The sequence below is a fragment of the Vibrio coralliilyticus ATCC BAA-450 genome, assembly GCF_000176135.1.
In the GTDB taxonomy this organism is placed as follows: Bacteria; Pseudomonadota; Gammaproteobacteria; order Enterobacterales; family Vibrionaceae; genus Vibrio; species Vibrio coralliilyticus.
In genome coordinates this window covers 1-57356 of record NZ_ACZN01000008.1, presented here as the reverse complement: position 1 = coordinate 57356, position 57356 = coordinate 1, and the positions used below count along the sequence as shown (strand labels likewise).

55 protein-coding genes, 1 rRNA gene, 1 pseudogene and 1 riboswitch (1 of these 58 running past the window's edge) are annotated in these 57356 nt (G+C 44.4%); of the genes and pseudogenes, 39 read left to right on the top strand and 18 right to left on the bottom strand.

Going from position 1 to position 57356, the window contains the following annotated elements; all coding sequences use genetic code 11:
• On the top strand, positions 1-325 hold the 3' portion of the coding sequence (locus VIC_RS01195; RefSeq protein WP_039951119.1) for an amidohydrolase family protein. It extends 653 nt beyond the left edge of the window; only the last 325 of its 978 coding nucleotides appear in the window; the start codon falls outside the window, past its left edge; the stop codon is at positions 323-325.
• 1 nt (position 326) lies between these two features.
• Here VIC_RS01195 and VIC_RS01190 read toward each other — a convergent pair whose 3' ends face one another.
• Positions 327-656, bottom strand: coding sequence for a DUF2500 domain-containing protein (locus tag VIC_RS01190; RefSeq protein ID WP_006957313.1), 330 nt, complete (start codon positions 654-656; stop codon positions 327-329).
• Between the two features lie 308 nt (positions 657-964).
• On the opposite strand from VIC_RS01190, the gene VIC_RS01185 reads away from it, so the two are divergent.
• The 4 genes from VIC_RS01185 to VIC_RS01170 all read left to right on the top strand — a co-directional run bounded on the left by VIC_RS01185 (position 965) and on the right by VIC_RS01170 (position 3881).
• Positions 965-1330 (top strand): hypothetical protein, encoded by a 366-nt coding sequence (locus tag VIC_RS01185; protein WP_006957312.1) that lies wholly within the window; start codon positions 965-967, stop codon positions 1328-1330.
• 941 nt (positions 1331-2271) lie between these two features.
• Positions 2272-2895: a lysoplasmalogenase gene (locus tag VIC_RS01180; protein ID WP_006957311.1), complete on the top strand. Its 624-nt coding sequence runs from the start codon at positions 2272-2274 to the stop codon at positions 2893-2895.
• A gap of 64 nt (positions 2896-2959) precedes the next feature.
• Entirely contained in the window at positions 2960-3196 is a 237-nt protein-coding gene (locus VIC_RS01175) for a YecH family metal-binding protein (protein WP_039951115.1), read from the top strand.
• Between the two features lie 100 nt (positions 3197-3296).
• Positions 3297-3881, top strand: coding sequence for a YhgN family NAAT transporter (locus VIC_RS01170; RefSeq protein ID WP_006957309.1), 585 nt, complete (start codon positions 3297-3299; stop codon positions 3879-3881).
• A 56-nt stretch (positions 3882-3937) separates the two neighbouring features.
• On the opposite strand, the gene VIC_RS01165 is transcribed toward VIC_RS01170, so the two are convergent.
• On the bottom strand, positions 3938-4204 hold the full coding sequence (locus VIC_RS01165) for a DUF1145 domain-containing protein (RefSeq protein WP_006957308.1): 267 nt from the start codon (positions 4202-4204) through the stop codon (positions 3938-3940).
• Between the two features lie 12 nt (positions 4205-4216).
• Positions 4217-4816, bottom strand: coding sequence for a 16S rRNA (guanine(966)-N(2))-methyltransferase RsmD (rsmD, locus tag VIC_RS01160; RefSeq protein WP_006957307.1), 600 nt, complete (start codon positions 4814-4816; stop codon positions 4217-4219).
• 209 nt (positions 4817-5025) lie between these two features.
• On the opposite strand from rsmD, the gene ftsY reads away from it, so the two are divergent.
• From ftsY to glpG, 6 genes and pseudogenes are all read left to right on the top strand, one after another.
• Positions 5026-6261, top strand: a complete 1236-nt coding sequence (gene ftsY, locus VIC_RS01155) for a signal recognition particle-docking protein FtsY (protein WP_006957306.1) — start codon at positions 5026-5028, stop codon at positions 6259-6261.
• A 27-nt stretch (positions 6262-6288) separates the two neighbouring features.
• Positions 6289-6963: a cell division ATP-binding protein FtsE gene (gene ftsE / locus VIC_RS01150; protein ID WP_006957305.1), complete on the top strand. Its 675-nt coding sequence runs from the start codon at positions 6289-6291 to the stop codon at positions 6961-6963.
• Positions 6953-7920 (top strand): annotated as a pseudogene (ftsX, locus tag VIC_RS01145) (permease-like cell division protein FtsX). The gene ftsE and the pseudogene ftsX overlap by 11 nt, the downstream one beginning before the upstream one ends.
• A 170-nt stretch (positions 7921-8090) precedes the next feature.
• Positions 8091-8948, top strand: a complete 858-nt coding sequence (gene rpoH / locus VIC_RS01140; protein ID WP_006957304.1) for an RNA polymerase sigma factor RpoH — start codon at positions 8091-8093, stop codon at positions 8946-8948.
• Between the two features lie 415 nt (positions 8949-9363).
• Positions 9364-9690, top strand: coding sequence for a thiosulfate sulfurtransferase GlpE (gene glpE, locus VIC_RS01135; protein ID WP_006957303.1), 327 nt, complete (start codon positions 9364-9366; stop codon positions 9688-9690).
• Positions 9691-9698: 8 nt separating this feature from the next.
• On the top strand, positions 9699-10529 hold the full coding sequence (glpG, locus tag VIC_RS01130; RefSeq protein WP_006957302.1) for a rhomboid family intramembrane serine protease GlpG: 831 nt from the start codon (positions 9699-9701) through the stop codon (positions 10527-10529).
• Between the two features lie 36 nt (positions 10530-10565).
• On the opposite strand, the gene VIC_RS01125 is transcribed toward glpG, so the two are convergent.
• A complete protein-coding gene (locus tag VIC_RS01125; RefSeq protein ID WP_006957301.1) occupies positions 10566-10973 on the bottom strand; it encodes a flagellar basal body-associated protein FliL in 408 nt (135 codons plus the stop codon).
• A gap of 165 nt (positions 10974-11138) precedes the next feature.
• Here VIC_RS01125 and VIC_RS01120 point away from each other — a divergent pair, with 165 nt between their 5' ends.
• Together VIC_RS01120 and ubiA are read left to right on the top strand one after the other, a co-directional pair.
• On the top strand, positions 11139-11678 hold the full coding sequence (locus VIC_RS01120) for a chorismate lyase (protein ID WP_006957300.1): 540 nt from the start codon (positions 11139-11141) through the stop codon (positions 11676-11678).
• Complete coding sequence (ubiA, locus tag VIC_RS01115; RefSeq protein ID WP_006957299.1) at positions 11679-12533, top strand: 4-hydroxybenzoate octaprenyltransferase; 855 nt, start codon at positions 11679-11681, stop codon at positions 12531-12533.
• A 60-nt stretch (positions 12534-12593) separates the two neighbouring features.
• Here the strand turns inward: ubiA and plsB are convergent, their stop codons facing one another.
• Positions 12594-15026: a glycerol-3-phosphate 1-O-acyltransferase PlsB gene (gene plsB / locus VIC_RS01110; RefSeq protein ID WP_029235941.1), complete on the bottom strand. Its 2433-nt coding sequence runs from the start codon at positions 15024-15026 to the stop codon at positions 12594-12596.
• Between the two features lie 203 nt (positions 15027-15229).
• Here plsB and VIC_RS01105 point away from each other — a divergent pair, with 203 nt between their 5' ends.
• The 4 genes from VIC_RS01105 to dinF all read left to right on the top strand — a co-directional run bounded on the left by VIC_RS01105 (position 15230) and on the right by dinF (position 18698).
• Entirely contained in the window at positions 15230-15592 is a 363-nt protein-coding gene (locus VIC_RS01105; protein ID WP_006957297.1) for a diacylglycerol kinase, read from the top strand.
• A gap of 98 nt (positions 15593-15690) precedes the next feature.
• Positions 15691-16308, top strand: a complete 618-nt coding sequence (gene lexA, locus VIC_RS01100; RefSeq protein ID WP_006957296.1) for a transcriptional repressor LexA — start codon at positions 15691-15693, stop codon at positions 16306-16308.
• A gap of 194 nt (positions 16309-16502) precedes the next feature.
• On the top strand, positions 16503-17315 hold the full coding sequence (locus tag VIC_RS01095) for a class I SAM-dependent methyltransferase (RefSeq protein WP_006957295.1): 813 nt from the start codon (positions 16503-16505) through the stop codon (positions 17313-17315).
• Between the two features lie 27 nt (positions 17316-17342).
• Positions 17343-18698 carry an MATE family efflux transporter DinF gene (gene dinF, locus VIC_RS01090; protein WP_080555895.1) on the top strand — a complete coding sequence of 452 codons (1356 nt, stop codon included), beginning with the start codon at positions 17343-17345 and terminating at the stop codon, positions 18696-18698.
• A 42-nt stretch (positions 18699-18740) separates the two neighbouring features.
• Here dinF and sthA read toward each other — a convergent pair whose 3' ends face one another.
• Positions 18741-20171, bottom strand: a complete 1431-nt coding sequence (sthA, locus tag VIC_RS01085) for a Si-specific NAD(P)(+) transhydrogenase (protein WP_080555894.1) — start codon at positions 20169-20171, stop codon at positions 18741-18743.
• 253 nt (positions 20172-20424) lie between these two features.
• On the opposite strand from sthA, the gene fabR reads away from it, so the two are divergent.
• The 5 genes from fabR to VIC_RS01060 all read left to right on the top strand — a co-directional run bounded on the left by fabR (position 20425) and on the right by VIC_RS01060 (position 24994).
• A complete protein-coding gene (fabR, locus tag VIC_RS01080) occupies positions 20425-21072 on the top strand; it encodes an HTH-type transcriptional repressor FabR (RefSeq protein ID WP_006957289.1) in 648 nt (215 codons plus the stop codon).
• Positions 21072-21452 carry a YijD family membrane protein gene (locus tag VIC_RS01075; protein WP_006957287.1) on the top strand — a complete coding sequence of 127 codons (381 nt, stop codon included), beginning with the start codon at positions 21072-21074 and terminating at the stop codon, positions 21450-21452. Before fabR ends, VIC_RS01075 begins: the two co-directional genes overlap by 1 nt.
• A gap of 289 nt (positions 21453-21741) precedes the next feature.
• Complete coding sequence (locus VIC_RS01070; RefSeq protein ID WP_006957286.1) at positions 21742-23001, top strand: tyrosine-type recombinase/integrase; 1260 nt, start codon at positions 21742-21744, stop codon at positions 22999-23001.
• Between the two features lie 1052 nt (positions 23002-24053).
• Positions 24054-24296, top strand: coding sequence for a hypothetical protein (locus tag VIC_RS01065; protein WP_006957284.1), 243 nt, complete (start codon positions 24054-24056; stop codon positions 24294-24296).
• Between the two features lie 11 nt (positions 24297-24307).
• The gene (locus VIC_RS01060; RefSeq protein WP_006957282.1) at positions 24308-24994 is read left to right on the top strand and encodes a toll/interleukin-1 receptor domain-containing protein; all 687 of its coding nucleotides are present in this window, start codon (positions 24308-24310) and stop codon (positions 24992-24994) included.
• A gap of 427 nt (positions 24995-25421) precedes the next feature.
• Here VIC_RS01060 and VIC_RS01055 read toward each other — a convergent pair whose 3' ends face one another.
• A complete protein-coding gene (locus tag VIC_RS01055; protein ID WP_006957280.1) occupies positions 25422-25709 on the bottom strand; it encodes a hypothetical protein in 288 nt (95 codons plus the stop codon).
• A 253-nt stretch (positions 25710-25962) separates the two neighbouring features.
• Positions 25963-26841 carry a hypothetical protein gene (locus tag VIC_RS01050; protein ID WP_006957279.1) on the bottom strand — a complete coding sequence of 293 codons (879 nt, stop codon included), beginning with the start codon at positions 26839-26841 and terminating at the stop codon, positions 25963-25965.
• 374 nt (positions 26842-27215) lie between these two features.
• Here VIC_RS01050 and VIC_RS01045 point away from each other — a divergent pair, with 374 nt between their 5' ends.
• The 6 genes from VIC_RS01045 to VIC_RS01020 all read left to right on the top strand — a co-directional run bounded on the left by VIC_RS01045 (position 27216) and on the right by VIC_RS01020 (position 31264).
• Positions 27216-27860 carry an inovirus Gp2 family protein gene (locus tag VIC_RS01045; RefSeq protein ID WP_006957277.1) on the top strand — a complete coding sequence of 215 codons (645 nt, stop codon included), beginning with the start codon at positions 27216-27218 and terminating at the stop codon, positions 27858-27860.
• Positions 27861-27919: 59 nt separating this feature from the next.
• A complete protein-coding gene (locus VIC_RS01040; RefSeq protein ID WP_006957275.1) occupies positions 27920-28603 on the top strand; it encodes a YagK/YfjJ domain-containing protein in 684 nt (227 codons plus the stop codon).
• A 53-nt stretch (positions 28604-28656) separates the two neighbouring features.
• Entirely contained in the window at positions 28657-29256 is a 600-nt protein-coding gene (locus tag VIC_RS01035) for an inovirus Gp2 family protein (RefSeq protein ID WP_006957273.1), read from the top strand.
• A 73-nt stretch (positions 29257-29329) separates the two neighbouring features.
• Positions 29330-29530 (top strand): AlpA family transcriptional regulator, encoded by a 201-nt coding sequence (locus VIC_RS01030; protein ID WP_039951113.1) that lies wholly within the window; start codon positions 29330-29332, stop codon positions 29528-29530.
• A 70-nt stretch (positions 29531-29600) separates the two neighbouring features.
• Positions 29601-30038: a ribonuclease HI gene (locus VIC_RS01025; RefSeq protein ID WP_006957269.1), complete on the top strand. Its 438-nt coding sequence runs from the start codon at positions 29601-29603 to the stop codon at positions 30036-30038.
• Positions 30039-30163: 125 nt separating this feature from the next.
• Positions 30164-31264 (top strand): hypothetical protein, encoded by a 1101-nt coding sequence (locus VIC_RS01020; protein ID WP_006957266.1) that lies wholly within the window; start codon positions 30164-30166, stop codon positions 31262-31264.
• Positions 31265-31512: 248 nt separating this feature from the next.
• Here VIC_RS01020 and VIC_RS01015 read toward each other — a convergent pair whose 3' ends face one another.
• Positions 31513-32292: an NYN domain-containing protein gene (locus tag VIC_RS01015; protein ID WP_006957264.1), complete on the bottom strand. Its 780-nt coding sequence runs from the start codon at positions 32290-32292 to the stop codon at positions 31513-31515.
• A 281-nt stretch (positions 32293-32573) separates the two neighbouring features.
• On the opposite strand from VIC_RS01015, the gene VIC_RS01010 reads away from it, so the two are divergent.
• Positions 32574-34895 carry an S-type pyocin domain-containing protein gene (locus VIC_RS01010; RefSeq protein ID WP_039951132.1) on the top strand — a complete coding sequence of 774 codons (2322 nt, stop codon included), beginning with the start codon at positions 32574-32576 and terminating at the stop codon, positions 34893-34895.
• Positions 34896-35315 carry a hypothetical protein gene (locus VIC_RS01005; RefSeq protein ID WP_236612147.1) on the top strand — a complete coding sequence of 140 codons (420 nt, stop codon included), beginning with the start codon at positions 34896-34898 and terminating at the stop codon, positions 35313-35315. It abuts the gene before it with no gap.
• 231 nt (positions 35316-35546) lie between these two features.
• Here VIC_RS01005 and VIC_RS01000 read toward each other — a convergent pair whose 3' ends face one another.
• The 7 genes from VIC_RS01000 to radC all read right to left on the bottom strand — a co-directional run bounded on the left by VIC_RS01000 (position 35547) and on the right by radC (position 38667).
• Entirely contained in the window at positions 35547-35783 is a 237-nt protein-coding gene (locus tag VIC_RS01000) for a hypothetical protein (protein ID WP_006957261.1), read from the bottom strand.
• A gap of 38 nt (positions 35784-35821) precedes the next feature.
• Positions 35822-36181, bottom strand: a complete 360-nt coding sequence (locus VIC_RS00995; RefSeq protein ID WP_006957259.1) for a hypothetical protein — start codon at positions 36179-36181, stop codon at positions 35822-35824.
• Positions 36182-36204: 23 nt separating this feature from the next.
• Entirely contained in the window at positions 36205-36945 is a 741-nt protein-coding gene (locus tag VIC_RS00990; protein WP_006957257.1) for a WYL domain-containing protein, read from the bottom strand.
• A gap of 139 nt (positions 36946-37084) precedes the next feature.
• On the bottom strand, positions 37085-37261 hold the full coding sequence (locus VIC_RS26825; protein ID WP_006957254.1) for a hypothetical protein: 177 nt from the start codon (positions 37259-37261) through the stop codon (positions 37085-37087).
• Positions 37262-37264: 3 nt separating this feature from the next.
• Positions 37265-37708, bottom strand: coding sequence for a DUF2787 domain-containing protein (locus VIC_RS00980; RefSeq protein ID WP_006957252.1), 444 nt, complete (start codon positions 37706-37708; stop codon positions 37265-37267).
• 51 nt (positions 37709-37759) lie between these two features.
• Positions 37760-38197, bottom strand: coding sequence for a DUF2787 domain-containing protein (locus VIC_RS00975; protein ID WP_006957250.1), 438 nt, complete (start codon positions 38195-38197; stop codon positions 37760-37762).
• Positions 38194-38667, bottom strand: a complete 474-nt coding sequence (radC, locus tag VIC_RS00970; RefSeq protein ID WP_006957248.1) for a RadC family protein — start codon at positions 38665-38667, stop codon at positions 38194-38196. Before radC ends, VIC_RS00975 begins: the two co-directional genes overlap by 4 nt.
• Before the next feature lie 252 nt (positions 38668-38919).
• On the opposite strand from radC, the gene VIC_RS00965 reads away from it, so the two are divergent.
• From VIC_RS00965 to VIC_RS00945, 5 genes are all read left to right on the top strand, one after another.
• Positions 38920-39840, top strand: coding sequence for a WYL domain-containing protein (locus VIC_RS00965; RefSeq protein WP_006957247.1), 921 nt, complete (start codon positions 38920-38922; stop codon positions 39838-39840).
• 103 nt (positions 39841-39943) lie between these two features.
• Positions 39944-41722 (top strand): site-specific DNA-methyltransferase, encoded by a 1779-nt coding sequence (locus tag VIC_RS00960; protein ID WP_006957245.1) that lies wholly within the window; start codon positions 39944-39946, stop codon positions 41720-41722.
• Positions 41713-44367 (top strand): DEAD/DEAH box helicase, encoded by a 2655-nt coding sequence (locus VIC_RS00955; RefSeq protein ID WP_006957244.1) that lies wholly within the window; start codon positions 41713-41715, stop codon positions 44365-44367. The genes VIC_RS00960 and VIC_RS00955 overlap by 10 nt, the downstream gene beginning before the upstream one ends.
• A 218-nt stretch (positions 44368-44585) precedes the next feature.
• On the top strand, positions 44586-48467 hold the full coding sequence (locus VIC_RS00950) for a hypothetical protein (protein WP_006957243.1): 3882 nt from the start codon (positions 44586-44588) through the stop codon (positions 48465-48467).
• Entirely contained in the window at positions 48467-50887 is a 2421-nt protein-coding gene (locus tag VIC_RS00945) for a hypothetical protein (RefSeq protein ID WP_006957242.1), read from the top strand. The genes VIC_RS00950 and VIC_RS00945 overlap by 1 nt, the downstream gene beginning before the upstream one ends.
• A gap of 193 nt (positions 50888-51080) precedes the next feature.
• Here VIC_RS00945 and trmA read toward each other — a convergent pair whose 3' ends face one another.
• Complete coding sequence (gene trmA / locus VIC_RS00940) at positions 51081-52190, bottom strand: tRNA (uridine(54)-C5)-methyltransferase TrmA (protein ID WP_006957241.1); 1110 nt, start codon at positions 52188-52190, stop codon at positions 51081-51083.
• 189 nt (positions 52191-52379) lie between these two features.
• A riboswitch (cobalamin riboswitch) is annotated at positions 52380-52583 on the top strand.
• A gap of 53 nt (positions 52584-52636) precedes the next feature.
• Between trmA and VIC_RS00935 the strand changes: the two genes are divergently transcribed.
• Genes VIC_RS00935 through murI form a run of 3 tightly spaced genes read left to right on the top strand, consistent with a single transcriptional unit; the run spans position 52637 to position 56015 of the window.
• Positions 52637-54457: a TonB-dependent receptor domain-containing protein gene (locus VIC_RS00935; RefSeq protein WP_006957240.1), complete on the top strand. Its 1821-nt coding sequence runs from the start codon at positions 52637-52639 to the stop codon at positions 54455-54457.
• 49 nt (positions 54458-54506) lie between these two features.
• Positions 54507-55178: a Dph6-related ATP pyrophosphatase gene (locus VIC_RS00930; protein WP_006957239.1), complete on the top strand. Its 672-nt coding sequence runs from the start codon at positions 54507-54509 to the stop codon at positions 55176-55178.
• 45 nt (positions 55179-55223) lie between these two features.
• On the top strand, positions 55224-56015 hold the full coding sequence (gene murI / locus VIC_RS00925; protein WP_006957238.1) for a glutamate racemase: 792 nt from the start codon (positions 55224-55226) through the stop codon (positions 56013-56015).
• Here murI and VIC_RS00920 read toward each other — a convergent pair.
• The gene (locus VIC_RS00920; RefSeq protein WP_029235943.1) at positions 55981-56421 is read right to left on the bottom strand and encodes an RNA recognition motif domain-containing protein; all 441 of its coding nucleotides are present in this window, start codon (positions 56419-56421) and stop codon (positions 55981-55983) included. The two genes, murI and VIC_RS00920, sit on opposite strands and share 35 nt — an antisense overlap.
• Before the next feature lie 556 nt (positions 56422-56977).
• On the opposite strand from VIC_RS00920, the gene VIC_RS00915 reads away from it, so the two are divergent.
• Positions 56978-57356, top strand: a 16S ribosomal RNA gene (locus VIC_RS00915); the annotation flags it as partial.

The following is a 57356-nucleotide window of genomic DNA, read 5'->3' as shown; positions in this document are numbered from 1 at the left end:
GACGAGTTCGACACTGCTACGACGTCAGAATCTGTCGTTTCTCATCGATGAAGTCAGCGAGCTACTGGATGATTACGATAATCTCTATATTTTGGCATCTTGGAGCTTGCGCGATGTGATACTGGCGAGCCCTGAATCAAAGAAAGAGTGGGTGGCGTTGATCAAAGAGTATCCCGATCGTTTCATGATTGGCTCTGATGTTGTAGGTCGCTTTAAAATTACGGGTGAAGTGTTATCTCGTTGGGATGAAGTCTTGGATGCTCTGCCGGATGACGAGGCCGAAAACATGGCGAAAAACAATATGCTCAAGATGGTGAAGCGCTAGATTAGCGCTTCATCGCGAAGTGAAGAAACTTATCACCTTGATAAGTCAGCATGCCTTTGTCTCCAGGATTTAAGGCATGGAAATAATGCACTCCAACCTGAAACTCTCGCTTAGGGCCTAGACGACCTTTCTGCACGTAAATCCAGTATTCCTGCTCATCTTGTCCTGGTTGGGCGTCATGAACATCAATGGCCTGTTTATCAAGAACAGTGACGTCCGCTGTTTGTTCAGGCGCATTTTCTCCCTGAATGTGTCTGCGATAAAGTCGGCTAAATACCCAGCCACTGGCGAGTACAAACACAATAATGACGATGAATAACGTTAATGGCATTGTTGCTCTCCCCAAAAAGCCGATGGGTTATTTTAGTGCTAATTTGGACTCAGGTTGGGGCTTTGAACACAACTGTGAGCCTCTGTTGTTGTCCTTTGTATCATTCTTCGAGACATATCACACGTTAGTGGTGATTTTGTCAGTATGCTGATAAAGCTAGTCATTGATTCCTTTACATTAATTTACTTGCAAAGGACCGTAAAAATGGGGCTAGATAGTAGATAATAAGACGGAATATTATTTACTTATAGTGCTGGCTGGAAGAGGTCAGTCTCTGCCCCTAAACTTACTAGCGATGGAGGGAAGCCATGTCTGATATCGAAAAAGTAGTGACACGGACACGAACAATTGAAAAGCTGCTTCGCACGCAATATCACGCTGAAGGTAAGGGATTACATCAGTTGATCACCAGCTGCGAGGAGCGACTACCGCATGATGTGATTGGTAAGCTGCGCTATATCGCGACCATTCGCAATAAGATAGTTCATGAAGAAGATTACAAGCTGGAAAGTCGTAGTGACTTTCTTTCTGTGTGTGATGAATGTGAAAAAGAGCTCACGCCACGTAGTAGCCGCTTTATCTGGCGAGCGGCGATTACTTTGATGACGCTGATTACATTAGCGGCATTGCTTTTCTATTATGCCCATTGGGATGTTTTGTCTAAGCATTTGTAATAAAAGGCCTAAAACAGACTGTTTTTAAAAAATAGTCAAACTTAGAAATCCGTTGGATTTGTAGACGGGTTTTGTGTGAAAAATCTGCGACATAACAAAAAGGGACGCGAATGCGTCCCTTTTTGCTTTTGTAACTATGGCTTAGTACATCATCGGCAGTGTCATTAGGCCAACAACAACTGCGATCATTACAAGTCCTTGTTTTTGTGAAGAAGTAATCATAACCCTGCTCCTATTCAGTGATGCTTAACTCTATGTAATTTAGAATAGCAGTGTTTTTGTGCTTTGATCAAGTTTTTATTTTCCTAAGCTTTAAAAGTAACGCTGTGTAAGTGCGAAAATGCAGTGTTTAGGATGGTTTTTTGATTGTCTTTCTATGATTTTTGAGTTGATTGGAAACTGTTCTTTTTGTTTGATTTGGTGCTTAACTTATTGTTTTTTAGTGCTTTTAATGGTGTTTGATTGTTGTTAAATTATAGAGATTGTCATTTTGTTTGATTGATTGCTCTCTTGGTGTCAGTGTTGGGCTAAATTGATGGTTATTGGGTTTTGTTTTGGTTTGTTTTACCTAGTTTTTGATTAAAATGGCTGCCGGCTTACCTGACTAAGATTGCATTCTATTGGTTTTGGGAGCTAATGATGAGCTTGACTCGGATTTAACTTGTTGATTTTAATGGTTTTGATGTGACTGTGTGTTCTTGTTTTTATGCTTTTTTGGATCTTGGTTAGCTGGGTCTGGTGAATTTGGATAAAGTCGGCGTTTACGCCAAATTTAGTTGGTGTAAAAGCCTGTGATGAAAGAGAAGGTGCTTTAGCTAGCGCTTTACCGACGCCTTTGTGACTCTGTCAGAAGCCAATCAAGATCCAAGTTTTGCTTTCCATTTCTGGACATCTTTAGCGTCCTGCCTACACTGGCGACTCAGTTTAAAAGAGGTGGACCCATGTGGAGCTGGCTTTCAGTCGCGCTGTCAGGATTTATTAGTATTTCTGCTAACGAAAGCAACCAGAACAAACAAGCGGTCGTGTTTAAAACATTGTCGTTAGGCATGCTTGTCGTCATGCTGTGGAGCCAGAATGGTCTGGTTGGCCTATCGGCCTGGTGGGTCACATTGGGTTTATCGATCTCCATGCTGGCAGACGGTCTTTATATCTATAAACGACAACAAAAGTTGTGCTTTGCCGCATTTGTCGGAGCCCAACTTTGTTACAGCACCTCCTTTTGGCTTCAGCTTTCGGGTGAGATTGTCTGGTGGCTACCTGCAATGCTGTTGGCGATTGGCGTTGTGGTGTTCTTCCTAATGCTGCCCAAAATTGATCGTCTTATCTTCCCAGTGGTGATAATGGGCATGATGTTACTGCAGCTGAACTGGGCGGCGGGTGAAGTGTGGCTTTTGACCGGGACAGTGGAAAGTGTGCTGGGCTTTTTAGGAACGCTGACTCTGACTTTATCGGCAGGCTTGCTTGCGGTGCATGACTACAAACACCCTATTAGCTATGGCCGTTATCTAATTTCTGGCAGTTACCTGCTGGCGCATTCCTTGATTACTGCCTCTTTGATTATCTGAAATCAAAATCTATTCAATAACATCAGGCTATTCTCTCTTCACTGAATTATTCGTGGAGGAAATCATGTCTAACGAAATACACGCACATAACGTTATAAACTTATTGCATGATCGACCAATGACAATGCAGGAGCTGCGAGAGGTTGCCTGCGCTGAGTTTGGCGATGATGCTAAGTTCCATACCTGTAAACTGGATGGGCTGGATTTGGATGCCTTGATGGCGTTTTTTATTGAACGAGAAAAGATCGTTGATGTGAAAGGAAAATGGGCGCTGAACTTAGAACGCGTCTGTAGCCATTAAAAACTCTGCTTTTTGCCTCCAAATTGTCAAACGGTGTTGATATACTTCGCCGACTTTTCGCTCTGTTCATTGAGAACTTTTTGGCTTTGGAGGCTCATTCATGGAAATTCTTTCTGCCGCAACCATGTTGTTTCTTATCATGGATCCGCTTGGCAATCTTCCAATCGTCCTATCGATTCTCAAGCACCTTGACCCGAAACGCAGACGCAAAGTTCTGGTGCGCGAGTTGTGCTTCGCACTGATTATCCTGATGCTGTTCCTGTTTGCAGGTCAGGCGATTCTGAGTTTCCTCCATGTTGAACCTGAAACGTTAAGTATTTCTGGCGGTATTATTCTATTTATTATCGCAATCAAGATGATTTTCCCAAGCGCAGGCAGCATTACTGGACTGGCTGCCGGTGAAGAGCCGTTTATTGTGCCTATGGCCATTCCTATGATTGCCGGACCATCGGTGATTGCGGCTCTATTGCTACTGTCTACACAGCACCCTGATAAGTTACTGGAATTGTCCGGCGCAGTGCTCTTGGCGTGGGGGGCGACCTTCTTTATCCTGATGTTCTATAACTTCTTCCACCGCATCTTAGGTGAACGAGGCTTAAAAGCCATTGAGCGCCTGATGGGGCTGCTGCTAGTGATGATTTCGACTCAGATGTTCCTCAACGGAGTGAAGAGTTATCTAAGCTAAGAAGCAAAAAAACGCCGCTCAAGATGAGCGGCGTTTTACATTGGATAGTGTGGGTTTTACATCATGTACTTGCGACGAATATCGAGCAGGGCGAAGATGCCGAAAATCAGAATCGACCATTTTTCCCAACTGGTCATCTTAATCTTGTCACCAAACGCGCCGATAAAGATGGCTGATTGCAGGCCATGCATGATGAACAGGAAGGCCGTCATGATGTAAAGCGCAATCGCCGCTTTGCCCGGAAAGGGCATAAAGAAGTTCAGGATCAGGATGAACCACACAAAGCCAATCGCGGCTTTGGCAAGAAAAAGTAGAGCTTTCATGAGACTTCCTTTTTAGTCTTGTTGTCTTTCAAATAATCGGTAACTGACTTGGCCTGCCGTTTTTTCTCGGTGTAGGTGCCAGTTGGTTGGAATGCCTTCCAACGCAAGTTCTTTCTCTGTTTCAATGTAAATCATGGCATCTTTGGCCAACCAGCCATTACTTTCCAGCAAAGTGACGGTTTGTTCCAGCAAGCCTTTGCGAAATGGTGGATCGATAAATACCACATGATGCGGTGTTCCTGCCTGTTGAAGAAAGCTCAACGCATCGCTGTTAATCGCGGTAAGGTTATCCGAATTAAGAGCCGCAATGTTTTTTTCTAACTGATTGAATGCATTCGGGTTGAGCTCAATCATGGTGACATTATCAGCCTGACGCGAAGCCGCTTCAAAGCCCAATCCGCCAGAACCGGCAAACAAGTCGAGGCATTTTGCCTGAGGCACATCCTGAGCCAGCCAGTTGAAAAGGGTTTCTTTGACGCGATCCGTTGTCGGGCGTAGCCCTTCTGCATCATGAACAGGCAGTTTTCTTCCTCTCCATAAGCCGCTAATAATTCGAACAAAGCCCGTTGAAGGCTTTTTTTGTGATGTGTTTTGCTGGCGACGCCGTACCATAGATTTTTTGACCGCTAATAAAGTGATACTATACCCAGTCCCTCAGTGAGTTCGTCCTGAGTACAGCCCAAATTTTGTTGATGACAAAGTGTATACCATCGTTATTACGCTGGAAACTTTTCACTCTGTTGTCATTTTTCTTTTCTTTACCGGGACAATGCCCGGCGAAAAGTGTCAGAGTAAATTAAGACAATCTAGGATATCCCCAGATGACGGAAAAAAAGAAGCGCGGATTACTTTCTTGGCTTGGCTTCGGTGATGAGGAGCAACAAGCCAAGCAAGCTGCTGAAGAAACCCAATCGGAAATAGTTGAAGAAGTTGCAGAACAAGCGCAAACCGTTGACGACGTTCAGCCAGAGTCTCAGGCTGACTTAGCAGAAGCAGAAGCAGAAGCAGAAGCAGAAGCAGAAGCAGAAGCAGAAGCAGAAGCAGAAGCAGAAGCAGAAGCAGAAGCAGAAGCAGAAGCAGAAGCAGAAGCAGAACAGCCACAAGAACCTCGTGTGATTGAGCAAGAGAAGCCAACTGAAAGCTTTTTTGCCCGCTTAAAGCATAGCTTAGCGCGTACCAAAGCAAACATAGGCGCTGGCTTCTTTGGCTTGTTTAAAGACAAACAAATTGATGATGAGCTGTTTGAAGAGCTGGAAGAGCAGCTACTGATCGCTGATGTTGGTATGGATACCACGGTGAAAATCATCGACAACCTGACAGAAAAAGCTTCACGTCAGGAATTGAAAGATGGCGAAGCACTGTATGGTCTGTTGAAAGAAGAGATGGCAGGCATTCTCTCGACCGTTGAAAAGCCGCTTGAAATTGATACCAATAAAACCCCTTACGTTATCCTGATGGTTGGCGTGAATGGTGTCGGTAAAACGACAACAATCGGTAAGCTGGCTAAGCAATTCCAATCTCAGGGTAAAAAAGTCATGCTGGCTGCAGGCGATACCTTCCGCGCTGCGGCTGTTGAGCAACTTCAAGTATGGGGTGAGCGCAACCAGGTACCTGTAGTGGCTCAGCATACTGGCGCAGACAGTGCATCGGTTATTTATGACGCCATTGAGTCTGCAAAAGCCAAAGGTGTTGATGTGGTGATTGCCGATACTGCGGGTCGTCTACAAAATAAAGCCAATCTGATGGAAGAGCTACGTAAGATCGTCCGAGTGATGAAGAAGGTCGATGACTCTGCACCGCATGAAATCATGCTGACATTGGACGCGGGTACGGGCCAGAATGCTATTAGTCAGGCAAAGCTGTTCAGTGATGTTGCACCGCTAACCGGCATTACCCTCACTAAATTAGATGGTACCGCGAAAGGTGGGGTTATCTTTGCGTTGGCCGATCAGTTCCAGATTCCTATCCGCTATATTGGTGTGGGTGAAGGCATTGATGATCTACGCCCATTTGAAACTCAGGAATTTATTGACGCATTATTCAGCCGCGAAGACTAATCAGTAGCTCAGTAAGAGGAACGACGAGTGATAAAGTTTCAGCAAGTAAGTAAAGCGTATCGCGGAGGCAGACAAGCGCTGCAAAAGGTGGATTTCCACCTACGCCGCGGAGAAATGGCTTTTCTCGGTGGCCACTCCGGCGCTGGAAAAAGCACTTTGCTCAAGTTGATTTGTGCCATTGAGCGCCCAACGGACGGAAAAATCAGCTTTAATGATCACGATATCACTCGTATTCCCAATAAAGACATCCCGTTCTTGCGTCGAAACATCGGCATTGTCTTTCAGGACCACCGCTTACTGATGGATCGCTCGGTGTTTGATAACGTCGCATTGCCGATGCGTATCGAATCTATCTCTGAGAGTGAGATTAAACGTCGTGTGTCCGCAGCACTGGATAAAACGGATTTACTGGATAAGGCCAAATGCTTACCCAGTCAGCTGTCTGGCGGTGAACAGCAGCGCGTCGGTATTGCTCGTGCAGTGGTTAATCGCCCAACCTTGCTGTTGGCGGACGAACCGACGGGCAACTTAGATCCCGAACTATCCAACCGAGTCGTTAAGCTTTTTGAAGAGTTTAACCGCGCTGGAGTGACCATTCTGCTGGCGACGCACGATATTGGTCTGGTCAACACACGACCACAATATCGCCATCTTGAACTGAACCAAGGTTTCCTGAGTGAGGTAGAAGATTATGGCTGCTAATGTGCGCAACAAAAAATCGGCTAAAGGACGCCCGAAAAACCGTGTAAAGCGTGACAGCTTCTTTACCGTTCATTTCAAGCAGGCCAGAGCGTCTTTTGCTGTGATGTGGTCTCGACCTCTGGGTAACATTCTTACGTTGGCGGTGATTTCGATGGCATTAGCCATGCCCGCGGCGTTGTACCTTTTGGGTAAAAATCTTGCAGCGGCTTCAAGCGATGTAACCAGTCCATCGAAAGTGAGTGGCTACATACAAGAACAAACGCCAGAAGCTCGCATTATGGTGTTGAAAGACCAACTGGAAAGTATGGAAGAAGTGGCCAAGGTTGAGTATATCTCGCCACAACAAGGTCTTGATGATCTGAGCCAGTACTCTGGATTTGACCATGCGATTTCTTTGCTGGATGACTACGCGCTACCCGGTGTGCTTATCGTCACGCCAAGCGTTGAAGATAAAACAAAGATCAAACAGTTGGCGGCAACATTAGCGGCTGAAGAAGAAGTGACGGATGTTCGCCTTGACGAAGATTGGCTGACGCGTCTTGATGCGATCAAGAATCTGGTCGGGGGCATAGTGATCACCTTGTCTGTTTTGATGCTAGGTTCGGTATTTTTGATTGTCGGTAATACCCTGCGTTTCAATGTCCTTGCCAATAAAGAAGAAATTCAGACTATGAAGCTGATAGGGGCAACCAACAGCTTTATTCTCCGACCGTACTTGTACTCAGGGATGTGGTTTGGTCTGTTGGGAGCACTTACTGCCTGGATCATGACGGCGATTATCACTGTGGTACTGAACAGCAGCGTAGAGCAGTGGCTCTGCTGTACGATAGTCGTTTCCGCCTGATTGGACTAAGCTGGGATGAAAGCTTGTTATTATTGATGCTTGGCACCTTCTTAGGATGCTTGGCAGCGAAAGTTTCAGCACAGCGTCATTTGAAAGAAATTGAACCTGTATAAATAGTTGTTGTCCTAATTATTTGAAAAAGTACACGCTACCGTGTACTTTTTTACTTGTATAGACGAAAGGTTTATGCATAATAACTTTCCCCCGCTTGAATCTTGTTCATTTTAGGTTCAAGATTGATGGGCTAAAACCTACTCCAGATCAGAAATTGATGAGGAATTGAATGACTAACCAAGCGTATCCAATGGCTGTAGTTACACAAGATAGCTTAGATAGCTATATCCGCACAGTGAACGGCTATCCAATGCTGACCGCTGAAGAGGAGCGTGGACTGGCTGAGCGACTACACTACAACGGCGAAATTGAAGCGGCAAAAGGCCTGATTCTTTCGCACCTGCGTTTTGTGGTGCACGTAGCTCGTGGTTACTCTGGCTATGGCTTGCCAATGGCAGACTTAGTACAGGAAGGCAACATCGGCCTGATGAAAGCAGTAAAACGCTTTAATCCGGAAGTCGGTGTGCGTTTGGTGTCGTTTGCTGTGCACTGGATTAAGGCTGAAATTCACGAATACGTATTACGCAACTGGCGTATTGTGAAAATTGCGACCACTAAGGCTCAGCGCAAATTGTTCTTCAATCTGCGTAAATCGAAGAAGCGCCTTGGCTGGTTTAACAACGGTGAAGTTGAAACTGTTGCGAGAGAGTTGGGTGTTGAGCCATCTGAAGTGCGTGAGATGGAATCTCGTCTTGCAGCTCAGGATGCGGCATTTGAAATGCAGAACGATGATGACGATTCAGGTGTTTCTTACACAGCGCCAATGCTGTACTTAGAAGATAAAGCCTCGGATGTTGCCGACAATGTCGAAGCGGCCAACTGGGAAGCGCACACGAACAACCGCTTAAGCTTAGCCTTGTCGAGTCTAGATGAGCGTAGTCAGCATATTGTCCGTTCACGATGGCTTGAAGACAATAAGTCGACGTTACAGGAATTGGCGGAAACCTACAGTGTGTCTGCTGAACGTATTCGTCAGCTTGAAAAAAATGCCATGAAGAAGTTAAAGGCTGCCGTCGGCGACTTCTAATTCTCATCGCGATCGAATTTAAAAACCGAGATCATTTGATCTCGGTTTTTTCGTTTTATCGATCCAATAATACCTTGAGGCCTAGACTTTTGTGGATCGAATTTTGCCAAGCAGCCTGTGGGTAACTCTGTGGTAAATTTCTTCGCTATATGTCAGAAAGGCGGGTGAATAAAGGTATCAGAGGCATTTTTCTCATGGGGATACTTTTACTCTTACACACAAAAAAATAAGAATCATCACTACATATTGTGGATCCAACTTCCTTTGGATACTTTATCAACGTAATCCACAAATTTATCCACAGATGGTGAAGAATTGATCGCAAGTGGATAACCTTACTGCGCAGGTGTACTTGTTGACCACTGGATAGGTTACAATGACGCCCAACTCCCTATTCCTATTTAAGAGACAGTAAATGGACCAGTTTCAACACATTGATGTAGCAGGTGCACAGGCCTTACTTGAACAAGGTGACGCTCGTTTAGTCGACATTCGTGATCCACAATCTTTCGCCGTTGCTCATCCAGAAGCCGCCTTTCATCTGACGAACGACACTATTACTAAGTTTATGGATGAGGTGGAATTTGAACAGCCGGTACTGGTGATGTGTTACCACGGTATTAGTAGCCAAGGGGCGGCACAATATTTGGTTAACCAAGGCTTTGAGCAGGTGTATAGTGTTGATGGGGGCTTTGAAGCCTGGCAACGTGCTCAGTTGCCTGTTGAATCCAACCTGCCATAGGAACCGCTATGATAAGACTGATCTCGATTTCCAATCCGCGCATGGCGCAAGCGTTTATCGACTATATGGCATCACGTCGTATTGATATAAAGATGATGCCGGAAGGAAGTGGTCAGTTTGCATTGTGGCTTGCCGATTCTCAGCATCAGATTGAAGCAGAAGCAGAGCTGCAACATTTTCTCGACAATCCCAGCGACGCTAAATACCAAGCTGCGTCATGGGACATGGCTGAAAGTCGAACCAGCCAGTTTAGTTATCAGTCTCCCAGTATGTTAGCAATGGTGAAGGCCAAAGCTGGTCCTGTGACGTTAGCTGTGATGTTGGTGTGCATCGTCATCTTTGCCTTGCAGCAGTTTGGTGCAGGCCAGGCGGTTTTCTCAGCCTTGCACTTTCCCGCGCTCGCCGGACAAGAGTGGCAGTTGTGGCGCTGGGTCAGTCATGCGGTTCTGCACTTCTCGGTCGTGCACATTGCGTTTAACTTGTTGTGGTGGTGGCAACTAGGGGGAGACATTGAGCAGCGATTGGGTGCGAAAAAACTCCTTCAGTTGTTTGTTGTGTCAGCGGCATTGTCAGGTGCAGGCCAATACTGGGTAGAAGGGGCCAACTTCGGTGGCTTATCTGGTGTGGTGTATGCGTTGGTCGGCTACTTATGGATGCTGGGATACAAAGCACCACAGCTCGGGCTCAATATGCCAAAGCCTATCATAGGTTTTATGTTGGTCTGGCTGGTATTAGGATTTGTCCAACCCTTTATGGCGATCGCCAACACGGCCCATCTGGTTGGTTTGATTTCCGGTGTCGTATTTGGCTTAGTGGATGCCAGCCGGGCAAAGAAATAAAAAAAGCGGCTGAAGCCGCTTTTTTGCAAAATGTGGTTACTGGTAGAGGTATTTGGTAAACAGCAAATCGGCAATGATCGTTCGGCCTGTTTCTGGCAGCAAAATCGAGTTCAATTGCTCAACGAGGTTTTTGCGCAAATCTTCGCGGCCTGCTAAGGACGTGATCGTATCCGAGGATTGTTTACCCAGCAGCTCAATCACTGCATCGCGGATGAGTGGTTGATGCAACTCGATGATCGCCAGATCAGTCTCATTCGCCACCATAATATCAATACGTACCTGAATGTAACCGAGCTGTTTGCCTTTGGTATAAAAATTTGTTGTCAGATCCGGCTCTAGGGTAAAGTAGGCCAACTTAGGCTCGCCGCCTTCTTCGGCGATAGATGAGAGACTAACCAAGACGCTCAAAGCGACAAATATTTGGACTAAGTAACGTTTAATCATATTTCTGTCTTTTCTTTCTTCTAATCACGATACTCGAATCGTCTGAGTCTTGTTACAATAGAGCATCTATTTGTAATAATTATGCGTTAAGCACTCGATGGGGTGGTTAACAACTAAGATCGAAGCTTTATTGTACGACGATAAAGCTACTTATTGAATACTAGTATGAATCAATTTACTTCGCTTTATTTATCTGCTCTTCGCCAAGTCGAATGGCAAGATCCTGATAAGTTTAGCTTTCCTACACAAAATGCGAAAAATTGGTTGTTGGAACAGGGCTCATTGTCACGTTTATTAGAAGCCTACTGCCAGACATTAAGTGTAGATTTGTTGCATAACAAAGTAGTTAAAGCAGAGAAGCTCAATCCGCAGGAAATTGAGCTTCTTGCACAAGAAGAATGCTTGCTGCGCAAAGTCGTCTTGAAAGGGGATGGTAATGCTTGGGTTCTGGGCAGAACCTTAATCCCGCAATCCTCTATGGATGGTCAGCAATTCGATTTGACGCGCCAAGGCGAAATTCCGCTTGGTTTGACGGTGTTTAATGCTGAGAACGTTAAACGCGATGCGCTGCAAGTGGGTTGGGCTGAAACGCCAGACGGTCAGTTCCTTGCTCGCCGTTCTCGTTTATGGATGAATCACAAACCTATGCTGGTGGCAGAGCTGTTTTTGCCAACCGCACCGATGTACTCGAAGGAGAGCGTTTAGATGACTGCGGCAAAAGCTCAGGCTTATTGGCAATTAATGCGCATGGATAAGCCGATTGGTACCTTGCTTTTGTTATGGCCGACTCTGTGGGCTCTGATTATTGCAGCGCAAGGCGTGCCTGATCTGACGGTTTTAGTAGTGTTTATTCTAGGTGTGGTGTTTATGCGCTCTGCGGGTTGCGTGATCAATGATTTCGCAGACCGCAAAGTCGATGGTCATGTCAAGCGCACCAGTCAGCGTCCTTTGCCTTCAGGAAGAGCGACGCCAAAAGAAGCGATTGGGCTTTTTATTGTCTTATCTGTCGCGTCTTTCCTGCTGGTACTGACCATGAACCCACTGACCATCAAACTCTCTTTTGCCGGCCTGTTTCTCGCTTTTATCTACCCATTCATGAAGCGCTACACCCATTTACCGCAACTATTCCTTGGGTTAGCGTTCAGTTGGTCGATTCCAATGGCTTGGGCCGCTCAGGCTAATGAGTTGCCTGCGATGGTGTGGTTTATCTTTGCCATCAACGCACTTTGGACGATTGCTTACGATACTCAGTATGCCATGGTGGATCGCGATGACGACCTCAAAATTGGCATCAAGTCGACAGCCATTCTGTTTGGCCGCTTTGACAAGATGATTATTGGGGCGTTGCAGTTAGTGACGATGGCGATGCTTATTGCTGTTGGGAATTGGTATGAGTTAGGCGCCAGCTATTATTGGAGCCTGCTAATCGCGGGTGCGCTGTTTGTTTTTCAGCATCACCTGATTCGTCATCGAGAACGAGATTTGTGTTTCCGCGCTTTTCTGAATAACAACTATGTCGGGATGGTGATCGCCGCTGGATTGTTGATTGCGTTCTGGTAAGAATTTGAAAAAATAAAAAGGGCATCCAATCGGATGCCCTTTTTGTATCTTGGCTGTCGATTACGCTTCGCCGACCTGACAGATACTTTCTTTAATCGTTAGGCGAACTTCTGGGTAAAGCATAGAGTAAAGCAGCTCGGCCAGAATCTGACTTTTCTCTTTATCGCAGTTACCGTCTTTGTCCAGATACGCTTGTTGCTGCAGCGTGGTAAACATAGCGGAGAAAACCCCTTTGTCGAAGAACTCAGGCGCATTAATGCCGTGCAGTCGACCCAAACGCTGAGCGATGTCTTGGCTCTTTTGCTCAAGATCGGCTTTGCCCAATTCTGGGTTGGCAGTTAGCAGGTTAAGTGCAATCGAGTAACGTTGCAGGGTTTCCGTAATGGTGCGACCAAGCAGCATCAAGACCTGGGTGTTAGCCTGCTTGAGTGCCACATTCTGCTCTGTGTCGATAGCAACCAGACCAAGACGAGCGATCTCCTCGATGTAGGCTTCCGTGACATCACCGAGCTGTTCTTCTTCAATGCTCAGGAACAATTCCTGTTTCAGGAATGGATACACCAAAGCCACATTGGCTTTGATTTGCTCCAGGCTAAGCTGCTGATGACGGATCAGCATCTGAGCTATCAAAGATGGAATCGCGAACAGGTGAATAATGTTATTGCGGTAGTAGGTCATTAGGATCGACTGATTGCGATCCAGTGACACGATCTCGCCCATGGTGTCAGACTCGATGACAAACTTATCCAGCGACTCTGCGTGTTTGACTAAGGCTTCCGCATCTTCATCCGGAACCGTGAAAGTAGACGAATAAGGTACGTTCTTAAGTAGAGACAGATAACATTCGATTTGTTTGACTAGGCTGTCACGAGACAGTGCACGTTGACGTGAAGCGAGCAGCGCAGTAGCACACAATGTCAGTGCGTTGGTCGCAGCCGCATCGTTTATGTGCGTCATCATTTTAGTCGCCAAGTCGTTAACCACTGGGTTGAGCCACTGCGGTTTGGTGCTTCCCATAGGGTCAATATCTTGTGTCCACTCTGGCGCATTCTCATTCAGGTATTGGTTGAGTGGAATCGGTTCGCCAAAGTTCACGTAGCCTTGACCAAAATTGCGCAGTTTGCGAATCGTACGCAGCACTAGGCCAGCGTTTTCTTTCTCTTTACGTTTGCCGCGAAGCTCTTTGGCATACGTGCTGACTTCCATGACGTGTTCATAGCCAATGTAGACAGGCACAAGAGTGACTGGTCGGTTGAGGCCGCGCAGCATCGCTTGAATAGTCATCGCCAACATACCAGTTTTAGCCTGAAGCAGTCGGCCCGTGCGCGAACGTCCACCTTCACTGAAGTATTCAACTGAATAGCCTTTGGTGAACAGTTCTGCCAGATATTCGCGGAAAATAGTGGAATAAAGTTTATTCCCCTTAAAGCTACGACGAATAAAGAACGCGCCTCCGCGACGGAATAGAGGCCCCGCCGGGAAAAAGTTGAGGTTAATACCCGCAGCGATATGTGGCGGTACCATGCCTTCGTGGAACAATACATAAGACAGAAGTAGGTAGTCCATGTGGCTACGGTGACAAGGCACATAGACGATTTCATGACCATCTTGCGCCAATTTACGTACCGTGGATGCATTGTTGATATTCAGGCCCTGATAAATGCGGTTCCACAGCCAGCTCAGCAGTCGGTCGCCGTTTTTCACCAAGGAGTATGAAAAGTCGGCCGCAATCTCATCCATGATATCTTGCGCTTCTTTACGCGCTTTCTCGAGTGAGATATTTTTGGCTTTTGCTTCGTCTGCAATCGCTTTTTCAATCGCTTTGGACTTCATCAAGCGATTAAACAGCGCCTGACGGTTAGGCAAGTTTGGTCCAGATGCCGCCAGTTTCTGACGAGAGAAATGGATTCGAGCAACCCGAGCCAGCTTGTGGGCGATAGAAGCATCGGTGCCGTGTGAATCGGCCATGTAACGCAGAGATACGACTGGGCTGATCCGCACCAGACAATCACGGCCCGATTTAAGTACCGCCATCGCTTTTTCAGGGCCATTGAGCGCTTGAAGATAAGGCGTTTGCTGGGATTCTTTACCCGGTTTACGGCCCCAAAGGACCGTAGCTGGAATCACTTGGACATCCAGTTCGCTGTCAAATTTATGCAGTTCAAGCAGCTCAGAAAATAGAGCGACGGACTCGCTTGGGACATCCTGATCATTGCTCATCACGGTTTGACGTGAAGAGATAAAGACATAGCGTTTGAATGACTTGCCGTTGATCTCGACTGGTTCAAACGGATCAGGCAAACCAAGGCGCACGACCTGTGTTTGTAGTGTGACTAAATCAACACTCGAACGATAAGGCAGGGCATAAATGATGGGTTTGGCTGCATCAATGTTATGATCTTCAATAGGATTTGAAGGAATCGCGGTTCCTTTTACCATCACTGACAAGGGCAGTTTTAGTAATGAACTCGATAATGATTGTCCGGAAGACATAAGGTTCTTGGCCTCAAAAAACAGATAAATCGCATAAGCATTTTCCATTTCCTTTATTGTAGGAATGGAAAAGCGCTCAAGCTGATATTTTTAAGGCTGCAAGGATATCAGAAACTGGTCGAACCTTTTACTGGTAATTGGGCGTAAAAGCATCAATTTAGCCAAAATCAAATCATCTATTTAATTATTCAAGAGAAAAGTCTGTGCCGCAAAAATCACTTCATGGATTCAAACGTATAAGAAATGCAACCCGTTACTCATGCCAAGGCCTCAAAGCTGCGTTTAAAAATGAACCTGCATTCAGAGAAGAAATTTTTCTTGCAGCGATCATGATTCCAACCGCACTATTGCTTGATGTTAGCCAGCTAGAACGCATCTTGCTGATTGCCACTGTAGTGCTGGTATTGATTGCTGAACTGTTTAATAGTGCTATTGAAGCCGTTGTTGATCGTATTGGTGAAGAGCAGCATGAGTTGGCCGGCAGGGCGAAAGATATTGGATCAGCGGCTGTCATGATCACCATGCTACTGACAGGTTACGTGTGGTTAGAAGTATTGTTTTTGTAGTCAAAAGTTTAACTCTATCAAAAAACCAGCAATTGGCTTTTCATTTAAACAATTACTGGATATACTCACAGTTAACTGTATAAAAAGACAGGTGACTTATGAAGCCGTTAACGCCACGCCAGCAACAAGTATTTGATCTGATCAAGAGTAAAATTGATGACACAGGCATGCCTCCTACGCGTGCTGAAATCGCCCGCGAACTGGGCTTTCGTTCTGCCAATGCCGCAGAGGAGCATTTAAAAGCTCTAGCGCGTAAGCAAGCGATTGAAATTATTCCAGGCGCATCGCGTGGAATCCGCATCTTGCTAGAAGATGCTGCCAATGATGATGGCCTGCCTTTGATTGGTCAGGTTGCGGCAGGTGAACCGATTCTGGCTCAGGAACACGTTGAAGCGCATTATCAGGTGGATCCGGCCATGTTCAAGCCTCAGGCTGATTTCTTATTGCGCGTCAACGGCGAAAGTATGAAAGACATCGGTATCATGGATGGCGATCTGCTTGCGGTGCATAAAACCCAAGACGTTCATGATGGTCAGGTGGTTGTGGCTCGTGTCGATGACGATGTCACCGTTAAGCGTTTGGAGCGCAAAGGATCAACCGTTTTACTCCATGCAGAAAACGAAGAGTTTGAACCTATTAAAGTTGACCTGTCATGTCAGCACCTAGCGATTGAAGGTTTAGCAGTCGGAATTATCCGCAATACCGACTGGATGTAATCACTGCACTGCTCGCAGAAGTGGTATTGAATGGCTTGTAACGTCAGCGAGAATGTTCGCTGACGTTGTTTTGTCACTTCAGTCTGTGAGTTGTGGCTCGATATCTCATATTTTGTTGAGCTCTATTCTCAATTACTTGTTTTTGTAATTGATATTCATTATCATCTTATTTCTGGTATGGAAGGAAGATGATCATGGCCGCTAAGCAAAAAGCTTCAACACATCGCTATCAAATCCCGGCCAATTTGTTGCAACCTCTCTGGCTTCGCAGCCGAGAAAGCTTGGTCGACAACGGCTTGGTTTATGACCCAATCGCGGCTAACGCGTGTCAGCGTTGCCAACTCGCACCAGAGTGCCTCTCTGGTGATATCGATCAGAAACAACTTCTTCATGCCACCCTGACTCAAATCTGTGACGATCAGGTCAATCACTTCATTTCGCGCAATCCCGACGGTTGGATAATCAATGTTGGCGCTGGCCTCGATACACGTTTCTACCGAGTTGACAATGGTCGTTGTCACTGGCTTGAACTTGATGTGACGGAAAACCTCCTTTGGCGTCAGAAACTGTTCCATAAAAGCGAACGTTACCAACATATGTGTGGCAACGTTGATGACTTGTCATGGCTGGATAATTTGCCTGTACCGGAAAAGGCGCCGGTATTGATTGTCTGTGAGCACGCTTTACTGGATTGCAGTGAAAAGCAAGTTGGTAAGTTTATTCAGGCCCTTGGTTGCCACTTTGATTCAGCACGAGCATGTGTGGTGCTGGCGGGGGATCTCGCGGCAAGCAAACTTGGTCAGAAAATGGGCGCAGGCAGTTATAATCATGGCTATGCGTCACCCGGGGATGCAACACTTAATTACCTGCCATGGGCGCGCTGGGCCAAGACCTTTTCTCCTTTAGATAAACACTGCGGGCGTTGGAAGTTATGGCAACGCTGGCTCACCAAATTCAATTCCCTTAAGCATAGGCTTACTCCGGTAGTGGTTCAGCTTCGCTGGTAATCCGGTTACACTTTGCACTCTTCTTTTATGATGAGTGCAAACGTGCAATTACTTCAGACCCTTTCCAATAAAGCGCTACATAAGCAGGTTCTACTGCTGGCGATCCCCATGGTTCTATCGAACATAACCGTACCTTTACTCGGCTTAGTTGATGCGGCGGTTATTGGCCACCTTGAACATGCTTGGTATCTGGGCGGAGTTGCGCTTGGCAGTACCATGATCAGTGTGACTTTCTGGCTACTGGGTTTTTTGCGAATGTCGACCACTGGGCTGGCGGCGCAATCGTATGGTGCTCAATGTGGTAAACAACTCGGTTTAGTGTTCACTCAGGGTGTCGCGATGGCCTTGGGTTTTGCATTGCTGTTTCTCCTATTTCACCAACCGATTGCCAATCTGGTATTTTCGCTGAGCAGTGCGAGTGATGAAGTTAAATTTTATGGTGAGCAGTATTTTGCCATTCGTGCTTGGAGCGCTCCTGCTGCCTTAGTTAACTTTGTCTTATTGGGCTGGTTGCTAGGGACGCAGAACGCACGTGCACCGATGTGGATGGTGATCATTGCAAACGTCACCAACATCGTTCTTGATGTGTTGTTTGTGATTGGCTTTGGCTGGAAAGTGGAAGGGGCTGCACTGGCATCGGGAATTGCTGATTACAGTGGTATGAGCTTTGGCTTATGGTGTGTTTGGCGTACGTGGCATAAAAGCCATTTACCCTCGATTGTTTCGTTGCTGAAAGACACCACCCATGGATTAAGCCGTTTCGTAAAGCTTAACCGTGATATTTTTCTACGTTCTCTGTGCCTGCAAGCGACCTTTACGTTTATGACGTTCCAAGGCGCGAGCTTTGGCGATGATATTGTGGCTGCCAATGCGGTACTAATGAGTTTTCTGATGATCATTTCCTACGGCATGGATGGATTTGCCTATGCGATGGAGGCGATGGTTGGTAAAGCGATAGGCGCTAAGGATAAACAACAACTCAGCGCGTCATTGGTGGGGACTTTCTTCTGGAGCCTGATCATCTGTTTGGGATTGACTGCGGTGTTTGTTTTCGCCGGATCGTCCTTGATCAGTCTGATCACCGACATCCCGAAAGTGCATGATACTGCACTGATATACCTTCCTTGGTTGATGGCGATGCCTTTAGTCTCAATGTGGTGCTTCTTGTTAGATGGCATATTCATTGGGGCAACGAAAGGGAGAGAAATGCGCAACAGCATGTTTTTCGCAATGTGTGCTTTCTTTGGGGTGTTTTTCGCCTTGGCCAGTTTTGGTAACCATGCGTTGTGGTTGGCTATGTTGAGTTTTATGGGGATGCGTGGTGTGACACTGGCGATGATTTTTTATCAGCAGTGGCGCAAACAGCAGTTTTTGAACGCTTAACAAAAAGCCGCAGCGTTGACTGCGGCTTTTTTATTGCTCGACTTAGAATAAGCGATTGAGGCCATTCAGCGCCGCTACGCGGTACGCTTCGGCCATGGTCGGGTAGTTGAATGTGGTATTGACGAAGTATTCAATCGTATTGGCTTCGCCTTTTTGCTCCATAATGGCCTGTCCGATATGGATGATTTCCGCGGCACGCTCACCAAAGCAGTGAATACCAAGGATCTCTTTGGTTTCGCGGTGGAAGAGAATCTTCAAGCTGCCGATGTCTTTACCTGCAATCTGAGCGCGAGCTAAGTGCTTAAACGACGAACGGCCGACTTCATAAGGGACTTTTGCCGCTGTTAGTTCTTGCTCAGTCTTACCTACAGAACTGATTTCCGGAATGGTATAAATACCGGTCGGGATATCTTCAATCAGATTGCCATCGGCCTGGCCTTTATTGATCGCCTGTGCCACGTATCGGCCTTGGTCATAAGCCGCACTGGCTAGGCTAGGGTAGCCAATAACATCGCCGACTGCGTAAATATGCTCGACTTCCGTCTGGTAGTTACTGTCAACGGACAACTGGCCACGAGAATCGGCGTTTAAACCCACAGCCGATAGGTTGAGTTTGTCGGTGTTACCCGTGCGGCCGTTGGCGTAAAGAATACAATCGGCACGCATTTTCTTGCCTGATTCGAGATGGATAATCACGCCATCTTCGGTGCCTTCAATTTTCTCGTAAGTTTCGTCGTTGCGGATCACAACACCACTGTTCCAGAAGTGATAAGACAAAGCGTCTGATACTTCATTATCGAGGAAAGACAGCAGTCGGTCTCGAGTGTTGATTAAGTCCGTTTTTACGCCCAAACCCCGGAAGATAGACGCATACTCACAACCGATCACGCCGGCACCATAAATAATGATATGACGAGGGTCGTGTTTCAGGCTGAGAATAGAATCGCTGTCATAGATACGCTCATGCAGAAAGTCGACATCAGCTGGCTGGTATGGGCGTGAGCCTGTTGCAATCACAAATCGATCAGCGCTGTACAGCTCCTCTGTGCCGTCTGCTTGAGTGACGGCAATGGTGTACTTGTCCGTAAAGCGTGCAGTACCGAAAATCAAAGAACATTGATTACGATCGTAAAAGCCTTGTCTCAGGCGAGTCTGTTTATCAATCACAGACTTAGCGTGGCCCAAGATATTGGAGAACGTAGAGTGCAAGCTGGTGTTGTTATGGCAAAACAGCGGGTTATTGTTGAATTCAATGATGCGGCTGACCGCATGACGCAGCGCTTTAGAAGGGATGGTTCCCCAGTGGGTACAACCGCCACCGACGCTGCTCTCTTTTTCCACTATGGCGACATTGAGTCCCGCTTTGGTTAGCCCCATCGCTGCCCCTTCACCACCAGGGCCACTACCAATAACGATCACGTCAAAGTGGTTACTTTCCGCCATAACTTTTCCTTTGTTATATTGTCTTAACATTGCTTTAGCGAGATTTTAACTGATTTCACGATAGAGCACACGGTCAGCGCACTAGAGAGTGGAAGTGATCACGCAGAATGTTTCATATCTGGTATTTGCGCGGTGATAGGTCTCTAAACCAGCGTTAAGTGATTGAAAAAGAAATCAGGCTGAGTTTAATTGTCACGCGGTAGTCAAAGGTTACGATTTTGGCTTATGTCCTTAAGGTAATCGTTGTATATTAACTGCTACTAAACCAATAAATAGAAAACAGATGAAATCCATGGGAATCCGTGCACAGCAAAAAGAAAAAACGCGTCGCTCATTAATTGATGCTGCGTTTAGCCAGCTTAGCGCTGACCGAAGCTTTTCGAACCTGAGTTTACGAGAAGTTGCCCGGGAAGCAGGGATTGCTCCAACCTCATTTTATCGCCATTTCAAAGATATGGATGAGCTGGGGTTGACCATGGTTGACGAAGGCGGCTTGCTGCTTCGTCAGTTGATGCGCCAGGCGCGACAGCGAATCGTCAAAGAGGGGAGTGTGATTCGCACTTCTATCGAGACGTTTATGGAGTTCATTGAAAGCAACCCCAATGTGTTTCGACTATTATTGCGAGAACGTTCGGGAACATCATTTGACTTTCGTACCGCTGTGGCGAGAGAGATTCAGCACTTTGCTGCTGAACTGACCGAGTACTTGATCAGCACAGGAATGACGCGTGATGAGGCCTATACCCAGGCTGAAGCTTCCGTCACCTTAGTGTTTAGCTCAGGCGCAGAAGCACTGGATTTGAATCGACGCGAGCGAGATGAGCTTGCGGAACGATTGATTATGCAATTGCGAATGATAGCCAAAGGGGCTTTATGGTATCGCAAAGAACGTGAACGTAACCGTAACCGATTAAAAGGTGGGATTGATTAATGTCGAATGAAGTAAACCAAGTTAATCGTGGTTCTGAGAAGAAGACGCTCGTACTTGCATTGATTGCTGGTATGTGTGGAGACGCATTGTTGTCATGGCTGACAATGAGCGAAGTTTCTTTCTCTATTTTTCCACTGATTGCGCTTGTACTGTCTGTGCAGGCGCTGTACCAAGAATATCTACGTAACCCTGTCTCTGAAGACATTCCGCTGGTTGGTCTAGCGTGTTTCTTCGTTGGCGCCTTTGGCCACTCTGCTTTTGTCAAAGCGCAGCACCCAGATGCGGGGTCTAACTTCTTTGCCATCATAGTGTCGCTGTTGCTATTGCTATGGATTGGTAAGAAACTGGGTTTTATGAACCGCTCCGCTAGCGCTGAGTAGTCTGACTCCAAATATAAAAAACGAGCCAAATGGCTCGTTTTTTTGTGTTCTCTTATCAAGCTATGCTTTGCGTTCCAGTAGGACACCCGCTTCCATATGGTGGGTAAATGGAGCCTTTAGTCCGCCAAAGTCTACAGAGTTATATTTTTTAATCTTAAGGTCATGATTTATATTATTTTTGTGATCTTGTTGTCCGTTGAAGTCTAAAACCGTACAATAGAAACTCGATGTTTCCCGCACCCCACGCCGTACCCAGAGCCGTCCCCCAAAATGCAGAGGTTTTCCAACGATGACGAAACGAATCAGTACCAATACCACGTTGCAAGCATTGAAGCCACAGGATAAGGAATACTCGATCCCTGATAAGAAGGTCGAAGGATTGAACATTCGAGTTCGTCCAACAGGCACAATGACTTGGATCTTTCGTTTTCAAGTAGGTAAGAAACACGAAAAAATCTCTATGGGTCGATACATTAAGATCAAACCAGAGCGTGGGATGACATTGGATCAGGCGCGAAAGGAAGCTGGCCGTTATCGAAGTTGGCTGGAGAATGGTAAGAACCCAAAGGTTGAATTGGATATAGAGAAACGAGCGCAAGATGAAGCGAAGACCTTTGATGATGCGTTTATTAGCTTCGATGAGAAACGGCTTTCAAAACAGCTAAGGGGTGACCAGTCGAGGACTATTTACAATCGAGATATCAAGCCAATTCTCGGTAACATCAAATTGGCAGATTTAAGCATATATGATCTCAATAGAGTCTTTGATGCGAAGGTTGATAAAGATGGTAAGCGTATGGCGGGGGCTATTGGGGTTTGCCATAAAATCATTAATCAAGTGATTAACCATGCCCTAGCACTAAATATGCTTGATACTCATCCTGCACCACAACTGAAAGCAAAAGACGTTGGCGGTGGCTCTAAAGTCACAAAACGTAATTTAAGCTTTTCAGAGTTAAAGATTCTGTTAACGATTATGCCGTCATGGCGTACAGATCCCTCGAACATCCGTTTAATGCAGTTCTTACTTGGTTGTGGACAGCGTATAAGTGCCGTACTTGAAATGCGTTGGAGTGAGTTAGATTTTGATGAGGGAATTTGGCTATTACCAGCCAGCTCAGAAGAGCGACACACTAAAAGCCAAGATGCACGCAAAGTGCCTTTAAGTGGCTACTTGCTTGCACTTCTAAAAGAGCAGCGAGACAGTGTGCCAAGTAAGTGGAAGTTGGTATGGCCTCAGCTAACGGTCGATAAAGTACAAGAACCTGCGGCAGTACGAGCCTTGATCAAACGTAATATACCTGCCGATTTTGAGCGCTTTTCACCTCATGACTTGCGCCGTACCTTTATCAGCCGTTGTAGTGAAATGGGGTTAGATATCGTAGCGATTGAAAAGACAGTCGGTCACCAGCTGCCAGGTATGCTCAGAGTCTATAACCATCATGATTATATCGATGAGCAGTTGAAGGTATTGGATACATGGGGTAATAAGCTGCAATCGTTGATGCAAGCCAACGTGCATCCATTGCCCTCTGCAAAGATGGCTTAACTTACATACCATAGAGTAAGTGTTGTGTTTCAGTAATAGTGCGTACCCTTTTAATTCGTTGGCATGGATAACCGTTTGCGTAGATTAGCAGTAGTGGTTGCTATTACTATCAGATAGGGAGGATCTTAACCCCTCATGTGCAGGTAGTGTTATACTTGTGGCTGTTCCTTGTCTTGGCTAGCTAAGTTCTGTCCAGTATTTTCACAGTGACTTCGTAACTCAAAAGTGCCCCAAAGTAATTCACTGTAAATACTCATGCACTGTCTATTATTACGACTTTTCCCTACCAGAAGTAATACGAAGATTACCAATCTAGGGGGTATTAAAGGTTACTATGAACAAGTGGGGGCGATTCGTTCGGTCTTGAAGTACCACGGTGGTGGGAATCATCAGTAGTTACAACTCTGATAACAAAATAGTTCTAGGCATTAACTACTAGCTACGCTCGTCTTTTACTTCACCATATATACTTGATTCGAGAGAGTAGTGCTCTTTGTGAATAGCAAATCAAAGTCAGCCATTTTCATTGCTTTCATTGCTTTCATTGTTTTTATGATGAAGATCTTGTATTTAGCTCAACAAAATTGACTTAGCCATTTTGCCTAAAGATCAAGTAATTTTTTTTTGTTTATGGTTACGAATAGACCGATCTAAAAACGGCAATTTATTGCAATCTTAGTAGCTCTAAGCTCATCGGTTAGCAGATACTTACAGTTTTTTTTAATTTTGTTAGTTATCCACAAGTCATCCAAGAACTGAAACTTGCAATGAATTTTCGATAGCACTATCTTGAACATGGCTCAACGCTAAACACAACATGTAGTATTCTTGTTGTGGGTAACTTTATTCACAGAGGAGAAATTATTGGTGGTACATTTATAAGCAAAACCCCTAAACCAAGCTAAGGCTTAGATTAGGGGAAAGAGTATTAATTTGGTTTCGGAGGAAACTAATAAGTATACAACTTTTTTGGGTAGTGTCTTAAAAGAGTATACACAGTTAGTCACCTCTGCAACCTGCGAATTCGTACAGTGTGATACAAGGAAACAGCTATGAACACTAAACAAACTACGAAACAGGTTGCCTCTCTAGCGGCAGCAACGTTGCAGAATCCATCTGCATCTAAAACGGCTAAATCACTGGCAGGTTCGGTGTTAGCTCAGTCTTCTTCACAGAAACAGACTGGTGGAGATCTTGAAGAAAAGGCTTCAAAAGTCTTGAGAAGCAGTAAGTATAGTGAAGACACCAAATCACTTGCTGGCTCAGTTCTATCACAGTCCAATAGAAAGAGATGAGGAATAACTTTATGTCAAGATGCACAGCACCAGTTAGAGGACATAGCTCAGCAGCAGCCGCTGCAAACTGTCCTGCATGTCGTTACAAAAGTCGTGGATACAGTAGCTATTACAGTAGTTATAGCTCTCCATACTCATCTCATAGTTCTTTAAGTAGCAGCGGTAGTTATTCCAGCAAATCTAAACCTCGTTGGTCTAAATCTAGTTCTTCAGTGTCATATACTTCCGCGCAAATCGTAAATTTAACACCTATACGTGAAGCGGTTGAGTCTCGTGTAGCCATTCAACCAGACTTACGTGATGTTTTTTTATGTCATGCATGGGCTGATCGTAAAGAGTCAGCGAAAGAGTTACATGATTTGCTCGAAACGGCGGGTGTTAAAGTTTGGTTTAGTGAAAAAGATCTTGGCTTGGGTGTGCCTATGATGCGCGCAATAGATAAAGGTTTAGCAAACTCTAAAGTTGGGCTTGTTTTGGTTACTCCTGCAATGTTAGAGCGTCTGCCAAAAGAGAGCGTTGCTGATAAAGAGCTGTCTGCATTACTAGCAGGCAATCAGATCGTACCTATCGTACACAATACAACTTATGAAGCTCTACGCAATGTGAGTCCTCTGCTTGCATCTAGATCTGGTTTAGACACTTCGGAAGACTCGATGTCAGTGATTGCAGAGAAGATAGCAGAGTTAGTTGACGTATAACTCTCTATGCATATGTTGATAATTGGCGGCTTTTGTCGCCTTTTATTTAAGTTGATCCAGCAACTTCTGACACTGAATTTTCTATACTTAAAGTTATCCGTACTCTACTAATTTAGTTAAGTCGGTAACTCACTTCTGTCCAACAGTGAGCTAGCTGCCGTGGCTGGCTCAGATCCGCTCTGAAGTTACCTTTATTTCCAACTTGCTGATATTTAATGATAAACTAAATTTTATTATTTTGGTGTTCGGAGTGTCGTTGCAGTTAGGTAAACCGCTTTTCCGCATACCTGTGGCCAAATCGTATGATTACTTCTAGTTGGAGAAAACGCTCTACGGTGTTTCTGATGTTCTTAGCAATATCTACGCACCTCGATAATTTCGACGCCCCGCATCGTAATATTTGGGTGACAGTCTTCGTCCTGAAGAACTAATCTTCATTGATTTTTAGGTAGGTATTTACAGCAACGTAGAAGAATATTAGGAACGTGCTAAAGAAAGTATTGATGATTGAACCGCCAATGATCAATGAATCTTCAATGGTGAATATAGGGTCTAGTAATCCAACATTGATTAGCCATGAATACGAAATTTGTACAACAACAAGTACAAAAGATAGTTTGTACAACAGCACTGCAATGCAAACCGTCATTTCATTGTTTATGTTTCCTAGCACAAATAGTACAGCTAAAGGGATGAGTAGTAGCACCAAATCCATTATCACCAAAACAGACCTCAATTTATTCTTATATGTTATAAATTAGTATACGCAAACGCGCACTTATGTCCTTTTAATTTTACTCGACGCTCTTGTGAGCTTAACCATTTATAATTCTAAAATAGAGCATCACACGCGGATGATTTTAATTATTCCACTAGAAGCATCCAGTTCGATCAAATCCCATCCTTGGTAGTTTTAGTTGCGTTGTGAACACTATGATGAGTACTCTTCTTGCAGCTCTAGATGACATTCACTCTAAAACCTTAAAAATCTGCTGTAAAACGATAGGAGGTATTGGTTCCTCGCTATTCACGATGAAGTTCTTTAAGTCCAGTCGTAGATTGCTCAAACTTTGCAAAAATTGGAAATAGCGCTTCTCAGGAGGCTCTTGCGATTGATGCTCAGAACTCTGTTTTTGCTTTTTCTCTGACTTTTCCTCGAGCTTTTTAGGGGGCAAAAATTGTGACGAAAAAGCCTCTGTTACCTGTATAAAAGTGCCAAGACTTAACTTCCCTCGTTTGGCTTTTTCTGTGTGTCGTACCACATAACCGAGTTGCTCAAGTCGTTTTAAAGTATCTGATACTCGGCGAACACTCATTCCCAATACGATCGCAATCTTGGTTTGGCTTATCCCTAAACCATGGGTATTGCGATCAATATTTTTGGCTAAAAACGAGCAAACCAGAATCAATGCTTCCGCAGCATCATAATGCAGTTCGAGTTCGCTTTTCCAAAAGGTGTTGATAATGTTTGTTCGATTAATCTCTCTTTCAGAATAGGTTTCTGTCGGCACATGGCTTCTTGAAATTGAAGAATACGGTAGCAGAATAATCCGCTTTTGGTTTTTTAGAAATGGGTGCTCTTTGAATAGGCGAGTCTCATTGAGTTGCTTCATGGTTTGAGCTTCTTCTAGCTCTTTCATGAGATTGACTCTCTTTCTATCATCTGGCCGAAGAAGTGTCGAAACCAGTTTTTCTTCTCCTTCATGGTAAAGATAACAGTTCCCTTTAACATCGAAAGAGTTAATAAAATTGATGATTTCCACTTTAGCGTTCGGGTCGAGTGTTGGTTTTTCCTTCATGGTTGCTACTTCTGATGAATTGACTTCATCTTTGTCAGTATGTGTCATGTTTTCACTTACCTCTAGTTTTAAATAGTCGTAATCCGATGATATATGGTTGTTTTATTAAAGTTTAATTTTCACTTTTTATGTGAGTAAACTCCAGAAGAAAAAATGCATGAACCATGATTTTTGATAAAAAATGAAGGTTGCTGGATGGATTTTGCCGATGTGAAGGTTTAGTAATCACCTAAAAACAGTGGGGGAGTAAATCGAGGTGGATCGGTAATTAATAATATATATACCTACCCATCTACTAACCTAATCCCACACCTCATCCAACTACCTCATCACTCGATATCTTGGTAGGGGAACCCATCCCCTACCCGAAAAATAACGTCACTCTCAGTACCTATGTCATTAACAATACATAGGTCACCATCATGTCTAAGAATCTAACCATCACACACGAATCCACTTTCAACGGAAACAAGATATACATCGACAAGGAGGGTTTGGTCGTTGAATACCTAGAAGGGATCGGATCAGTCCTTGAGAAAGCTCTAGAGCAATATGCGAGACTTTTTATCGTTCGAGTGGACCTCAACTTACCAACAGACTTTAGAGGGGATGATTCAGCAGTGATGACTCGTTTCTTTCGATCTCTGAAATCTCAGATAGCGGCATATCGAAGACGTAGTGCTCGGTTAAATGACAAACCCTATCGTGAAACCACCATTCGGTATGTATGGGCTAAAGAGTGTGATACCTCATCAAGTAGCCACTACCACGTTGCGCTTATCTTTGACAGAAACGTCTTTCGTTCTCTGGGGGACTTTGGTGAATATCAGCAAAGTTTGGCTAACCGTATCCGTAATGCTTGGAAGCGCTCTGTGGATGCTATCTACTCAGGCAAAAAGAAACCAGCTATCCATTTCTCCAAACAAGGCCAGTATCACTTGCTACGTAACTCTGAGGAGTTTGAGGCGGTGTTTCAGTCCGTCTTTTATCGACTAAGCTACCTAGCGAAGAGAAGAACGAAGCATTTTGGAAAACGTATGAACAACTTCGACCATAGCCGTAAGTAGCTAAAAAATACGTTGGAAGCAGTTCCTGTGGGATTAATAACAAACCATAGGAACTCATCATGCCAAATCAATTCAAGATGGCTCTTCAAAGAGCTCACACGTCTAAATACCTCACCATCACCCATGACCGAACGTTTAATGGAAAACCACTCTACTACCACAAGGGTGGTCTTGTCCTTGAGTACTTGGAGGGAATCGACCGAGTGCTGACTGAAGCGCTATGCCAATACCCTAAACTTTGTGTCGCTCATTTTAATGTACGTCTACCAAGTGACTTTGATGGAAACCATTCTGAGGTATTCAGTCGATTCTTTCGTACCTTGAAGTTGGAAACCAATGAGTTGTGCCTAATGAAGTACCGACGTAGGCCTCACCAATATCACCAAACGGTCATTCGCCATGTTTGGTTCAAGGCGTGTGAGTCCACCAGCCAGTATCACCTTGTCTTACTCTTTGATAAACGGCTGTATCTTTGTTTAGGCAAAAGTGGGGATGGGAGGAGTCGCTACCTGTCTAGAGTCCGAAAGGTATGGGATAGAGCCGTTGAAGAAGACTACGGTAGAAGATGTTCAGGACTGGCGTATTCCGCTACTGATGACGTGTACGAACTTCTGAAAGGGGATGAAGCGTTCCCATTGCAGTTAAATGAACTCTTCTATCGGATCAGTCGTCTCGCGAAGCCCGTCTCCCCAAACAACGAGAACCGCAGCATGAGTTTTGGTTGCAGTCACGACGCACCTTAAAAAATACAGCGCGAGTAATACCTATGTCATTCACACACTCAGAGGTATTACTCATGCCTAACAATACTTACCTTCCCAACATTACTCATTCAAAAACGTTTAACGACTACCCCGTATTTTTCAGTGATAAGGGGCTATACGAATCGGCCTTAACCAGAATGACGGAAGTCTTTGAACAGGCAACGGAGGCGTTTGACGCGGCTTTGGCAACGCGTTTGGATTTGTTTCTACCAGAAGATCATCAAGATACCGACCTCAGCATCATTAACGATTACTTTAAGCTGCTTAAAGAAAAGCTCGATACGGAGTCTGTGTTCTACGTATGGCGCAAGCGAGAGGACAAGGTGCCATCCCACAACTATCGCGTGATGCTGTTTACTGACTACAGCCAGCATTTTGGCCCCGCCATTTGCTGGGAAAAACGCAACGAATTGGTTGAGCACCTTAAAGAGGCTTGGCAAGAAGCGATAGAGAAGCACTACAGCGGCAAAGCGCGCTCATTAGTGTTTCTCAATGACCGAGGCAACTATGGCTTAGGGACACGCTGTAGGGAGCAGGACAAGAACATCAAGCGTTGTGTCTTTCATCGCATGAGCAGTCTTGCTGAAGCATGGAATGAGCAGCGTTACTTCTTTGGCTCTAGTTCAGAGTAGAGCGACTGCACTTTTTTACAGTGGCGGCTTATCACATGGGTATATACAAAGCAGGAGACGATTCCCAGTGAAAATGAGATTTCTACGAATCCAAGACGTGATGTCACTAACAGGGCTAGGCCGTTCCACTATTTATAAGTTCATGGCCGATGAAACCGACTTCCCAAAGAGTGTGCCACTCGGTGGACGAGCAGTGGCTTGGGTAGAAAGTGAAATCGAGGAATGGATGGAGCAACGTCTAGCACTGCGAGACAACCAACAACCCATTCAGTAATACAAACATCAACGGGGCGCTGGCTAAGTAAAGTCATGCGCCCTTTTTCAATGAGAGAGAGAGATAAAAAATGAGTTATTCAATTTACGTAGACGGCGCAGCACCAAACAACCAACACGGATGTACACGAGGGGGCATTGGGCTGGTGGTTATGGATGAAGACAATGAGATTGTTCATGAAGAGAGCTTCACCATCAATCGAAAAACTGACAGTGCTGAGCTTGAGCTACTGGCCTTAATCGAAGCCTTGGAATACGCAGAGGATGAGGATGTCATCTATTCGGACAGTGATTATTGTGTAAAAGGTTTCAACATCTGGATGGACGATTGGAAAGACCGAGGTTGGCGACGCTCGGATAAGAAACCCGTCAAAAACCGCCAACTCTGGCAGCAAGTGGACGAGTTGAGTTCTAGGAAGTATGTCGAGGTATTTAAGGTTAAAGCACACTCTGGTATCGAAGGGAATGAGAGAGCTGATTTGTTAGCGGTTGAAGCCGCTACCCTATAACAACCAATGAAACGCAGCTTGTGGGATGTACTCCACAAGCTGCTATTCTCATTTGTCTTTAGGATTGATGGTGTCGATGGTTTCTCTTAACGTGCGGGTATTTCCTGACGACCTAATGACTCCTAATGCCCAATGAAAAGATTAAAGTACCCATCATCAAACTGGGTAACCCGTTTCTGCCTTCACCTGATGAAGTCTCAGAATTTCTGGGGCTCCCCGTTTCTCCAAGAGAAAAAATAAAGTGGTTAAACGCGTCAGTGGTAAAGAGTAACCTACCGACAGACCGCACATTGGATAACATCAGTAAGGGGGGAATTCGCTGGGCATCGATACGTCAGTTTGCTTGGCAATTGGCGAAGGTGTTTATTCGAAAGGGATTGGCTTTCAAAGTTTCTCTCCCAGAGGGAAGGGTCCACACAGCAGATTTGTCCGTTTGGTGGTCTCACATTCTTAAAGGGTTTCAACAAGGACTGTCTTCGGCTTCTAGTGAATTGAATATAAGGCCTTTAGTTAGCTATATCGATAGGCGCTGCGCCGCGTATCAAGGACAGTTGGCCTTTATACTGGGTGCTCCCGATATTAATGAGTGCAACCAAAGTGAGTTAATCTCAGGCTATTACCTGCCCGTTCTTGATTTTACGTTGCTCAGTGAGCAAGAAAAGGTTCTTGTGAAAAGCTGGCTCAAATCACCAAGTGAATCTGCCTCACAAGAAACTGAGCAGGCCATGCTTTGTTTCAAGCATGATTTCTGGTTGTCTTTAATGTCGGTCATTGATGCGATGTTTATTGAAAGCTGGGCCAAACACAATACAGACTACACGCCTAGCGCCTCTGCAAGGCAATACGGAGTCTTCGGGCAGGTCTTTAAAAGAGAAGAGAGCACATTTCTTGGCAAGTTTTTTGGTCTATTAAAAGAGGTGACTAATCAAAAAAACGCACAGTTGTGTGAGTGTGTTGTCTTGCCTTTTAGTGAGCATGAGCGAAATGGAGAGCTCAAGAACAAGGTTCAAAAAGAGCGTTTTAAAGAGTGGCGTAGCGGAAAAAGCCTTCCTTCTGTAAAAGCCTTGGGTGCATTTTTTGACAACATGGAAGCTGGGCGACAAGGTGCGGACTTGTTGATATACGCACTGTTTATGAGAGCGCTTGATAAGGAGGGTTGCTGTGCGTTACCGGATATCTATACGACAAATCGTTACCAGCGTTACTACCAACATCATGCATACTAGGCTGCACTAAAGCAGCCTAGGTCCGCTTTTACTTTTTGCTTGGTGGGTTATTGGTGCGACCTCCACCTGATGGATTTGAGGTGCCGTTTTTAGTCGGCCATAGCGGGGCGTTGTTTCCTGATTGTTGTTTATTTCCCATGGATTGATCCTTTTCGTTGAGGTTGCTGACGGATATTCGTCGACAACCATCATGCATGAATATGGAGAGTCATAGGGAGGGGGGAAAGAGCGAAAGTTACTGGGAGTGACTAAGTGCTTTTTCGTTGATCTCTAATGTAGATGTGTACCGCCCCCGCTTGAGTCTGCCTTCTGTCTATTTCAAACAGCTCGGTCGCCTCAATGAGCTGGCTCAGAGTGTTGAAGCCGTAGTTTTTTGAACTGAAGTCCGGGTATTGTCTTTTGATTAGGCCACCACATTGGCCCAGAAAAGACCAGCCGTCCTCGTCTTGGTATTCACTGGCAGCGCCTCGTAGGATATTCAACAGCTTCGTATCACCTCGTAGTTTATTGCGAGTCTCGCGAGGCTCTACTTTCTTGGGTTTTTCTGAAATGACGGCAGTGACTTCTTCTTTTGGAGCGTATCGCTCTTTAAGGACTTCAGTGTAAATAAAGTCATCACAAGCATTACGAAAGGCGAGTGGTGTTTTCTTCTCACCGACACCAAAGACATAAATTTGAGACTCTTTGAGGCGTGAAGCCAACTTGGTGAAATCACTGTCGCTACTGATGAGAGCAAAAGCGTCATACTTATTTGAGTAGAGTAAATCCATGGCATCAATGATCATGGCAGCATCAGAGGAGTTTTTGCCTTGCGTGTACGAAAATTGCTGAATTGGATTAATTGCCAACTCATTGAGTGGTTGTTTCCAGTTCTTTAAACATTCAGAACTCCAGTCTCCATACGCTTTTTTAACCAGAATATGCCCGTGTTTGGAGAGCTCTTTGAGCACAAAATCTAAAACTGCATATTGTGCGTTTTCTGCGTCGATTAAAACGGCAATTTTCTTTTCAGAGTCTATATCAATCAAATCCATGTCCTTATGAGCAATCGGTGCATTAAAGATGAGAACACTTAGGTGTGATTCAATGATGCGGCGTGTAAGGCTGGGAAGCAACAAGTGCAGATACAGAGTTACCTATTTGAGTATCGATACACGTAAAGAGATAAAACCTATTGATGAGTGAGTTACTAACGTAAGGGGCTGAAGGAACAACGGTCACACTCTAGCGCATTGCTGAGAACAAATAGAGGTTATCAGCCCAGCTCCCTCTATGGATTGAGTAGAATATGTCTCATTAAAAAGTGGCGGTGGAATTAACAGTGAGTTATAGAGTGGTACGGCTAACGGAGCTGATGACGCATGAGCTCGGTCAAGTCGAAGGGGATATAGAAAGGTTAACGGAAAGGGCACTGAGCTCTGCAATCCCTCATGGGATGAGTTTCTCTCGCTTTATGGACAAACTCAAAAGTGGTGAATTGGCCTTGTTGACGGACACTCCATCTAAGCCAGTGATGCTTAGAAATGGAATGGGTAAATCGTGGAGTTTGTCTACTGAAGGGCAAGAGGCCTTATCGCCAGAGGCAAAAAATGCCTTTCTCTCTAGAGCGAAGATATCTCGTGGAGCGGTAACTAGAGCAGCGTCAAGTCAAAGTCGTGCGGCATACGCTCCAAGCATCGAAGATACCTATGTCCCTGAGCCCATCAAGCCTGATACTTCTGATGCTCCACCCCAGCTCAATTATGAATATTGCTTTGAAATTGCGTGCTCTGAGGACACATTCAAAAAAAGCGTGGGCTGTGCGTTTCAACTGGGCAAGACCAAACAAGAAGCTATGATTGGTCGCTGGCAAACTGAGCCCACGGAACACGGTACTAAGTACATTGCTCACACGGCCTTTGATGAGCCGAAAAAATTGTTTGCGAAAGTGGCGGACAGTTCAATGGGCATCAACGTACCTGACAGCGTGCAAGTGAAACCAATAGGCTCCGGTGTCGTGGAAGAAGCGTTTATCCCAGTCGTCCCATCGGTGCAGCTAGGAGAGCGATTAGGACTGCCAACAGAAGGTTACTATTACCACTTTCATAACGACCGATTAGTGCAAGAGTACAAGCTGCTGGGTGAAGGCAAGTGGGCGTTTTACGCTACATGTTCCACGCATGAGCAACTGAATGATGAGCAAGGCTACAACCGACTGCAAAGTGCTATCTTAGTGTACTGGAAACTCGCAGGACAAGACGTTGAAAACCAGAGCCTTGTTTACCTTGAACAGCAAATCACCCGAGAAGAGATCGATAACCTCAATGACGACTGGGTGGCTCAGCACGGTATCAAGCTTGATATCAGTGAGCTTCTTGCAGCACCAAAACAATCTATCGTTAAACGGCCAGTAGCAAACTCTGCGGAGACGATAAAGTCAGACAAAGAAACCGCATTGCCGCCGCTGCCACCTTGTACCTATAGCTGTATTGCGAACACCCATTACGACTATTCAGATATATTCATTGCAGAAACCCAGTTCAAAACGATCAATAGTGATCGTTTATTTGGGAAAGAACTTCCTGTCACGAACTTAGCCACAATCACAACGGCTTCAAGAGCCACTGATTATGGTAAAGCAGCACTACTTGCTATTCCCGCGAAATCTGCGGTGACGAACCTTGGGATTCTGAGTACCAATACGGCCAATACAATTGGGACATGGTCGATTTCAGGAGAAGCGCTAGCGGGCTTTGCTCGAATGGGCGGTTTTCTAGTTGCCGCCTTATGGCCTTCTCAGCTTGGTGATGGAACCTTAGAAGGTAATTCTGACGTCTCTACGAATGATACCACTACGATGCGCGTACGTTTCAATATGTACACGGACGAAAATGGCAAACAACAAGTGGTTGGTATCAAAACGGGTGAAGGCAGTCCATATGGTGATCTAGTGGCTAAGCGTCAGGCAGTGCAACAAGGACAAAACTTTGTTGCGGAGTTAGACAGTGGTATTACTATAACGTGGACGCCCGATGGTTCAACAGATGTGCTGACACCCGATACAGTATTACCCGAAAATGATCAGCTTGATGTTCACAATACCTGGGTACGCCCGATTGAAGAACACGAACAAGAGATAGGCACGGTTCTCTATCCAGAGGAAGATCTTGCTGAGTATATAGTGACTTTCCCTGCTGATGCGGGACTGTCGCCCTTGTACTTAGTATTTAATAAGCGTAGTGCCGGAATTACTAAGGTAAAACCATTGGAAGTGGGCACTTACGGAGACTTAGCGCCAAGAAGCAAAAAGGATGGAATGGATATAGATCACATTCCATCTCAAGCTGCGTTAAGAAGAGCACTAGAAAGTGCATTAGGTCAAACTCTTACTAAAGAGCAAGAGCGTGAGTTAATTAATAGTGCTGCTGGTATTGCTATACCTCAGGAAGTGCATCGAAAATGTAGTGAAACATATGGCGGTAGAAATCAAGCCTATAAGCAGCAAGTTGATGCTGGTGATTTAGAGGCGGCAGTAAATTCGAATTTTGATGCTATCAAAGGGTGTTTGAAAAACGAAGGTTATACTGAGCAAGAGCTAGAGAATGCTAGAGCTCAACTGCATGAAATTAACACAAAAAATGGTTGGTACTAAATGATGACTTACAGGGATTTTCTGGGGAAGAAGTACGATGCTTTACTAAAGCAGTCAGCCTTCTTATCTCTGATTGGAGGCAATGTGCCTGAAGTGTTGAACTCTAAAAGTGATGCCTTCTATATATGTGTTGACTCTTCTGGCGTAGAGCTCAGGTTTGATCGTCAAACTTCTGAGTTAACCACTATTGTAGTGACTAAGCCCGCTTTTTATGAGGGATCGCTTAATTTATTAACTAAACGTATTCAGGTTAGGAATGCCCTTGGTCTTCCATCAAATGAACGCCCTGAGAAAAGCATTCCTGTTCTTGGAAAAGTTGGGGCGATGGATGAGTATATTGATGAGCGAGGGTTCTCTACACAGGTAGTGTATAGAGTCGGAACTGATGATGTGGAGAGAGTGCATTATCAAAGAAAGTAGACTGGAGGCTAGAGGGCGGAGAGGGTTACTTTGAACAGTGAGTTGCCGATTTTGTACGGGCTCAACAGTGATTACATGATCTTATCAACAATGCTGGAGATAGAAGATTCATCAGAAGCAAGTATTGAAGAGTTAAGTCGCTTTTTAACAGATAACATATACTTTCAATCTGATGCATTGAGACAAAAAAGAATGGGGAGCGTAATTGCTCCCCATTGTCATCTTTTGGCACTACTTTTCTGTGATAGCTTCACAGCCTTCAGGGACGGTAATAGTCGATGTATCTTCATTTGCCTGTTGTGCTGCTTTTACATCCATCTTGTACTGAGTGCATTTCCCAACACTGACGTTGACTGCACCTGTTTCTACAGATGGGTTACCTCCTAATGCTCCGCCTCCCTGAGCGAAAACAAAAGGTGTAATTAAGGTTGCGAGTAGAACGAGAATATTCGTTGTAGTGTGACTCATAGTGTTTCCTTATTGGGTAAAGTTGGGTTTGTTGAGAGTTAGAAGGTGTAAACAAAGGTGCCAGCACTGGAAGTGACTTCGATTTCTTTCACGCTGTCTACGGTGCAGCTGTTACTGTATCCGGTGTAGGTTTCACCGAATTTCAATTGAACGTTTCTAGAGAGCTCTGAGGCTGTACCAGCGGGTAGACGGCAGTTGCCTCGATTGATAATGACATTGCTTATTACGGTGCTGTCAGCGATAGATTGAATATCAAAGGTCAGTGTTCCCCAGTGTGGGTTGGTGGACATCGACACTTCAATATCGGCGGTGACGGTTTTCGCTTCTTCCTGTTCGCCGCAAGCGGTGACTCCGAAAATCAGCACGCTCATCATGATGGTTCGAATTAAGGTATTCATGGGTATCTCTCCGTAGTGGTGAGTTAAATTTGGGATGCACGGATTTCAGCGTGTTCACGCATGAACTGCTCTAGGTTGAAATCAGTGGGATAGGTAAAAGAAAACGTTGATACACTGGCCTCATCAATCAGAGGCAAGGCTAAGGTGCGTATCGTCGGATGACCGGATAAACGAAAAAGCAGCAAGAGCGCGTCACATTGAACCGAGAGTCCCAGTGGTTCGATGAGCGCTTTCTCTTGCTGCAAAATTTGACTCGATATCTTGAGCATACGGTTGTTGAGTAATGCCGTGTGTACCGCATTCAGTACTTGCCGCTGCTCATTACTCCACTCACGAATATTGGGCAGTGCTACATGGACTTTGGCTAACCATGCTTGCTCTTTTGAATGCGATGAACCCTTGTGGGGTAAGGGTTTGTCTCCCTCCGAGGAGCGACCTTGCCCATAATTCAGTGCATCAGGAACAAGCGGCAGTAAGTACTTATTCGTCAGTTGCCAATAAAGCATTTCCTGCTTGTTGAGCTTCAGTAATTGCTCTGAGGTTTTCCGATAAACATGGGGCATGCTCATCGAATCACACTCCACGTTAAACACCTCCACAATGACTTCATCGAGGTAGCGTTTAATGCTGCGCGTGGTGCGGTGGATATCGAGTAGGGCTAACTGCTGCTGCAACTCCCTAACGGTAATCCAACGATGTTGAGGAATAAGCATCAGCGTGTGCAGCAAAGCGGATAACCCTTCAATGCTGGTTTTATTGCTCATGACTACACTCTCAATACATCAAAGCTCCAAGACCGGAGGTGGACATTTAATGTCGGGAGAGTAGAGGTGAGTCAGACACATAATGTCCAACGGTGAAAACAGCATCAATCGGCAACACGAAAGCGTGAGCCGACTAACATTAACGAGGCTTATGCTTGTCACTGAGCTCGGCAATCGCTACCAATACACCAATCAACAGCACCACCAGAAAACCTAACGTCGTCAGAGTTCCGATAGCGCCAAAGAAAGGAGAGAGGGTAAGTAAAGTAATAAGAGCGGTGACAAGCTTAATGGTGTTAAGGAGAAGGGAAGTCATGAGCTATTGTGGGGTGACGGTTATCTCGTTGTAGGAGTCCATATCGACATAGGCAAGAAAGTTATTCTCCCACAACTGATAGAGCGCTTTGGCATCACGGCTACCCTGCATTGGTAGCCAGCCTTGATAGGCGACAAAGAACTGTCCAACCCGAAAATCAAAATCCAAGTTGCGCTCTAGCTCTGGGTAGTAATTCCCCATATAGGCAAAGTCAGTGATGTACTCAATGCTCCATTCTCCTGTTGAGGTTTGGCAAATTGCTATCTCAACCGGATGGAAGCCGCCTTCATCCACGCTGTAACTTTTATCGCGAAAGTTAAACACCAGATAACGGCTGGTGGCGAGAGTTTCATTGCCCAGTAAATGAGTGGTGAACAGTTTACTAAGCAGTGTATGCAGAGTACTAGAGACAGGCAGTGTGGACGCAGTAAAGGTTAATTGAGACATAGTGAGTCCTCCTTGTTTTCAGGATTCAAATAAGAAATAACGGAGTGAGAATTATTGGAACGTGCCAACCATCGTCAGTTGCACGTCATCAAAGACATTTCGAGAAAGGTGGCGAGCAAAGGCTTTCATCCATACCGAGAGCAGCTCTTGTACCTCTGGGTGGGATAAATCCGTGCTCCCTGCATCGGGTTGATAGCACCAGCGATTAGCTAGGTGAAAGTACAGCTCAGGCTCAACGGTTGTACTGTTGTCGTCGGGGTAAGAGAAGCTCGCAAAGAAGACTACCAGCCAAGGGCTAGTATCTGACTCACGTTTAAACTGTACCTCGATCGGATGCAAACCTTGTCGATGTCGGTAGTAACTCATCTGACGGCAGTTCAACACGAGCCGCTCAGCGTTCTCAGGGAGAGTGTATCGATTCAAAAGTGCTTCCAGTGACGTATGTAAAGCGTCATCAATAGAAAGCTCACCGTAGTGTTGCTCAATCATAACCACCCCCTTTCGGCAAACGAGGTGCAGCTATCGCCTGTCACGATATGGTCCAATACGCGAACTTCTACCAGCGCGAGCGCGTCTTTGAGTCTTTCGGTTATGCGTCTATCGGCTTGAGACGGTGTTGAGTCACCGGATGGATGGTTATGGGCAAATATCACCGCTGCGGCATTCACTTCTAATACCGCTTTCACCACTTCACGTGGATAGACGCTGGCCGCATCTACGGTGCCATGAAACAGCTCTTTAAATTCAATCAGTCGGTTTTGGTTATCCAGCAGCAATAAGGCAAACACTTCACGCTCATAGTTGCCTAGCTTACAGCGAACGTACTCTTTAGTGGCTTCAGGTTTAGTTAGGGCATCACCGCGCACATAGCGGTTAGCTAGTATCTCAGCGGCGTGCTCTAGGATTTCATTTTCTTGATAGCGTTGCTGCTTTTGGTAATCGGAAGTTATGGGATTCATTTCTGGCTCCTGTCGGAATCAATGATGGGATTTCACATTGATGACATATGCCTGAAAATTTTTGGATTGAGGGGATTATGCATGAACAGGCTCACATAAGTAATTAACTCGCTGAGGTTCCTTATTAGCCGAAGTTTGCTCATAGTGTGATATGGCATAATAAAATTGGTTAGGATATGTGATTTTATTTGTTTTATAATCGGTCCAACTTGATACACGTACTCTGAATAGGTTTTGGATGTTGAAGGTTTCATGACGAAGATAAAAAACGAAGTAATGAGCGATAAGGCCCAGCAACTTTTAGAAAAGTTACCACAGGCAAGCCGTGATCGTATTGCCCATATCGACTTCACCTTATTGTTCAAGGGAGAAGCTGTGCGTGCTGATTTGGTAGAGCGTTTTGGCATAGCTCCAACACAAGCGACGAAAGACTTCACCCTTTACCGAGAGCTTGCTCCAGGCAATATTGAATATGACCAAAAGCTAAAGTTGCACAAGCGTGGTGGAGCATTTGAATCTTTGTTCGACTATGACGTTGTGAGAACACTGGCGACGATTAGCCAAGGCTACGGAGATGGCTTTACTGGAAAGGTAAAACCACCTCTTGCGTGTGAAGCGCCTTATCACCTTAACAAGCCGAGTCTATCGATAGTGGCGAAGGTCACCGAGGCCATTCACAAAGGCAAAGCCTTGGGCATTACCTATGTGTCGTTATCGAGTGGTGAAACCACGCGTGAAATTGTGCCGCATACTCTGGTGGACAATGGCCTACGTTGGCATGTTCGTGGTTTTGACCGCAAGCATGGTGAGTTCCGTGACTTTGTACTGACCCGAATTAAAGCAGCGGTTGTGCTTGAAGGTTCAACGTTGTCTGAGGCTGAGCTCGAAACACAGGATCGGCAATGGAACCGCTTTGTAGAACTGGAGTTAGTACCCCACCCACGCATTGAACACAGCGAAGCGATAGAGCTGGACTATGGCATGACGGGGGGCGTGATGAGGGTTGAGATTAGAGCTGCAACTGCTGGCTATTTGCTCAGGCTTTGGAACGTGGATTGTTCCAAAGAGGCTCAGCTAAAAACACCCGAATTTCATTTATGGTTAAAAAATTATCAAACTTTATACGGTGTCGGTAACCTTGCGGTTGCGCCAGGGCATATTCAACCAGCTTAAAAGTGACAGAATTAAATTAGTATGTCTTAGACGAATGTGTTTACCGATTTAAAACGAGATTATTAATAATGTTTATCAATAACAATAACAGGGAGGCCTAAACATGCCGACACTTAATTGGATTGGCAAAGCAGCCGTCGAAAAGCATCATAAAGAAGTGCCTTTTCGTCTGTTAGAGCCTGTATCTGAATTATCCTGCGGAGATCCTGATAGTGGTAATCTTATTGTGCAAGGAGATAATTTACACGCCCTCAAAGCTTTGCTGCCTCGTTACGCGGGCCAAGTAAAGTGTATCTATATCGACCCACCATACAATACAGGAAATGAAGGTTGGGTATACAACGATAATGTTAATAGCCCGGAAATCAGAAAATGGCTGGGTGAAGTGGTTGGTAAAGAAGGTGAAACGCTCGACCGTCATGATCGTTGGCTGTGTATGATGTATCCGCGTTTGGTTTTGTTGAAGCAATTTTTAGCAGATGATGGTGTATTGTTAGTTAGTTTGGATGATAACGAGTCTGCAAATGCAAAACTAATACTAAATGAAATATTTGGTGAAGGTAATTTCATAGCTCAATTGGTTTGGGAAAAAGGTAGGAAAAATGATGCAAAGTTTTTTTCTGTTGGTCATGAATACATATTTGTCTATGCCAAATCGAAGAAGTACTTGAAAGATAAAAATGTAATTTGGAGAAAAGAAAAAGAAGGCGCATCAGAAATATATGACGAATATATAAGACTGAAAGGGCTCTTTGGTGATGACTTTGGTTTGATAGAGGAAAATCTAAAACTATTTTATAAAGGGCTAGACAAAAATCACCCGTCAAAAAAACACTCTCGTTATAACAAGGCAGATGCTAATGGAGTTTGGAGGGATGATAATATGTCATGGCCTGGCGGGAATGGTCCAAAATATGATGTCATTCACCCTGTAACCAAAAAGCCATGCGCTGTACCTGAAGGTGGTTGGAGATATTCAAAAAAAGAAAAAATGGATTTAATGATAGCTGAAGGAAAAGTTGTATTTAGAGAGGATCATACACAACCTCCAATAAGGAAAACATATTTAGTAAGAGACAAGCGGCTGCAAGAAAATAACGATGAAGATATTGGTAGAGAAGTTATGGGTTCGTATTTCTATCGTAGTGGTCTTCAAGCGGTCAATGAATTAATGAATATCTTTGGAGAAAAACCTTTTCCAAACCCTAAAGATAAAGATGTCATCTCATCATTAATAAAATATGTAACAGGTTATGATAAAAATTGTTTGATTTTAGACTCTTTCGCTGGCTCAGGCACAACGGCACATGCTGTTCTTAAATTAAATCATCAAGATAATGGAAATAGAAATTTCATAACTATAGAAATGGATGATTCGGTTGCTAATCACGTTACAATTAAAAGAATTAAAAGTGTAGTTGAAGGTTATTACAACAAGAGTGGTGAGTATGTTAGTGGACTTGGTGGAGGCTTTCAATTTTTAACCCTCTCGCAAGAGCCGTTATTCAATAGCGATGGCCCTATCCGTTCCGATGTTAATTTTGAACAACTAGCTGAATTTGTCTGGTTTATGGAGACAGGGACAGGGTTAAGTTCATCCAATATGAACATCAAAGAAAAGCATACTACGCCTTACTTAGGTAAATACAAAGATAAAGCCATTTTTCTTCTCTATAACGGAATTCTAAAAGATAAAACGGATATCGGTGGCAATGTCCTGAATAATCGCAGCCTTGAAGAATTAGAAGCAGCATTACCAAAATTTTCCGGACCTAAAGTGGTCTATGGAGCCCGTTCACGCTTCGATAAAACAAAACTTGCCAAGCTAGGCATTACTTTCCATCAGCTTCCTTATGAATTGGCGGTGAAAACATGGTTCTGAATAATAAATTACTAAAAAACTATCAAGAGAATCTGCTAGATGTATATTCAAGTTACTTATCCCGCTGCCGGGAATTAAAAGATTCTGCCGCAGCTTTTGCAGAATCGACCAAAAAGTCAGCCTTGGGTATTGCCCAGCCCTATTATCCTCTACCTGAGCTGGATCATGTCCCTTATGTCTGTCTACGAGTGCCAACGGGAGGGGGAAAAACCCGTATAGCTGGTCAATCAATAAAATGTGTGAATGAAGCATTTTTGGCTACTGAGCATTCATTAGTGCTTTGGCTAGTACCCTCAGACCCTATTCGAGAGCAAACTTTATACGCACTTAAAACGCAAGGTGAATTACTTTACCAAGATATGCGCGATCTTTTTGGTGCCGTTAATGTTTTGGATATCAATGAAGCTTTGTATATGCAGCCTGCAACACTAAATACTGGCAATACAATTATTGTTGCCACTATGCAGAGTTTTAAGCGAGATACCGCAGATGGATTAAGAGTGTACCGTCAAAATGGTGCTTTGATGTCACACTTTGAAGATGTAAGCACCGAGCAAAAAGGCGATCACTCATTAGTTGATGTTATTCGTTTAAGACGCCCCTATGTAATTGTTGATGAAGCCCACAATCAGGGGACGCAGCTAGCGGTTGACACGTTAAAACGTTTTAACCCGAGCTGTATTCTAGAGCTTACGGCAACGCCAGACAGAGCTTGCCAACCGTCGAATGTTTTACGTAGTGTATCGGCTGCAACTTTACAAGCCGAGGATATGCTCAAGCTGCCATTAGAACTGGCGATACATCCCGAATGGCGGGTTTCGCTTACTGAGGCGATAGCCCGATTACGCCAATTGGAAAAAGAGGCTGAGCAAGAAAAGCAACTGACAGGGGAAATGATTCAGCCTGTCGTTATGTTGATTCAAGCTGAAAGAATTGCGAAAGAGAAAGAGACCTTTACACCTGAGAAAGTAAAACAGCATCTCATTGACGATTTCAATATCCAGCCAGAAACCATCTCGATTGCAACGGGGGCGGTTGATGAGTTAAGTGGTAAAAAATTAGGTGATCCTGATTATCCGCAATTTATTATTACTGTAGACAAGCTACGAGAGGGTTGGGATTGCCCAAATGCTTACATTTTGTTTTCGTTCCGTAACACAACATCTGCGACCGCGGTTGAACAAGTTCTTGGGCGTGTATTGCGTATGCCCCATGTTACGCGTAAGCAGTGCGAAGCGCTTAATCGCAGCTATGCATACGTAGTTTCGAATGAGCTTGCTTCAACAGTACAAAATTTAAAAGATGGCTTGGTTCAAAGTGGTTTTGAGCGGCTGGAAGCGAAAGATTTAATTGTTACTCCTGATAATGATAAACCACAGCAAGATTTGTTTGCACCAACAACTGACCTAACTATTCCATTGCCAGAATATGATGATGTGATGTCGCTTCCAGATGAAGAAGCCGTAGCCTCATTGCCAAAAGCTATTCGAGAAAGAATAGAAATCTCTCCTGAAACTGGTACTTTGACAGTTAGAAATGGTGCAACAAATAAACAACTTCAACAAATTTCAGAGACTTTCAAGCAGCCTGAAGTGGCTAAGGCTGTAAAAGAAAAGCTTGATACTGCACTAGCTATTCAAGCCGCCCCGCCTGCCCGAGAATTAACACCTGCGGAAAAAGGTGTGTCATTTAATATTCCATTGCTTGGCTACAAACAGAGAAGTTTTTTTGACGTTTTTGATGAGACCCCCTTACTAGATGCTGAATGGGAAATCTCAGATTTTGATTACAAACTTAAAGATTCTGAGTTTTCACCAGATGTGGAAACCATGCGCCGCGCTTCGTTAAGTATTTCCCAATTAGAAAAAGTTGAATGTGATGTTTATGACCGACTAGATAGCCAACTCGCATTGTTTGGGAAAGAACAAGGGTGGCATGTTACAGATCTCATCTATTGGTTAGATAGAAATTTATATTTCCCTTATTCCGAGCGAGATATCAAAGTGGCGTGGTTAAATGCGGCACTAAGCTACTTGATCGATGACAAAGGGTTTTCACTTGATGAACTTGCTTATCGTAAGTTCCGTTTACGCGGTACGCTACAAAGAAAAATGGCCGCAGGGCTGGTTGAGGCTAAGCAACGGGTGTTCGATGATTTATTTTCTGATGAAAATAAATTTGAAGTTCGTGATGAACACTCGATCACTTTTGAGCAAGGAAGATATGGCTACGACAGTATTTATACCGGTCTTATTCACTTGAAAAAACATTTTTTCCCCGTCATTGGCAACTTGAAAAGTACTGGTGAAGAATTCGAGTGTGCGGAGTTTATCGCTCATCAAATGGAAGGTGTTGAGTGGTGGGTTCGTAATGTTGAGAAAAAGCCAACATCATTTTGGTTACAAACAGCTTCAGATAAGTTCTATCCTGATTTTGTCGTAAAACTTACCAGCGGCATAGTGCTTGCTATTGAGTATAAAGGTCAGCATTTATCTGCTGAGAAAGGTAATAGGGATAGTATAGAGAAACAACGAATTGGTGAACTATGGGCAAAAAGAAGCAATGGAACATGCGGTTTTGTGTGGGTAGAAAATAGAAATTGGCAGGTTTTAAATGAAGCATCTAAAAAGTTTGGTTGTAGTTGATTTAATAGTGATTTAAGACACAGTGTGTGGAATCAGTCATTGATGATGTTCTTGGTGGTATGTCGTTCAGAATGCTGATGGAAGATAGTTGGTCACAAGAGATCGTGCCTGAGTTGAATTAATGGGTCATTTGTTGGTGTTGTGTTGTCTCCAACCTTGTCGCCCCTTCTAAAAAAGGGGCGATACTCAAAAGGAATATCAAGTTAACGAGGATTTAGATGAGTCAGCCAATACCGACCTCTTATAATCAAATCATTGCGCATACGATAGAGCAGGCGCTTGCCCTATCGGTTAATGCAAAGAACGAAAATGCTATTGCTGGCTTTTGCCAGTTACAAGGTCCAACAGGCGGTGGCAAAAGTAGTTCTCTTTATCGTAGCCCAGACGGGAAAATTCCGGCGAGCCTTGAATTTATAAAATCCAAAGGGTTGCAGGCCATCTTAGTTACCCATCGCTGGAATATCCTGCATGACATTTATGAAAGTGCAACGAGTGCAAAAGACAGCTCAGGTAACCCACTGCTCGTTAGTATTCTTTATGCACAGGATGAAACTGTTGTTAGTGCGGTTTCTCAACGGGCACTGCCACATGAACAAGGTGTTCAAAAATCTGACTTGCCCGATCCTTATAAGGCCATTGAGGATATCCATGGTTTAGGCGCGTTTCGTTCTAATGCTGATAAAGAGGCTCTCGTTCGTGCTTGCCACAACGTTTCAGCCATTGCCCGTAATGTTGAGTACAAAAAGAAAAATCCTGATTCGATGGGCGTCTTACTCGAACGAGAAGAGCAGGAACTAAGAAAACTGTGTGGCTTTGTCGAGCGCACGCTACTTGGGTGTATGTCGTCCTTAGAGAAGGCTGCGAGGTATGCCAGTAAGCACTATGGCAAGACGCATGAGCTCACGGAGCAAGCAAAAGAAAAGCTTCGTTTATTCAGAGAAAATAAATGGGTGCGTCGAATTTTCCCCGCTATTGCCTGGCACGATGATAAGCAACATTTGCTGGTGTTAACGACGCAGAAGCTGTTTGCTTCATTTTACGACGGTAAACAGAAAGTCAGGATGTCGAGCGGACAACTGACCGGAAAGGTAGTATTTGTTGATGAGTTTGATTACCAAGCGGACATTCTACAAACATTACTTGCCCAGTCTCAAATGGTACAAGAGCCGCCTGAGTGTATTGGTCAATTACTTGAAGGGGGTAAGCGCCTATTGGCGCGAATGCAGTTTGTTACTGCTGAACCTATACCTGAGCTTTACAGTGAGCTTAAACAGCTTATTGCTGAGCTAGAGGAGGATTTGACCAGCAAAGGTGTCGATCTCAATCAGTCTAGGGCGCTGGTAATGCCTTTAAAGCAGTATGAATCCGGTGTCCCGTTCGAAAAGAAATATCTGTTTCGCTCAGATCACTTAGTAACCAGTGAGCCTTTGCAGTTACAGCAAAAACCTCATGGCTTTGAAGTGAAAAGTCATGCTGAAAGCGATGAAGAAGCAATTGATGTCGGTGATTTTTTGCGTGTGATGGAGAAATATATCAGACGCTTCAGTTTGCTGTTGTCGCAGTTCGCAACCGATGAGTCCGAAGCCTATGAATATCTCGTTCGGCTAAACCGATTGCTGTTTGATCCTGCGAATGACTATCGACCATCCTACTACAGCACGGCGTTACCAAGCTTATCGCTGTTCTCCTTGCCTCGCACTCGCTTACCTGAGTTAGAAGCGCTCAGTAAATCAAACCGATTACCTAATACTCAGACGAATATGTTTGGCCTAACAACCTGGCTATTAACCACTGATGAAGCTGAAGCGGATATTGACCCGTTGAGGATCAAGATTAAACGTGCACTATTGCCGACAACACCTGAAGGGTTAATGGTTTCGTTATCGAGTCGAAACCTCGTTTTTGCACTATCCGCAACTTCTTATATCGAAAGGGGGATTGGTCATTTCGATATACGCTGGATTGAAAGTGCTTTGCGTTACGTGGCTCAGGCCCGCAATCCACAATGTACCGAGAGTTTTTTGGGCGATAGCTTTGAGCAGCGCCCCGAAGATTGGTTTAAGAAGCCGATTCCATATTTACAAACTGACGAGGATAAGCAGTTACAAATGGCGGTGATCCGCTCGTTGGTTAAAGACAAATCTGAAAAGCGTCGCTCGTCACTGAAAACCACGATTCACGACTTTGATGATGCTATCAATGCCCCAGTTTTTCAGGAGGTAAAACTGCATTTGAACGCTGCATTTTTTGAGGCTGAGCAGTCAGATTACAAGTATGAATACCGGCAGTCTGTGTTGTTTAAATTACTGTACGTTCTGCATTTAGCAGCGAATGAGCCACAACATAAAGGACACCTAGCCTTTGTTAACTCAGTCAAATATCTCCGGAAGTGGTTGATATGTGATACCGCAGAAAACAGCAGAATGAGCGCTGATTGGCTTGAAATGGACCGATCAACCACTGGCGTATTGTCTTCTTTTGACGATGTGTTTATTCCTTTGACTGCCAACGGTAAGCCCATGATGATTTGCTTACTCAATGCAGAGGCACAAAAGCGAGAAGGATTTGAGTACGCATATCAAGCGGCGTTCGACTCTGGCCGAACCGTGGTGGTAATGACACAAACCGCATCCGCTACAAATGGCATTAATTTGGATTACTCCTTGCCTAACTCTCAAGGGCAGATGGATCTGACGTCGCTGTTTATTATTGAAAGTAAGCACTTTTACTTTTCACCATGGGATAGCAATGACGCTGATGATGAAATGTCTCATGCTGGCTTTCAGCTCAGAAACTTAGAAAAATTAGTCAGGCGTTCAGAGTTTTCACGTAAGCAGCAGCGGCAATTTATTATGCCGTTGATGAATAACTCAGTCTCTAAAATCCAGGAGCTAAACAAGCTTTATAAAGGGACTAATGACTATGTTAAGAATCTTGCCGCTGACGTGCAGCAGCAAGTTGGACGTATTGAACGTGCTTGGACGTATGTGCCGCATGTAGCCATTCATTTAAGCGATGATGTAGCAGGCCATCTTCGCAACTACGGCCAACTAACTGTTTGTACTAACAACCGAAATTGGGTTTCAAACCTTAATAACCAGCTTATTGATGATCTTACTCATTCCGAAGATGCATTGGTTTCCAACTTTCTTGCTCTGTTGAAAACGCGATCCCAAGATGGCTCTGGTGCAGTTGATATTATTGATAACAAGTTAGTTTCCGCAATCCGAGATGCAAGACAAGGTAAGGGTTGTATTGAAGAAATTTCAGGGCTTTGGCATGAACTAGGCCGGGCAGTATTGCAGCATGATCTCCAATGGATGCCGCATAACAATACGTTTGGCATTACTGAGCCTTTGTGTCGTTGGGCGTGCTTTGATCGGCCCGAAGAAACAAAGGTTACTGGTGAAATATGGTACGACCCAAAAAGTTGGCAGTTCTTTGCTAAGCGAGCAGCCGGATTGATTAAATATAACCCACAGACGCTTTATGAGGTTGTTAATCGACAACCTGCTATTTCGGAATGGTTTAATCGTAAAGGTTTTCGAACGTCGTTTCAGCCGTTTGCCAACGACATTGAAGAGCAATTTGCATTTCATCCCGTTGTGATTCAGCGAATTTTACAAGGGCGCATTGGTGAGGAAGGTATTCGCGCATTGCTGAGTGACAAACAGCTAGTCACTAAACAAGACGTCTACAATCATGAGTTGTTTGAATTATATGATTTTGAGATAGCAAACTCGGATGTTTTTGTTGATGCTAAATTTTGGTCTATAGCTGCTCTGGAACAGTCAGATGAAGGCTTTGAGCAATGGTTTACTTCTGGTAAACATCCTGAATTTGCGCCTTTGGGATTAATTAAGAAGCTGGAAAAGATCCGACAAATCCGTGGTGAGAATGCCATTTTGGTAATCGCGAACCTATTGACTGGTGAAGATTGCTCCTTATCGGGCTTTTCTGAAATGTTGGAGCCAGTAAAAGTTGAGAATGCTTCAATCCTGTTTTTACCAGGTTGTTTGATGAGCGATGGATATCAAATGACGTCTGGCTTTAAGTGGTTTTCGAAAATAGTTTGGCAGCACAGGGGGGAGCAAGGTTAATGGATAAAAGTAAAGATTTGAGGAAGTTGCCGCTGTCTCATTTGGTTTATCAAAATAGCGAGGTTGATGCAGAGAAAGCCAACAAATTTGTGGTTTATCACTATCCACTCATCAATAACAACTATCAGTGGAAAGAGAAGAAAGCCTGGGAAGAACGTATTGATGCCGAGCTAGACAGTAGGCAGTTTGCCTATTTGATGAAAAAAAATGGTAATCAGTTTGGGCTCTATGTTGCTTTACAGAATTCAAATGATGTTCCGCCGTGTATTTTAGATGCGGAGTCGCAACCTATAACTCCGGTTAGAGTTGAGTATTCACCGGTGTTAAATCCCGTATGGATTCGCTTGATGATGCGCTCATTGCGGGCTTTTGGTGGTCACTGTAAAGGAGCTTACAGCTTAGGCTGTCCGTTATTGAAAGTAGATAGCTGGTCTGGCGGTGTAAATGCGATCAGCCTAGATTGTAGAACTCAGCAGCTAAAAGATGGCAATACTACTGAGATTGCTCTTTTTTATACCAATGTTCCATTGAGACCACTATCCAACGACGAAGATATAGATCGTATTAAGAAGCCTGTGTGGGTCTATGACAAAAATAAGGTACTCGTCAGGTGGTATCCAGGCAATGAAAGAAAACCGAAAGGAACCTTGTTTAAAGAGATCGGCAAGAGTAAAAACTCGCGTAAACAGCGTCCGTTTCTGGATCTTTCTACACCAAAGAGATTTGAGCAAAGTTGGCCTATGGTGTTAAAACCTGTGCAAGAGGAGTTTATCCGTTTTGCGCGTGATTATGGTTTTGAACTTGCGGCTAAAACTTTAAATCTTCAACCGTTGACGTTGAAAACAAAACACAAGGCAAATAAGGCTAAGTCAACATTCCCAAGTATTGAGATATCCGGCGAAATAAAGGTCATAGACCTAAGAATTAATACTGTAGTTTCTTCTAAAGAAATCTTGGACTTGTTTAAATTCCTTATTTCACAGAAAGGGGTCTGTGTTTCATGGGATTTACTAGATGGAGTTGCACCAAATGACTTTGAACGGATAGAGCTTGAGCGTTCGGATCGTGTTTTGATTCTGTTAGACCAAGAGAAGGGTATCGAAGATGATCGTTACCCACTAACCAAGTATCTAGTTGGGCGGTGCGCAGTTCAACATATCAACGTAAATCCTCATGATGTAACTGGAGACCCTGTTGAAAAAGGGCTGTTAATCGAGTCAAAAAGTGATGAAGACCCAATCAAGCTATATGCTGCACCTGAAGGTGGTTATTACAGCTACAGATACGACCTTTTGGATAGTAAGACCTACAAAGAAGCGATTATTAGGAAGCTTGAAGTGGTTCTTAAAGAGTTAGAGATTAAACGTTTGCTCATTGACGTGGACAGACCCGTCTCGCAGGTTTTGCCATTGCAACGTACTTGCTTAAACGAATCAACCATAGTTATTACTGATGGCTACTTGTTTACAGTTTCAAACGATAGACCAGTACTAATTCCTTTTGATCCAACAGACGCTGATATGATTTCGAAAGCGAATGACTACTTATCCAATTTCGAAACATCTGTAGATGACTTGCTAAACTTGATGAATGAGAACTGGCCCTATAGTTACCGGCAGAATGTAGTAATGGATTATTATGGCTCGGAAGTTGATAAACAACGTCGCTTTGCGGCAAGGATTACTCTTGTTTTGAGTAAGGACGAAGGCGCTCAAGTGTCAATCATGATGCAAGATCCATCATATGACCAAACGAATATACTGCCATTAGGTATGGAAGATGCGTTTTCGGACCTAACAAAGAAGCAGAAACCTTATCCATTGTTGGATTGGGTGCTTCCTGATATCGAAGTACTACTCAATATTGTTAAAGAGTTGAGTGATGATGGCGTGTTATCTAGCCAAAAGACAACAATGCGATTTGAACGTGAGTTACCCGAATTGGTTGAATTGTGGCAAGAGCAATTAGTCATGCTCCATCAGAAAAATGAAACGAAGGTAACGTATTATCAGGTGAAGAAAGATGTGGTTCAACGTTGGTTAGATAAACGAGACAAGAAAAGAGATACAACAATAAGTGGTAGTTTAGATACTTTGTTATCTCGTTACTTCGATAAGCCTTTAAACGACATTAAACGTTGGATGATTAACATACCTGGCATTCAACGCATATGGTACGACAAAGAAAAGGGATATTTCGTTGTTGGTGGATTAGCTTCTCCAAAAGCTCAGTTAATGAAGCAGCCGAGCATCCGGCAATGGCACACTTTAAAAGGTGAGTTGAATATTGACCTACTGGTAGGTTTACTCGATGTTGATTGGGTTCGCATGAATCAGCTTGCCGGTAATCCATGTGCGGCAACATTAGTTAAACGATGGAAAGAGATTAACCGCAATTCAAGAGATGCTATCTTGTTTTGATAGGTATAGTCGCTAGTTGAATATAGTTAAACAAAAACATCTACTCCTCTCTATATGTTCTTCATATACCCCACTAAGCACTAATGCTTAGTGGGGTATATTTTTTGTGTGGGGGATTCGAGTATACATCCAACTCCGTACCCCGAGCCGTACCCAGAGCGATTTTTACTAAAGTAAAAAGCCTTTTAAACCCTTATTTAATGAGCTCTAGTAGTATTCCTGCTTCCATATGGTGGGTATAAGGGAACTGATCAAACAGAGCAAAACGCGTGATGTTGTGTGTTTCGCTTAATACATCAAGATTGTCCTTGAGCGTCTCTGGGTTGCAGGAGATGTAAAGGATGCGCTCATAGCCTTGCACCATCTTACACGTATCGATATCCATGCCTGAGCGAGGAGGATCGACAAAAATCGTGTTGCAGTTGTAGCTCTTCAAATCGACGCCCGCGTCTTTTAGGCGGCGGAATTCGCGTTTGCCTTCAATAGCCTGAGTAAACTCTTCCGCGGATAGGCGTAGGATCTGAACGTTATCAATGTTATTGGCTGCAATATTGTACTGCGCAGACTCGACGGAAGGTTTTGCCAGTTCGGTTGCCAGTACTCGGTTAAAGTTTTGCGCGAGTGCCAGAGAGAAGTTACCGTTACCACAGTAAAGCTCCAGCAAATCGCCTTGGCTTTCGTTGGTACAGTCGATTGCCCACTCCAGCATTTTTTCAGCTACTTTGCCGTTAGGCTGCGTAAAGCTATTCTCGACTTGTTGGTAAACGTACGGTTGGCCATTGACGTCGAGCTTTTCAATCACGTAGTCGCGATCGAGAACAATCTTCATTTTACGTGCACGACCGATCAGGTTCAGGTTGAATCCTTCATCGTTCAGACGTTGCTTGAGCGCTTTTGCATTCTTCGTCCACTCATCGTCCAATTGACGGTGGTATAGCAGAGACACCAGAATCTCACCGCTCAGTGTCGATAGAAAATCCACTTGGAACAGTTTACGACGTAGAGAGTCGTTGTCTTTCATTGCATCAATCAGCAATGGCATTAGATCGTTGATCAAACGGCTCGCCGCAGGGAACTGGTCAACACGGTATTTTTCACGCGTTTCCTGATTGAACATGATGTAGTAAAGGTCATCCCCTTCATGCCAAACACGGAACTCAGCGCGCATACGATAATGTTGCTCTGGGGACTCAAACACTTCCAGTTCTGGAACGTGGTAGGGAGCAAACATCTCATTAAGACGTTCGACCTTTTCCGCCAGTTGTTCTTGGTAGCGCTGTGGATTTACTTCAAGAGTCGCCATGTTTATTACCTTCAAGTGCTGAGTGCGTTTGTTTTAGGAGCGCAGATTTTATTCAATATCTGCGACATGTCCAGCTTTGTCACTCTCCAGTGATCAATATAGTGTGTAAACCCGTTATCAGGCATTAGAGATAAAGCGGTTGGTTATATAAAAGCACAATATTGGCTGGACAAAGGAATGATAGCTGAATAACATTTGCGCCTAGCTGGTGCTATCTAGCAGTATAGATGGCTGAAAAGGGAATCTGGTGTGAATCCAGAACTGACGCGCAGCGGTAAAAGAGAACGAACACTCAACAGACACTGCATAGAGGACTATGTGGGAAGTCGAGTTAGTAGGTGGTGCAAACTGAGCTCTTGAGTCCGAATACCTGCCAGCAGCTGAGCCAATCACTGGAAGCAAGTGCTCCAAGCTCGGTAGGATTTACGCGATTTAGGATTATAAAAATGAACCGTTCTATTCTGGCGATAGCAGTGGCATCGCTACTTCCTCACGCCTCCCTTTCATACGCCCAAGAAGCCTCAGCTGATGAGACTATGGTGGTCACGGCAAGTCGATTTGAGCAGTCTGAAGCAAGTGTCTTAGCTTCGGTTACTACGATTACACGAGAAGAAATAGACACTCTTCAAGCTAAATCTTTAACAGAAGTTTTTAAGTACGTTCCTGGCGTTCAGCTTGGGGAGAGTGGAGACTCCTTTCATTCGACGTCTATTTTCATTCGGGGCTCTGAAAGTAAACATTCGCTCATTCTTTTGAATGGAGTAAAAGTAAATAGCGCATCTCAAGGTGGCTTTGACCTTTCTTTATTGCCTGTTGAGATCATCGAGAGAATTGAAATTATTCGTGGACCTCGTGCTGCAGTATACGGTGCCGACGCTATTGGTGGTGTTATCAACTTCATCACCCATCAGGCTGGTGACTCACTACATCAAATTAAAACGAGTATGGGGAGTGATAGTTATTATCAGACTTCATGGCAATCCCGTGGACAAATAAATGAAAAAACTTATGGGACGTTTTTTGTAAATTACAAAGAGACGGACGGCTATAACATTAAGGAAGGTACATCAAAAGACATTGGTGGTGAATACGGAGGAGAGTCGAAAGATTTTACTGCTTCACTTTTTCATGAACTTTCTTCTAAGGTTCAGTTGAATCTAGATGTGTTCTACAGTGATAGTTTATCTGAATTCAATGGTAGCAATAGTTCATTTGCAACAACTCTAAATGAACGAGATGCAGAGTTCTTCCAAGTAAGCGGTGGTGCATTATATAGTAATGATGCTATGTCTAGCCGCCTTAGCTTTTCGAAATCTATCCAAGAAAGTACTTCCTATCCTGTAAGTGAACGTGAGCACGTATCAACCTATAAGACGAATCGTACATCTCTAAATTGGCTGAATTCGTTTTTCGTTGAAGATGGCTTCAAAGTTAATGCCGGTTTAGATGTGGTAAATGAAGATGTTTCTAGTGGTACCGTTGACTATGTAAAAAAAGACAGAACGAATACGGGCGTATTCATCACCTCAACTAAAGAGTTTGGCCAGTTTACGTTAGATGGTAGTGTAAGATTCGACGATGATACTAGCTTTGATAACTTCACAACTTGGTCTGCTGCTATTGCATATGATTTCAATGAAAAACTGAGGGTATATGGCAGCTATGGGACAGCGTTTAAAGCTCCTTCTTTTTATGATTTATACGATCCAACTTCAGGCAATCCAAATCTGAAAGTTGAAGAGTCTGCTTCATCTGAGATTGGCTTAATTGGTCAGTTTGAACTGATTGATTGGAGACTGAGTGCTTATGTTTCTAAATTGGAAGATATGATCATTTACTATGAGCACTTAAACTGGGCACCAACAAATACTGATGCTGACATTTCCGGGATTGAATTTGAAGGTAGCTTTGATACTGGTCCTATTTACCATACTGTTGGCCTTGCTTATATGAACCCTGAAGACTCTGAAGGAAAGCAGCTGGCTCGAAGAGCAAAAGAAACCGCATCTTGGATTGGTACATTTACCCAAGACTCGTGGGATCTATCTTTAAGCATGGTGTACCAAGGTGATCGTTATGATGATTATAGTAACAATAACAAGTTAGAAGCTTACTCATTATGGAATCTATCCACAAACTACTATGTGACGCCGAATATCACCTTGTCAGGAAAAGTTAACAATCTGTTCGATGAAGATTACCAAACAGCGAAAGAATACTTAACACCGGAACGTAGTTACTATCTAAGTGCGTCATACCAATTCTAATTAACTAAACCGCCTTCGGGCGGTTTTTTCTTATCTATAGGCATTAACAATGAAAAAGAACGTCATTATCAGTTGGTCGAGCGGAAAGGATTCGACCCTCACTCTAGAAAGGCTAGTCGATAGTGAACACTACAATGTTGTTGGTCTTTACACCACTTACGTAAAAGATGAAGTCCCATTCCAAGCCACTCCTGTTGAAGTGCTGGACATGCAAGCAGCCTTACTTGGGTTACCTCTAATAAAAATTGAAATGCCGGAAACATTTCCACCAAATGACGTCTATCAGTCGACCATCATTGATGCACTAAAGAGCAGCGATCTCGATATTCAGGCCGTGGCTTTTGGTGATATGTTCTGCAATGGTATCGAAGCTTATCGCCGCAGTTATATTGAACCCGCTGGTTGGGAGTGTGTTTTTCCACTCATTGGACAAAATAGCCAAGACCTTGCGGATGAGATCTTAGAGCGAGGGATTAAAACCCTGGTTGTGACAACGGATGGTCAAGCACTTGACCCTGAGTATTGCGGGCGATGGTATGACCGAGCATTCATTGATTCTCTACCGAGTGGTGTGGACCCATGCGGTGAAGACGGCGAGTTTCATACGCTGGTCACGCAAACCCGTAGCTATCAAGGCAAGATTGAGTTGAGTTTTACGACTCGTGACGTTGGAGACCGTTTCTCTCATCAACGTTACCAAGCGAAGATATTGCCAAACTGATTTGTGTGAGTATGATTGCCACATCGAAATGTGTGGGTATATCAAGTGTCACTACAATCAAAAGTACTAATTTTTGACTCTGGGGTCGGTGGGCTTTCTGTTTTCCAAGAAATAGAGAAAAAGCTCCCTCAACTTGACTATGTATACCTGTTTGATAACGCAGCTTATCCCTACGGTGAGTTGGATCATGAAACGTTAGTTTCTCGAGTGGAAGCATTGGTTTCGCAGTATGTCGCTGATCACCAAGTGGATTTGGTTGTGATTGCATGTAATACCGCAAGCACCATTGTATTACCTTCATTGAGAACTTTGCTCTCGATTCCGGTTGTCGGCGTCGTACCTGCGATTAAACCAGCATCTAATTTAGCGAATAAAGCGGTCGGACTGATAGCAACCCCCGCGACGGTGACACGTCAGTACACGCAGGAATTGATTCGCGACTTCTCGCAAAGCAAACCCGTTGAGCTTTTAGGCTCTACTCGACTGGTCGACATGGCAGAAGAAAAGCTTCGCGGTACCCCTGTCTCGAATCAAGAACTAAAGGCAGTACTGTCACCCATGATAGGTAAAGTCGATGTTGCCGTATTAGGGTGCACACACTTTCCTCTCATTAAAGAAGAAATACAGTCGGTGCTGAGTGAACAGGTTGTGCTGGTGGACTCTGGTGAGGCGATTGCGCGTCGAGTACAAGAATTGTTGAACCTTGAGGACAAGAAAGAAGGAAAAGGTCTGAGGGAAATTTTTTCAACGGCTCCCCCTTATGCAGAAGGAGCGTTGAATAGAGCATTACAAAACTTAGGCTTTAGTCCTGTTCAGCTTGAGATTTTGGATCATTAGCGATACGTACCTTTAATGTACGCTGCATATAATCCTTTTCATTTAGTCCTTCTATAGCACCAGCAGCATCCGTTGCTGCCATGACAACAAAACCAAATCCTCGTCTTTTACCTGTGCGTTTATCTTTCATCAGGCGGACGGCAAAGACTTCACCATGCTTAGCAAACAATTCCTTCACATGGGATTCATTTGCTTTGTAAGGAAGGTTGCCGACATAGAGGGTCTTGGTCGCGGGTTCATTAACGGTTGCTGGCTCAGTTGTGGTGTTTGAAAATTTAAAAACAAAAGCAGAAGCAAAAACACCGATAACAAAGCTGAGCGCAGGAGAAATAGCAACCTGCGAAAAGATGATTCCACCTAAAACCGCTAAGGCGAGAATCATTAAGGTCGATTTATTAGAACTCATATTTGAATACAACTTCGTAGTTTAAGAAAAAAGTGCCTAGGTATTAACAAAATAGACACACGGATCTTACGTATATGGTTGTTGTTTTTCCAACCTATTGATGTGACGTGACTCAAATGTTGAAATTTTATTCTATTTCTGGCGTTTTGATTTGTTTTTAACCGAATGAAAAATAAATTCAAAAAAACACTTGTCATCCTTTCTAAGCTCCCTATAATGCCGCCTCACCGACAAGGAGTGAGACGAAAGTCACAAACCGAAATCGGAATTGAAAGAGGAAAGAAAGTTAAATAAAACGCTTGACTCTTAAAATGGGAAGCGTAAGATACGCACCCCTAACGACGAGGCGCTAAAGCGCAACGGAAGTTAGAAAAGCTCTTTAACAATATAAACCTATCAATCTGTGTGGGCACTCGTTGATGATAATCCAATTCGATACTTTGGTATCAAATTAGGTTTCAATGATACGAAGTGACCATTGAATCTTCGGATTCAGCACAGTCAATTCAAACATTACTTATGTAATGTTCAGTATTCATTGAGCCGACAAAATCTTAAATTGAAGAGTTTGATCATGGCTCAGATTGAACGCTGGCGGCAGGCCTAACACATGCAAGTCGAGCGGAAACGAGTTGTCTGAACCTTCGGGGAACGACAACGGCGTCGAGCGGCGGACGGGTGAGTAATGCCTGGGAAATTGCCCTGATGTGGGGGATAACCATTGGAAACGATGGCTAATACCGCATAATAGCTTCGGCTCAAAGAGGGGGACCTTCGGGCCTCTCGCGTCAGGATATGCCCAGGTGGGATTAGCTAGTTGGTGAGGTAATGGCTCACCAAGGCGACGATCCCTAGCTGGTCTGAGAGGATGATCAGCCACACTGGAACTGAGACACGGTCCAGACTCCTACGGGAGGCAGCAGTGGGGAATATTG

What these genes read in the sequence shown, in the direction of transcription:
- VIC_RS01190 (WP_006957313.1), bottom strand. Translation starts at nt 656, where the DNA reads ATGCCATTAACGTTATTCATCGTCATTATTGTGTTTGTACTCGCCAGT.
- VIC_RS00930 (WP_006957239.1), top strand. Translation starts at nt 54,507, where the DNA reads ATGAAAAAGAACGTCATTATCAGTTGGTCGAGCGGAAAGGATTCGACC.
- VIC_RS00935 (WP_006957240.1), top strand. Translation starts at nt 52,637, where the DNA reads ATGAACCGTTCTATTCTGGCGATAGCAGTGGCATCGCTACTTCCTCAC.
- VIC_RS01050 (WP_006957279.1), bottom strand. Translation starts at nt 26,841, where the DNA reads ATGACACATACTGACAAAGATGAAGTCAATTCATCAGAAGTAGCAACC.
- VIC_RS00950 (WP_006957243.1), top strand. Translation starts at nt 44,586, where the DNA reads ATGAGTCAGCCAATACCGACCTCTTATAATCAAATCATTGCGCATACG.
- VIC_RS01060 (WP_006957282.1), top strand. Translation starts at nt 24,308, where the DNA reads ATGTCAAGATGCACAGCACCAGTTAGAGGACATAGCTCAGCAGCAGCC.
- fabR (WP_006957289.1), top strand. Translation starts at nt 20,425, where the DNA reads ATGAAATCCATGGGAATCCGTGCACAGCAAAAAGAAAAAACGCGTCGC.
- ftsY (WP_006957306.1), top strand. Translation starts at nt 5,026, where the DNA reads ATGACGGAAAAAAAGAAGCGCGGATTACTTTCTTGGCTTGGCTTCGGT.
- VIC_RS01175 (WP_039951115.1), top strand. Translation starts at nt 2,960, where the DNA reads ATGTCTAACGAAATACACGCACATAACGTTATAAACTTATTGCATGAT.
- VIC_RS01030 (WP_039951113.1), top strand. Translation starts at nt 29,330, where the DNA reads ATGAGATTTCTACGAATCCAAGACGTGATGTCACTAACAGGGCTAGGC.
- VIC_RS01170 (WP_006957309.1), top strand. Translation starts at nt 3,297, where the DNA reads ATGGAAATTCTTTCTGCCGCAACCATGTTGTTTCTTATCATGGATCCG.
- VIC_RS00965 (WP_006957247.1), top strand. Translation starts at nt 38,920, where the DNA reads ATGACGAAGATAAAAAACGAAGTAATGAGCGATAAGGCCCAGCAACTT.
- VIC_RS01095 (WP_006957295.1), top strand. Translation starts at nt 16,503, where the DNA reads ATGGCCGCTAAGCAAAAAGCTTCAACACATCGCTATCAAATCCCGGCC.
- radC (WP_006957248.1), bottom strand. Translation starts at nt 38,667, where the DNA reads ATGAATCCCATAACTTCCGATTACCAAAAGCAGCAACGCTATCAAGAA.
- plsB (WP_029235941.1), bottom strand. Translation starts at nt 15,026, where the DNA reads ATGTCTTCCGGACAATCATTATCGAGTTCATTACTAAAACTGCCCTTG.
- VIC_RS00975 (WP_006957250.1), bottom strand. Translation starts at nt 38,197, where the DNA reads ATGATTGAGCAACACTACGGTGAGCTTTCTATTGATGACGCTTTACAT.
- VIC_RS01065 (WP_006957284.1), top strand. Translation starts at nt 24,054, where the DNA reads ATGAACACTAAACAAACTACGAAACAGGTTGCCTCTCTAGCGGCAGCA.
- rsmD (WP_006957307.1), bottom strand. Translation starts at nt 4,816, where the DNA reads ATGGTACGGCGTCGCCAGCAAAACACATCACAAAAAAAGCCTTCAACG.
- VIC_RS01005 (WP_236612147.1), top strand. Translation starts at nt 34,896, where the DNA reads ATGATGACTTACAGGGATTTTCTGGGGAAGAAGTACGATGCTTTACTA.
- VIC_RS01165 (WP_006957308.1), bottom strand. Translation starts at nt 4,204, where the DNA reads ATGAAAGCTCTACTTTTTCTTGCCAAAGCCGCGATTGGCTTTGTGTGG.
- VIC_RS01075 (WP_006957287.1), top strand. Translation starts at nt 21,072, where the DNA reads ATGTCGAATGAAGTAAACCAAGTTAATCGTGGTTCTGAGAAGAAGACG.
- ubiA (WP_006957299.1), top strand. Translation starts at nt 11,679, where the DNA reads ATGACTGCGGCAAAAGCTCAGGCTTATTGGCAATTAATGCGCATGGAT.
- VIC_RS01070 (WP_006957286.1), top strand. Translation starts at nt 21,742, where the DNA reads ATGACGAAACGAATCAGTACCAATACCACGTTGCAAGCATTGAAGCCA.
- VIC_RS01020 (WP_006957266.1), top strand. Translation starts at nt 30,164, where the DNA reads ATGCCCAATGAAAAGATTAAAGTACCCATCATCAAACTGGGTAACCCG.
- rpoH (WP_006957304.1), top strand. Translation starts at nt 8,091, where the DNA reads ATGACTAACCAAGCGTATCCAATGGCTGTAGTTACACAAGATAGCTTA.
- sthA (WP_080555894.1), bottom strand. Translation starts at nt 20,171, where the DNA reads ATGTTAAGACAATATAACAAAGGAAAAGTTATGGCGGAAAGTAACCAC.
- trmA (WP_006957241.1), bottom strand. Translation starts at nt 52,190, where the DNA reads ATGGCGACTCTTGAAGTAAATCCACAGCGCTACCAAGAACAACTGGCG.
- dinF (WP_080555895.1), top strand. Translation starts at nt 17,343, where the DNA reads ATGATGAGTGCAAACGTGCAATTACTTCAGACCCTTTCCAATAAAGCG.
- VIC_RS26825 (WP_006957254.1), bottom strand. Translation starts at nt 37,261, where the DNA reads ATGACTTCCCTTCTCCTTAACACCATTAAGCTTGTCACCGCTCTTATT.
- VIC_RS00990 (WP_006957257.1), bottom strand. Translation starts at nt 36,945, where the DNA reads ATGAGCAATAAAACCAGCATTGAAGGGTTATCCGCTTTGCTGCACACG.
- VIC_RS00920 (WP_029235943.1), bottom strand. Translation starts at nt 56,421, where the DNA reads ATGAGTTCTAATAAATCGACCTTAATGATTCTCGCCTTAGCGGTTTTA.
- VIC_RS00945 (WP_006957242.1), top strand. Translation starts at nt 48,467, where the DNA reads ATGGATAAAAGTAAAGATTTGAGGAAGTTGCCGCTGTCTCATTTGGTT.
- VIC_RS01025 (WP_006957269.1), top strand. Translation starts at nt 29,601, where the DNA reads ATGAGTTATTCAATTTACGTAGACGGCGCAGCACCAAACAACCAACAC.
- VIC_RS01000 (WP_006957261.1), bottom strand. Translation starts at nt 35,783, where the DNA reads ATGAGTCACACTACAACGAATATTCTCGTTCTACTCGCAACCTTAATT.
- glpG (WP_006957302.1), top strand. Translation starts at nt 9,699, where the DNA reads ATGATAAGACTGATCTCGATTTCCAATCCGCGCATGGCGCAAGCGTTT.
- VIC_RS00955 (WP_006957244.1), top strand. Translation starts at nt 41,713, where the DNA reads ATGGTTCTGAATAATAAATTACTAAAAAACTATCAAGAGAATCTGCTA.
- VIC_RS00960 (WP_006957245.1), top strand. Translation starts at nt 39,944, where the DNA reads ATGCCGACACTTAATTGGATTGGCAAAGCAGCCGTCGAAAAGCATCAT.
- VIC_RS00995 (WP_006957259.1), bottom strand. Translation starts at nt 36,181, where the DNA reads ATGAATACCTTAATTCGAACCATCATGATGAGCGTGCTGATTTTCGGA.
- VIC_RS01120 (WP_006957300.1), top strand. Translation starts at nt 11,139, where the DNA reads ATGAATCAATTTACTTCGCTTTATTTATCTGCTCTTCGCCAAGTCGAA.
- VIC_RS01180 (WP_006957311.1), top strand. Translation starts at nt 2,272, where the DNA reads ATGTGGAGCTGGCTTTCAGTCGCGCTGTCAGGATTTATTAGTATTTCT.
- VIC_RS01125 (WP_006957301.1), bottom strand. Translation starts at nt 10,973, where the DNA reads ATGATTAAACGTTACTTAGTCCAAATATTTGTCGCTTTGAGCGTCTTG.
- VIC_RS01040 (WP_006957275.1), top strand. Translation starts at nt 27,920, where the DNA reads ATGCCAAATCAATTCAAGATGGCTCTTCAAAGAGCTCACACGTCTAAA.
- VIC_RS01185 (WP_006957312.1), top strand. Translation starts at nt 965, where the DNA reads ATGTCTGATATCGAAAAAGTAGTGACACGGACACGAACAATTGAAAAG.
- VIC_RS01055 (WP_006957280.1), bottom strand. Translation starts at nt 25,709, where the DNA reads ATGGATTTGGTGCTACTACTCATCCCTTTAGCTGTACTATTTGTGCTA.
- VIC_RS01035 (WP_006957273.1), top strand. Translation starts at nt 28,657, where the DNA reads ATGCCTAACAATACTTACCTTCCCAACATTACTCATTCAAAAACGTTT.
- lexA (WP_006957296.1), top strand. Translation starts at nt 15,691, where the DNA reads ATGAAGCCGTTAACGCCACGCCAGCAACAAGTATTTGATCTGATCAAG.
- VIC_RS01045 (WP_006957277.1), top strand. Translation starts at nt 27,216, where the DNA reads ATGTCTAAGAATCTAACCATCACACACGAATCCACTTTCAACGGAAAC.
- glpE (WP_006957303.1), top strand. Translation starts at nt 9,364, where the DNA reads ATGGACCAGTTTCAACACATTGATGTAGCAGGTGCACAGGCCTTACTT.
- VIC_RS00980 (WP_006957252.1), bottom strand. Translation starts at nt 37,708, where the DNA reads ATGTCTCAATTAACCTTTACTGCGTCCACACTGCCTGTCTCTAGTACT.